The following is a 57,046-nucleotide window of genomic DNA, read 5'->3' as shown; positions in this document are numbered from 1 at the left end:
TGCAGGCGGTGGACCGTGACTGCAGATGCTGACGGACGAGCCGATTCGCCAAACGATACATGCCGCCTAGACAGCTTTCCCAAACGACTCCCTCTTGTGCTGTTGTGCCGCGCAAAAGGCGGCTCGTCGCGGCGTTGATCGCCGTTCCGGGCCTGATGCCCGCGCTTGCGCACGCCCAGCTGGTGGGGGAAGCCGCGCAGCCGCAACCTATCGACGCGCCATGGGGCATGCAGCTCGCCCCGCAGCTCGAAGACCGTCCGCTGCAGACGGGCCAGAAGCCGGCCACGTTCGTACTCGGCGACGCGACCACCGGCACCAGCGACCAGGACATGGCCGCCAAGGGTTCGGCCGAGGTGCGCCGCAATACGGTCGTGATCAAGGCCGACGCGTTGCACTACGACCAGGACACGGACATGGCCGACGCGTACGGCCAGGTCCACGTCGTCAACAACGGCAATTCGTTCGTCGGCCCGGAAGCGCATATGCGTGTGGATTCGAGCGAAGGTTTCATGACCGCGCCGAAGTACCACTTCAACGTGACGGGCGGCTCGGGGAGCGCGGAGCGCGTCGACCTGCTCGACAACGAGCGCTCGGTGTTCACGAAGGGCACTTACACGGCCTGCGCGTGCGCGGACGATCCGGCGTGGTACATCAAGGGCAGCGAGTTCGATTTCGACACCGGCGCGGACGAAGGCGTCGCCCATAACGGTGTGCTGTTCTTCCAGGGCGTGCCGGTATTCGCCTCGCCCTGGCTGTCGTTCCCGCTTTCGGGCCAGCGGCGCAGCGGGGTTCTGCCGCCCACGTTCTCGCTGAGTTCGTCGAACGGCTTCGAACTGTCGGTGCCGTATTACTTCAATATCGCGCCGAATCGCGATCTGACGGTCACGCCGCGTGTGATCTCCAAGCGCGGCGTGCAATTGCAGTCCACGTTCCGTTATCTGTCGCCCACGTATTCCGGTTCGATCACCGGCGAGTTCCTGCCGGACGATCACCTGACCAAGACCAACCGCTACGCGCTGTACATCCAGCACAACCAGAACTTCGGCAACGGGTTCGGCGGCTACATCTACTACAACAAGGTCTCGGACAACACGTATCCGGAAGACCTGTCGTCGTCGGTCAGTCAGTTCATGAACGGCACCCAGCTCCTGTATCAACAGGAAGCCGGGTTGACCTACACCAATGGACCGTGGTCGGTGCTCGCGCGCGAACAGCACTGGCAGACGCTGGCGCCTTCAACGGCGCCGTACGGCCGCGAGCCGCAGTTGAACGTGAAGTACGCGAAGTACAACGTCGGCGGCTTCGACTACGGCGCGGAAGCCGATTACACGAATTTCCGCATCACCACCGCGGATCAGACCGAAGGTCAGCGGGTGATGTTCAACCCGTACCTTGCGTATTCCGTGGTCGGGCCGGGTTACTTCGTCACGCCGAAGGTGCAATGGCACTTTGCGTCGTACAACCTGCGCAATATCAGCAACGACGTGCCGGCCGGCACGCCGAAGAATTTCACCGAATCGATCCCGACGTTCACCTTCGACACGGGCCTGATCTTCGACCGTTCGGTGCGGATCTTCGGGCAGGATTACATCCAGACGCTCGAGCCGCGTCTGTACTACGTGTACACGCCGTATCGCAATCAGGAGTCCGCGCCGCTGTTCGACACCGCCGACTCCGACTTCGGCCTCGCGGAAATCTTCACGCCGAACACCTTCGTCGGCAACGATCGGATCGCCGACGCGAACCGCCTGACGGCCGCTCTCACCACGCGCTTCATCGACGCGGCCACGGGCGATGAGCGGGCGCGTTTCGTGATCGCGCAGCAGTACTATTTCCAGGACCAGCGCGTCACGCTGCAGCCCACGCAGACCAGCACGCAGGCCACGCATTCGGACCTGATCGCGGGTGCGTCGTTCAAGCTCGGCGCCGGTTTCGCTTCGGAAACGGCGTTCCAATATAATGCCGACAACAACCAGTTGGTGAAGACGAGCATCGGCTTCGGGTTCAGCCCGGCCACCGGCAAGGTGATCAACGTCGGGTACCGTTACACCCGCGCGAACACCACGCTGGACAACCAGCCGATCAATCAGGTGTTGATTTCGGGGCAATGGCCGCTCACGCATCGGGTGTTCGGCGTCGGCCGTTTCAATTACGACCTGGGCGGCCATCGGATCGTCGACGGTCTGGTTGGCCTGCAGTACGACGCCGATTGCTGGACGCTCGGCGCGGGGATCCAGCGCTACGCGAACGGTCTGAACACCTCGGGGCAGAATCAGTCGAGCACGCGGTTTCTCGCGCAGTTGACGTTCAAGGGCTTGTCGAGCGTCGACAACGGGCTGATGAGCGCATTCCGCGCCAGCGTGGCGGGCTATACGCCGTTGCCGCCACCGCCGCCGCCGGAGTCGCGTTTCACCAATTACGAATGACGCTTGCCCGATCATTTATAAAGTGCGAAAAGACGGGCCAGGCGCGCCCGACATCATTGGAGTATCTGTGGCAATCATGAAAAAGCTTCGCTTGGCAACGCTTGCGGCCGGTCTGGCCGCCGCGGCGTCTTTCCTGTCGGTCGCGCCGGTGCAGGCGCAGGCGCTGGGCGGCAGTAGCGGCCAGACGGTCGACACCATTGCCGCAGTGGTCAACAACGGTGTCATCACGCGGCGCGAGCTCGACGAACGCATGGGCCTGATCACCCGCCGCCTGAACCAGCAGAACGCGCCGGTCCCGCCGCTGGACCAGTTGCGTCAGCAGGTGCTCAACCAGATGGTGCTGGAACGCATCCAGTTGCAGAAGGCCAAAGAAGACAACATCAATATCGACGACGCCACCGTGCAGAAAACGCTCGAACGGCTGGCCGCGGCGAACAACCTGTCGCTCGACGTGTACCGCTCGCGCATTGAGGCGCAAGGCGTGCCCTGGAGCACGTTCACCAGCGACGCGCGTACCGAACTCACGCTCTCCCGCCTGCGCGAGAAGGAAGTGGACAGCAAGGTCACGGTGTCGGACGCCGAAGTCGCGAACTATATCGCCAGTCAGCGTGGCCCGAACGCCGGCGCGACGAGCGACCTGCATCTGCAGCACATTTTCCTGAAGGCGCCGCTAAACGCGCCGGAGACGGACATCGAGGCGGCGCAGCAGAAGGCCCAGGCGTTGCTTACCGAAGCGAGGGGCGGCGCCAATTTCGACAAGCTGGCGAAGTCGAATTCGCAGGCGCCGGATGCATCGAAAGGCGGCGATATCGGTTTCGTTGCGCCGTCCAAGCTGCCGCCTGAAGTCGTCAAGGCTGTCTCGACCATGCGTCCCGGCGAAGTCAACCCGGATCTGATCCGCACCAACGACGGTTTCGAAATCGTGCGTCTGGTCGATCGCCGTGCGGGTCAGGGCACCAGCTCGGATGCGCCGAAGCTCGTGCAAACGCACGTGCGCCACATTCTGCTGCGCGTCGGCGACGGCATGTCGGAACCGCAAGCGCGCCAGAAACTGCTCGAAATCAAGAACGAAGTCGCCGCAGGCGGCGATTTCTCCAAATTCGCGCATACTTACTCGCAGGACGGTTCGTCGTCGCAAGGCGGCGACCTCGGCTGGATCAGCCCGGGCGAGACGGTGCCGGAATTCGAGCGCGCCATGAACAACCTGCAGGACGGCCAGATCAGCGATCCGGTCCGCAGCGAATACGGCTATCACCTGATTCAGGTGCTGGGCCGCCGCGAATCCGAAGGTTCGGTCTCGCAGCAGATGGATCTGGCGCGCCAGGCCATCGGTCAGCGCAAGGCGGAACAGGCCTACGCCGACTGGCTGCGCGAACTGCGCGACACCGCGTATGTGGAAGTGAAGCCCACTCTGTCGAGCACGCAATAACTGTCATGACAAGCGCTACCCAGTCCGCCCGCCCACCGCTGCAGATCGCGATCACGACCGGCGAGCCCGCCGGCGTCGGTCCCGAATTGACGGTGCAGGCACTGGCGGGCGCGGCGGCGCATTGGCCGCACGCGCAGTTCACCGTGCTGGGCGACGCCGACCTGCTCGCCGAACGCGCGCGGGCCGTGGGCGTCGACTGGAGCGCGCTGGTGGCGGACGGCAAGCGCGTGCGCCTGCAGCACCGGCCGCTCGGAGCGCCTGCCGTTGCGGGCAAGCTCAACGCGGCCAACGGCCGCTATGTGCTCGACCTGCTGGACAGCGCGATCGACGGCGCGGTAGCCGGCACGTTCGACGCGATCGTCACCGCGCCGCTGCAAAAGAGCACCATCAACGATGCCGGCGTGCCGTTCACCGGCCACACCGAATATCTGGCCGAGCGCACGCACACGCCGCGCGTGGTGATGATGCTGGCCGGCACCGGCAAGCGCCCGTTGCGCGTCGCACTAGCAACCACGCATCTGCCGCTCAAGGATGTGTCCGCCGCGTTGTCTATCGAAGGCATTGTCGAAACGCTGCGCATCATCGATCACGATTTGCGGCATCACTTCGGCTTGCCGGCGCCGCGCATCCTCGTTACGGGCCTGAACCCGCACGCGGGCGAAAACGGTTATCTCGGCCGCGAGGAAATCGATGTCATCACGCCGGCGCTGAATCTCGCGGACGCTCAAGGCATTGACGCGCGCGGTCCGTATCCGGCCGACACGCTGTTCCAGCCGCGTTATCTGGACGAGGCCGATTGCGTGCTGGCCATGTTCCACGACCAGGGCCTGCCGGTGTTGAAGTACGCCACGTTCGGCGAAGGCATCAATGTCACGCTCGGATTGCCGATCATCCGCACTTCGGTCGATCACGGCACCGCGCTCGATCTGGCCGGCACCGGCCGCGCCGACGCGGGCAGCCTGATCGCCGCGATCGAGACGGCGGTGTCGATGGCGCAGCACCGCCGCGCGGGCTGACTCGGCGCTGCCGGGCTGCTGCTCGCGTGTATCCTGCCGCTAGCAGCAGCGTATGCGGCTCGGCGAGCGCGTCGAGCGCATCCAGAAGTGCGCGCCGCTCAGCCAGTTCCTTTTCTTAAGCAGTTCTCTTTCTTAGCGTTTCTTCGATGTCCACCAGCAGACAGCAACAGGGCCGGCACCAAGGTCATATCGCGCGTAAGCGTTTCGGTCAGAATTTTCTGGTCGACATGGGCGTGATCGATTCGATCGTCGATGTCATCCGGCCGCAACGCGGCGAGCGTATGGTCGAGATCGGGCCGGGACTCGGCGCGCTCACCGAACCGCTGATCGAGCGTCTCGCGACGCCGGAAGCGCCCTTGCACGCCGTCGAACTGGATCGCGATCTGATCGGCCGTCTGAAGACGAAATTCGGTGGCCTGCTCGAACTGCACGCCGGCGACGCGCTGGCGTTCGACTTCGGTTCGCTGGCCGCGCCGGGCGAGAAGGCGTCGCTGCGCATTGTCGGCAATCTGCCGTACAACATTTCGAGCCCGCTGCTGTTTCATCTGACGTCGTTCGCGCATCGCGTGATCGATCAGCATTTCATGTTGCAGAACGAAGTAGTCGAACGGATGGTGGCGGAGCCGGGCACCAAGGCGTTCAGCCGTCTCTCGGTGATGCTGCAATACCGCTATGTGATCGACAAGCAACTCGATGTGCCGCCCGAAGCATTCAACCCGCCGCCGAAAGTCGATTCGGCGATCGTGCGGATGATCCCGTACGAACTGCATGAGTTGGCGCCAGTGGACGAGCGCGTGCTCGGCGAAGTGGTGACGGCCGCGTTCTCGCAGCGTCGCAAGATGTTGCGCAATACGCTGGCCGCGTATCGTGATTCGGTGGATTTCGAGGCGCTCGGCTTCGACCTGCAACGCCGCGCCGAAGACGTGCCGGTGGACGAATACGTGCGCGTTGCGCAGATCGTGGCGGCCAAAGCCTAAGCCTTGGCGGGGGTATCGGGTCTGCGGTCTCGAATAACGCGATCCTCTAACCTGTCACCCGCTTCGCCGGTGCGTTGACCAGCGCGATGCCGGCCAGCACCAGCACCGCAGCCATCAGAAAGCGCAGACTGAACGACTCGCCGAGCAGCAGCACGCCGAAGGTCACGCCGAACAGCGGCGTGAGAAACGAGAACACCGACAGGCGCGAAGCGATATAGCGCGTCAGCAACCAGAACCACAGCAGATAGCTGACGAACGCCACGATCACCGCCTGATACGCGAGGCTCACCACGGTCAGCGGCGTGACGGTTTCCACATGCGCCTGGCCGAGTCCGAGCGCAAGCGCGAGCAGCACCACCGCCGACACCATCAGTTGATAAAACAGCGTCTTGCTGGCGCTCGATTGAGCGAGTCGCGTGGCGCGCACCACCACGGTTGTCGCGGCCCACGTGATGCCACCCAGCACGCCGAGCGCGTCGCCCGCGACACCCGCGAGCAGTGAACCGCCGGCGGCGTGGCCATGCAGGAAGCCGTCCGCGAAGGCGAGCGAGATGCCCGCGAACGCCACGACGATACCCGCCCACTGAATCCGCCGCATGCGCTCGCCGTCGACGAACCAGTGCAGGCCGAGCGCCGTGAAGCACGGCGCGGTGTATAGAAAGACCGCCATGCGCGACGCGCTGGTCAGCGTCAGACCAAGAAAAATGCACACGAACTCGCCCGCGAACAGCACGCCCGCGAGCAGGCCGGCGCCCAGGGTGCCGTCGTCGCGAAAGAGCGGCGTGCCGCGTGAGCGCGCCCAGCCCCACACCAGCACCGCCGCAATCGCCGAACGCAGACCCGCCTGGAAGACCGGCGGCACTGCCGCATTGGTGCTTTTGATCGCGACTTGCTGGAGGCCCCAGATCGCGCACAGGCCAATCATCAACAGGATGGCGAAGCTATCCGGGGCGCGGCGTGCGGGCAGGGCGGAGGTGCTCATGGGCGGTGTCGAGTCGGAAATAGCTCGTACGATAGCAAACCTGCCCACGCCACCCGCCGATGACCCCATTGCCTACGCGTGCTTCTTTTAGGCCGCAAGCAAGGCTGTAAGCGTTTTTGCCGACTTAACAACACCTGTCTCAGACTAATTTCGCACGGCTCGCGTTTCGCGCTAAGGTTCTGCCACTAACGTTTTATCAGGACATTCCAGGCAGACGAACTCCATCCGCGCAACGCGGGGCCTGTACGAGGAGAAGCTATGAAGAACGTAGGCAGGTTGGCGGCGGTCGCGGTGCCCGCGGCATTGGCGTCGTTGGGGTGTCAGTTGGCGCAGGCACAATCCAGTGTGACGCTGTACGGCGTGGTCGACGAAAGCGTGCGCTACCTGACTCACGCCAACAAGGCCGGCGATTCGTCGATTGGACTCGGCACGGGCGGCATGACGCAGAGCCGCTGGGGGCTGAAGGGCGTCGAGGATCTCGGCGGCGGCTGGTCTACCTTCTTCAAACTCGAGAACCGCATCTACGTCAACAGCGGCCAAAGCGATCCCACGCTGCCGTTCTTCAATGAAGCACAGGTCGGCGTGCGATCGGATTCGTACGGCCAGATCATCCTCGGGCGGCAGTACAACGTCGTGATCGAAGGTGTGACGGTAGCCGGCTACGGCAGCAATTCGTGGATCCCGTACGACTTCAGTTTCCAGCCTGAAATCACCATGACGGGCGGCATCTGGACCAGCAACCAGGTGCAATATCAGGCGAGATATAACGGCTTCACGTTCGCGGCCGGCTACGCATTCGGCGGCAATGCCGGCAATTCATACGGCAGCCAGATCGGCGCGGCCGCGGCTTATAAACCCGAAGGCGGTCCGTTGAGCGTCGGCGGCGCGTACGAAGTGTCGAAAGATTCGGTCAACGGCGCGGCCGCGAAGACATGGACGTTCGGCGGCGCGTACACGTGGAATCTGACGCGTTTTTCCGTCGGCTACATCGTCAATCAGAACGACGCGGGCTTTTCGAATTTCGCCAATGGTCCGTTCAGCGCGCCCGTGCTGGCGGCGCTCAAGTACACGGACTTCGCGCGGCGCCGCATGATCATGGGCGGCATCACGCAACAGGTCAGCAACAAGTGGCACTTCGCCGCGAACGTCTGGCGCACGTTGCAGGACGGCAAGACCGCCGCGCAGGACGGCTCGGCGTGGCAGTACCAACTGGTCGCCGACTACAACCTGTCCCGGCGCACGGACGTCTATCTGGAAGGCGATTATTCGCTGTATCGCGGCGACCTGATCGGCGCACAGCTGCAGGGTGTCAACGGCGTCGGGCTCGCGCAGAAGGGCTCGCAGATCGGTTTGATGGCGGGTATTCGGCATCAGTTCTGAGTACTGATTCACGGGTGGCGCTCCCTGCAACGCCGAGCGATTCCGGGTACATTGACGGTCTCGTTACCACGCAACAGGGAGTGCATCATGCGCCTGCTTCACACCATGCTCCGGGTCGGCGACCTGGACCGTTCTATCGCTTTCTATACCGACCTGCTCGGCATGAAACTGCTGCGCCGCGATGATTATCCGGACGGCAAATTCACGCTTGCGTTCGTCGGTTACGAAGATGAACGCGACGGCACCGTGCTCGAACTCACTCACAACTGGGACACGCCTTCGTACGACCTCGGCACGGGTTTCGGCCACCTCGCCGTCGAAGTGGAAGACGCGTACGCCGCCTGTGACAAGATCAAGGCACAAGGCGGTACGGTGGTGCGCGAAGCCGGTCCGATGAAACATGGCACGACCGTGATCGCTTTCGTCACGGACCCGGACGGCTACAAGATCGAGTTCATCCAGAAGAAGCAATAAGGCTGGCGGCAGGGCGAGGTCAACAATGAATAACATCAATCCCTACTTCAAAGAACTCGACGAAATCCACGTCGAAATCGAAGCCCTGTTCAACGGTTCCGCGGACGAAGGCGCGCTGCAGCGAATCGTGGCGCGCTTCGCACCGCAATTCACGCTGGTCATGACATCGGGCATCGCACTGGATCACGCCGGCGTGCGCGAGATTTTCTCGAAGCTGCACGGCGCGCGTCCGGGCTCGCAAATCACGATCCGCGACAAGGAGATCGTCGCCGAATATCCGTCAGGAGCGGTGGTGAAATATCGCGAGTATCAGCGCGACGGCGCCGGCAACGCGAACGTGCGGCGCTCTACGGCGGTGATGGATCTCGACGCGCACGGCAAGGTGACGTGGCGTCATCTGCAGGAAACTTTCTGCTCGGAATGAGCGGGCGTGTGTGACAAACCGGCGCTCTGGATTGAAATCGAAGCGCCGGTTTCAAGGCACTACAAGGCACAAATAGGCGTTAAAGCGTCGGCAGCAATTCCGGCGGATGGGACTTCAGTGTCTGCCGCGCTTCGCGGAATTCCGGAAAAATCGATTCGACTGTTTGCCAGAAGCGCGGGCTGTGATTCATTTCACGCAGATGCGCGAGTTCGTGCGCGACGACGTAATCGATGATGGAAAGCGGGAAGTGAATCAGCCGCCAGTTCAGGCGAATCTTGCCGTCGCTCGAACAACTGCCCCAACGCGTCGCCGCTGACGAGAGCGCGTACGCGCGATAGTTCACGCCCAGCTTCTCCGCGTAAATCGCGAGGCGCTCGCCGAACAGACGCTTCGCTTCACCCTGCAGCCAGCCTTGCACGCGATCCTTGATCTGCTGCGGATCCGCTTGCAAGGGCAGCGGCACTTGCAGCGCCGCATCTTGCGCGCTGAACGCAAGCATGCCTTGCGGCGCGCCGAGTTTCACGCGCACGGGCTGACCGAGATACGGCACTTCGGCGCCATCTTTCCAATCGACTTTCGGCAACGCGCGCTGTTCGACACGCGTCTGCCATTCGATCAGCTTCGTGAAAATCCAGCGCTGCTTTTCGGTGATCGCGGTTTCGATATCGGCGAGCGTGACCCAGCGCGGTGCAGTGATCGTGAGACCGGTGCTGTCGATCGCGAAACCGATCGAGCGACGCGCCGAACGCTTGAGCGCGTAGTGGAGCGTGCGTGAGCCGATCGCGAGACTGCGCAGCTTGCTGCCATCCGGCGCGAGAGGCAGGGCCGGTTGCTGGCCGCCCGGCGAGCTCTGCGAAGCGCCGGGTGTGGGTGCGGAAGGTGAAGGCGACGACGACGTCGACCCCGGCTCGGCGAAGAGCGGGAGATCAAGCTGCCGGTTATCGAGCGCCGCAGCGTGCTGCGGCGTAGGAGACTTCTGCATCGGATTCGGCTTCGCGCAAATACGCCTTCGAGGGCGTGGGCGCGTCAGATTGGTGCGGCGGCGGAACTGCTTTCCGCCGCGCGGTACGCGGTAGGATCGATGCGACGCATTTCAGCTTCGATCCACTGTTCGACGCGCGTGTTCACTTCATCGGGCGTGAGCCCCGTCGTCTCGATCGGCTTGCCGATCGACACTGTGACTATACCCGCATATTTGAGAAACGAGTTGCGAGGCCACACACGTCCTGCGTTGTGCGCGATCGGCACGACCGGCGCGCCGGTGGCTGTCGCAAAACGCGCGCCGCCGGTTTTGTACTTGCCCTGTCTGCCGGTCGGCGTGCGCGTGCCCTCCGGAAACATGATGACCCAGGCGCCTTCGGCCATGCGCGCTTTGCCTTGCCTGATGACCGATTCGAACGCGTACTTGCCTTCCTTGCGATCGATATGAACCATCTTCAGCATGCCGAGCGCCCAGCCGAAGAACGGCACGTACAGCAGTTCGCGCTTGAATACATAGCACAGCGGCCGCGGCATCAGCGCCGGAAACGCCAGCGTTTCCCACGCCGATTGATGCTTGGAGAGCAGCACGGCGGGACCGTTAGGCAGGTTCTCGAAGCCTTCGATGTTGTAGCGGATGCCGTTGAGCCAGCGCACCGTATGCAGCGTCGCGCGACACCAGCCGGCGGCCATCCAGTAGCGGTTGTCGGCGCGCATGAACGGGAATGCGATGAAGCATGCAGTCGCGTACGGCACCGTGAACAGAACGAAATAGATCAGCAGAAGCAAAGAACGAATGAAGCGCATCGGCGTGGTCAGTGAGGGTTGGGGACGCGCGTGGCGCGCGTCACTCTTGAGCGTCGGCGAGGAAGTCGAGCGCGAAGGCGCGCAGGTCGTCGTGGACGATCGTGCCTTCGGGCAAGCCGCCGGCCTCGAGCGTTTTACGGCCCTTGCCGGTCAGCACCAGATGAGCCGGATGGCCGAGCGACGCGCCCGCTTGCAGATCACGCAGCGAGTCGCCGACCACCGGCGTTTGTTCCGGATCGACCTCGAAACGCTCGTTGATCATCTTCAGCATGCCCGGCTTCGGCTTGCGGCACTCGCAGTGGTCTTCCGCTGTATGCGGGCAGAAGAACACCGCGTCGATGCGCCCGCCGACCGCCGCCGCCATGCGATGCATCTTCAGATGCATTGCGTTGAGCGCGTTCATATCGAACAGGCCGCGGCCGATGCCCGACTGGTTGGTGGCGATCGCCACGCGATAGCCGGCCTGATTCAGACGCGCGATGGCTTCGAGCGAACCGGGCAGTGCCACCCATTCGTCCGGCGACTTGATGAACGCGTCGGAGTCGACGTTGATCACGCCATCGCGGTCGAGGATCACCACTTTTTTGGTCGGCATCGGCATGGCTGCGGGCTCAGGCGGCGAGTCGGGAAATGTCGGCGACGCAATTCATCTGCTGATGCAGTGCGCCGAGCAAGGCCAAACGGTTGGCGCGCAACGCCGGATCTTCGGCGTTGACCATCACGTCGTTGAAGAACGTGTCGACCGGTTCGCGCAACGCGGCGAGCGCGGTTAGTGCGCCCGTGTAGTCGTGCGCGGCGAGTTGCGATTGCACGCGCGGCGCGACTTGTTCGAGTTGCGCATGCAGGGCTTTTTCCGCCGCTTCGATGAGCAACGTGACCTGCACGCCGCCAGTCGCCGCGCCTTCCGACTTCTTCAGAATGTTCGAGATGCGCTTGTTGGCCGCCGCGAGCGACGCCGCTTCCGGCAATGCCGCGAATTCACGCACGGCATCCAGGCGCGCGACGATGTCGTCGAGACGCGTGGGGTTCAACGCCAGCACCGCGTCGATTTCGCCCGGCGCGTAGCCGCGTTCACGCAGCAGGCCGCGCAGACGGTCCATGCTGAATTCGTAAATCGCTTGCGTCGAATCGGTCACGTTCGGCACCGCGGCGAATTGCGCGTGAGCGGTTCGCAGCAGTTCGATCAGATCGACCGGCAGTTGCTTCTCGACGAGAATGCGCAGCACGCCGAGCGCGTGACGGCGCAGCGCGAACGGGTCCTTCTCGCCAGTGGGCTGCAGACCGATGCCCCAGATGCCGACCAGCGTTTCGAGCTTGTCGGCCAGCGCGACGACGGTGCCGGTCGCGGTGGTGGGCAACGCGTCGCCGGAGAAGCGCGGCTGATAGTGTTCCGAACACGCGAGCGCGACTTCTTCCGGCTCGCCGTCGTGGCGCGCGTAATACGTGCCCATCGTGCCTTGCAACTCGGGGAATTCGCCCACCATGTCGGTGATCAGGTCGGCCTTGGCCAGGCGCGCGGCGCGCTTCGCGAGCGCCACATCCGCGCCGATCAGTTCGGCGATCGCGCCGGCCAGCGCTTCGACGCGCTCCACGCGTTGCAGCGCCGAGCCCAGCTTGTTGTGATACACGACGTTCGCGAGCAGCGGCACGCGGTCCGCGAGCGGCTTCTTCTTGTCCTGCTCGAAGAAGAACTTCGCGTCCGCCAGACGCGGGCGCACTACGCGTTCATTGCCTTCGACGATATCGCCCGGCGTGGACGTTTCGATGTTCGACACGATCAGGAAGCGCGAGCGCAGCTTGCCGTTCGCATCGGTCAGCGCGAAGTATTTCTGGTTCGTCTGCATGGTGAGGATCAGGCATTCCTGCGGCACTTGCAGGAATTCGTCCTCGAAACGGCACGCGTAGACCACCGGCCATTCGACCAGCGACGTCACTTCGTCGAGCAGCGATTCCGGCATCACGACCTGATCGCCGTCGGCTTGCGCGAGCAGATGCGTGCGGATCGTTTCCTTGCGGTCGGCGAAATTCGCTACCACGTGGCCTTTGTGCAGCAAAGTCTCGGCGTACGCATCCGCATGCTGGATCTGCACGAAGCCTTCGGAGAGGAAACGATGGCCGAGCGTGGTGTCGTCGGCGTCGATGCCGAGCGCGCTCACCGGCACGACCTGTTCGCCATGCAGCGCGGTCAGTCGATGAGCCGGACGCACGAATTGCACGTTGGTGCCGTCCGGACGCTGATACGTCATGACCTTCGGGATCGGCAGCTTGGCGAGCGTTTCGTCGAGCGCGCCTTGCAGGCCGTCGGCGAGCGTGGCGCCCGGCGCGGCATAGCGCAGGAAGAAGGCTTCGGCCTTGCCGTCCTGCGCGCGCTCCAGGTCGTTCACCGAAAAATCGGGGAAGCCGAGCGCCGCGAGTTTCTTGGCGAGTGGCGCGGTGGGCTGGCCGTCTTTATCAAGCGCGACGGAAACGGGCAGCACTTTTTCGCGCACGTGTTTTTCCGGCGCAACCGTACGCACGTTGTTGATCGTGACGGCGAGGCGGCGCGGCGTGGCATAACGTTCGAACGACAGTTCGCCTTCGATCAGGTCGCGCGCCGCGAGGCGCTGCGCAATGCCTTCAGCGAAGGCGTCGCCGAGACGCGCGAGCGCTTTCGGCGGCAGTTCTTCGGTCAGCAGCTCGACGAGCAGGGTAGCTTGGTGGGGTTGAGTCATTTCTTGATGTTCTCGTCAGTCCTGGTCGATCTTGCGTTCGACTTTGAGCGGCGGCGCCCACGCGGGCATCGCGGCGTCCTGTTCGTCGGTCGTGAGGCCGGGCACGCCGTGCACCGGATTGCCGAGCATCGGGAAGCCGAGCTTTTCGCGCGAATCGTAGTAGGCCTGCGCGACCAGCTTCGACAGCGCACGAATGCGGCCGATATACGCCGCGCGCTCCGTGACCGAAATAGCGCCGCGCGCGTCGAGCAGGTTGAACGTGTGGCCGGCCTTCAGCACGAGCTCATAGGCGGGCAGCGCGATCTGCGCTTCGATCATGCGCTTGGCTTCGGCTTCGTAGCTGTTGAAGATCGAGAACAGCAGTTCGACGTTCGCGTATTCGAAGTTGTAGGTGGACTGTTCGACTTCGTTCTGGTGGTACACGTCGCCATAAGTCAGGCGACGCAGTTCCGGGCCGTTCGGGCCTTGCTCTTCCCACTCGGTCCAGACGAGGTCGTAGACGTTCTCGACCTTCTGCAGATACATGGCAAGGCGTTCGAGCCCGTACGTGATTTCGCCGAGCACCGGTTTGCAATCCAGACCGCCGACCTGCTGGAAGTACGTGAACTGGGTCACTTCCATGCCGTTCAGCCACACTTCCCAGCCCAGACCCCAAGCGCCGAGCGTGGGGTTTTCCCAGTCGTCTTCGACGAAGCGCACGTCGTTCTGCTTCAGGTCGAAGCCGAGCGCTTCGAGCGAACCGAGGTACAGGTCGAGGATATTTTCCGGCGCCGGCTTGAGCACCACCTGGTACTGGTAGTAATGCTGCAGACGGTTCGGATTCTCGCCATAGCGGCCGTCTTTCGGGCGGCGCGACGGTTGCACGTACGCCGCGCGCCACGGCTCGGGGCCGACCGCGCGCAGGAAGGTATGGACGTGGGACGTGCCCGCGCCGACTTCCATGTCGATCGGCTGGAGCAACGCGCAACCCTGCTTGTCCCAGTAGGACTGCAAGGTCAGGATGATTTGCTGAAACGTGAGCATGAAGTGCCTTTCGGGCATGAGGCCGCACCTTGAGCGCCGAAGCGCGCCGGGTGGCCGTGGAGCGAAGTGCTAAACCGTAGATTTTAACGGAAAGGGAGGGGGGTGTCCGTTTTGCGGGGTCGGACGGGAGTTCGAGTGCGCTTTAGACGACAAAGGGCCGCGCGTGGCGGCCCTTCGTCTTGGTCGTGCGTCTTGCCGGCCGTGTCGGCGAGGCGGCTCAGGTTGCCGCCAACTCCACCTTCGGCGAGAACGAATCGCTCTGCGCCACCGGCCAGTACTTCTCAAACAACGAGTAGCGATGGTTGCCGTTGAGCAGATCGTTCGGTTCGAGATACTTCAGCAGTTCCGACATCAACCGCACCTCATGCGACGACACGCGCCGCACGATGTGATGCGCGCGCAGTTCCGCCGGATGCTTCAGCCCTGCGGCCTGAATGATTTCCTTCAGCGCGTGCAGCGTGTTGTGATGGAAGTTGAACACGCGGTCGGCCTTGTCCGGCACGACAAGCGCGCGCTGGCGCACGGGGTCCTGCGTCGCCACGCCGGTCGGGCAGCGCCCCGTGTGGCAAGTCTGCGCCTGAATGCAGCCCACCGCGAACATGAAGCCGCGCGCCGCGTTGACCCAATCCGCGCCGATCGCGAGCGTCTTGGTGATGTCGAACGCGGTGATCATCTTGCCGCTCGCACCGATACGAATACGTTGTCGCAGGCCGATGCCGACCAGCGTGTTGTGCACCAGCAGCAGACCCTCTTGCAACGGCACGCCGACGTGATCGGTGAATTCGAGCGGCGCCGCGCCCGTGCCGCCTTCCGCGCCGTCCACGACGATAAAGTCCGGCAGGATGCCGGTTTCCAGCATCGCTTTCGCAATGCCGAAGAATTCCCACGGATGTCCGATACACAGCTTGAAGCCGGTCGGCTTGCCACCGGACAGCGTGCGCAGACGGTCGACGAATTCGAGCAGGCCGCGCGGCGTGGAGAACTCGGAATGCGTGGCCGGCGAGATGCAGTCGCGGCCCATCGGCACGCCGCGCGTCTCCGCGATTTCCGGTGTGATCTTCGCGGCCGGCAGCACGCCGCCGTGACCTGGCTTCGCGCCTTGCGAGAGCTTCACCTCGATCATCTTCACTTGCGGCTCAGCGGCCTGCCTGGCGAACTTCTCCGCGTTGAAGGTGCCGTCGTCGTTGCGGCAGCCGAAGTAGCCCGAAGCGATTTCCCAGATGATGTCGCCGCCGTGCTCGCGGTGATATTTCGACATCGAGCCTTCGCCGGTGTCGTGCGCGAAGTTGCCCTTCTTTGCGCCGAGGTTCAGCGCCATGATCGCGTTCGCCGACAGCGAACCGAAGCTCATCGCCGAGACGTTGAAGATCGACATGGAATAAGGCTGCGCGCGATCCGGTCCGACGACGATGCGGAAGTCGTGATTCTCGAGCGTGGTCGGCGCGAGCGAGTGGCTGATCCATTCGTGCGCAGTGGCTTTGACGTCGAGTTCGGTGCCGTACGGGCGGCTGTCGACATCGTTTTTAGCGCGCTGATAGACGATGCTGCGCTGGGCGCGCGAGAACGGTTTTTCGTCTGTATCGCCTTCGACGAAATACTGGCGGATTTCCGGGCGGATGAATTCGAACAGGAAGCGGAAGTGGCCCCACAGCGGATAGTTGCGCAGGATCGCGTGGCGCTGCTGCGCCAGGTCGAACAGGCCGAGCGCGACCAGCGCGAGCGGCACGATGATCCAGAACCACGAGATGTGATGCGTGCCGGCCAACGCCGCGCAGACGGCGAACAGCGCGGCTGCGCACCACATGGCCAGATAACGTCGAGAAAACATGGGGACTCCAGTGCAGTGAGGATCGTCACGGCGGGATCGCCAGCGCTGCCGGCGCAGACGGAATCCGCCGCGAAGGAAAACGAACGACTGCTTTTATGGTGAAGCTAGCTGCGGCTTGAAGAACGAGCGCGTGGATGCCACGCGCCACGCAGGTTGAACCGTGAAAGTGAGGCGCGTGCGGCAGCAGGTCGTGTTGCCGCACGATCGAACGACTGGCTCAACGGGCGCTCAGCAGCGCCGCTTTTTGCGGCTCGCGCGCGACCGGCTGTCCGGTGACCGCGTGCTCGATGATGCCGCCGCCGAGGCACACGTCGCCATCGTAGAGCACCGCAGATTGCCCCGGTGTGACAGCCCATTGCGCGGCGTCGAAATTCAGTTCGAAGAGGCCTTCGCCGCTGCCCGCGCTGCTAAACGTACATGGCGCATCCGCTTGCCGGTAACGGGTCTTGGCGCCGCACGCGAAGCCGTCCGCCGGCGGCTCGCCCGCCACCCAGCTCGTATTGCCGGCGGACAGCGTATGGCTGAGCAGCCACGAATGATCGTGACCCTGCGCAACGTACAGCGTGTTCGACGGAATGTCCTTGCCGGCGACGAACCACGGCTCGCCGCTGCCGTCCTTGCTGCCGCCGAGGCCGATGCCCTTGCGCTGGCCGAACGTGTAGAACGCGAGGCCGATATGTTCGCCGACCACTTTGCCGTCGGTGGTTTTCATCGGGCCGGGTTTCGTCGGCAGATAGCGGTTCAGGAAGTCGCGGAACGGCCGTTCGCCGATAAAGCAGATCCCGGTCGAGTCCTTCTTCTTCGCATTCGGCAACGCGATCTGCTCGGCGATTTCGCGTACTTTCGTTTTCGGAATCTCGCCGAGCGGAAACAGTGTTTTCGACAATTGCGCCTGATTCAACCGATGCAGAAAGTACGACTGGTCTTTCGTATGGTCGAACGCCTTCAGCAGCTCGAAGCGGCCGTTGTTCTCGCGCACGCGCGCGTAGTGGCCGGTCGCGATGGTTTCCGCGCCGAGCGACATGGCGTGGTCGAGGAACGCCTTGAACTTGATTTCGGCATTGCACAGCACGTCCGGATTCGGCGTGCGGCCGGCCGAGTATTCGCGCAGGAATTCGGCGAACACACGGTCCTTGTATTCCGAGGCGAAGTTGACCGCTTCGACGTCGATGCCGATCAGATCCGCCACCGAGACCACGTCGATCCAGTCCTGCCGCGTCGAGCAGTATTCGCTGTCGTCGTCGTCTTCCCAGTTTTTCATGAACAGGCCGACCACGTCGTAGCCCTGTTCCTTCAGCAGCCATGCGGTAACGGACGAATCGACGCCGCCCGACATGCCTACTACGACTTTCTGCTTGCTCATAAGATGCTCACTGGGTGCTGCGTGACTTCATGGATCGTGGGTTGGCCGCTCGTTGCGGCTATCTTTTTTGCCCGACCGAATGCGTACGCACGAAGTCGAGCGGGAAACGCCGGCCCGCGAGGTAGTCGTCGAGACATTGCATGACGAGCGGCGTGCGGTGCCGTTCGGGACAGGCGCGCAGTTCGTCGGCGCTCATCCACAACGTGCGGACGATGTCGGGGTCGAGGGCGCGCCGTGGATCGGCTTCGCCGCCCGCGCCGCAATAGGTGAAGCGCAGGTAGGTGACGCCCTCACTGCCGGGCCGCTCGAAATGCGTCATGTACATGCCCACCAGCGCCTCGGGCGCGAATGGATGGGCGGTTTCCTCGAGCGTTTCGCGGATCACCGCTTCCACCAGCGTTTCGCCCGCCTCCAGATGACCAGCGGGCTGGTTCAGGCGCAGACCGTCGGCGGTATGTTCCTCGACCACGAGAAAGCGCCCGTCACGCTCGACGATGGCCGCGACCGTGACGTGCGGCAGCCAGGTTTCCGGTTTCATGGGTGCGCATTTTACCGGTTATGGGCCTCGCCTGCCGGGAAGCGGGCGGCGCGCGGCCAGGTCGACCCCGTCCGCCGGGCACCCCCGGATTGTCCCCGATTTCTGCGCACCCCCATCTTTCGGTTAAAGTGAGGCGTTAGCCGTTGCACCTGCAAGCCGGCGTGCCTCGTCGGCCGATCTGTCGTAAAACAGGAAGTCGAGGAGGAACAAGATGCACATCGGAGTGCCAGCCGAGACGCGCGCGCACGAAACCCGCGTCGCCGCGACGCCCGAAACGGTCAAGAAGTACGTGACCCAGGGCCACCGGGTCACGATCCAGAGCGGCGCCGGCACCGGCGCCAGCTTTCCAGACGATGCCTTTACGGCCGCCGGCGCGGAGATCGTCGACGCGGCGACCGCATTCGGCGCCGATCTCGTCCTGAAGGTCCAGTCGCCGACCGATGCCGAGCTGCCGTTGCTTAAACGCGGCGCGACGCTCGTCGGGATGCTCGATCCGTTTAATACCGAAAACTCATCAAAGCTGGCTGCGGCGGGCGTCACGGCGTTCGCTCTGGAGGCCGCGCCAAGAACCACGCGCGCGCAGAGCCTCGATGTCTTGAGTTCGCAGGCGAATATCGCGGGCTACAAGGCGGTTCTATTGGCCGCCACGCTCTATCCGCGCTTCATGCCGATGCTGATGACGGCCGCCGGTACTGTGAAAGCCGCGCGCGTGCTGATTCTCGGCGCAGGTGTGGCCGGTTTGCAGGCGATTGCGACCGCCAAGCGCCTGGGCGCGGTGATCGAAGCTTCGGATGTGCGGCCGGCGGTGAAGGAGCAGATCGAATCGCTCGGCGCCAAGTTTCTCGACGTGCCCTACGAAACCGACGAGGAGCGCGAAGCCGCGCAAGGCGTCGGCGGCTATGCGCGGCCGATGCCGCCTTCCTGGCTCACGCGTCAATCGGCGCTGGTCCACGAACGCGCCAAACAGGCCGATGTGGTGATTTCCACCGCACTGATTCCAGGCCGCGCCGCACCGACGCTGATCTCGGTCGAAACCGTGCAGGCGATGAAACCCGGCTCCGTGCTGGTCGACTTGGCCGCAGGCCGCGGCGCCGAGTATGAAGGCCAGCGTGGCGGCAACTGTCCGCTCACCGAAACGGACAAGGTCGTCATCAAGCATGGCGTGACGATCGTCGGTTATACGAATCTGGCCTCGATGGTGCCTGCTGACGCATCGTCGCTCTACGCACGCAACCTGCTCGACTTCCTCAAGCTGATCATCACGAAGGAAGGCGCCCTGAACATCGATCTCGCGGACGATATCGTCGCGGCCACGCTGCTGGCCCGTGACGGCGAAGTCACGCGCAAGGCTTAAGAGGAGAGTGCGGACATGGAAGTCATCAACCACACCGTCATCAACCTGATCATCTTCGTGCTGGCGATTTACGTCGGCTACCACGTGGTCTGGAACGTCACGCCCGCGCTGCACACGCCGCTGATGGCCGTGACCAATGCGATTTCGGCGATCGTGATCGTCGGCGCGATGCTCGCCGCGGGTCTCACTTTGGGCACGCCCGGCAAGTTCTTCGGCACGCTCGCGGTTGCGCTCGCGGCGGTCAACGTGTTCGGCGGCTTTCTCGTCACGCGACGAATGCTGGAGATGTTCAGGAAGAAAGAGCCGAAGAAGCTCCCCGCCGCTGCCAAGGAGAACGCGTAATGAGTCTGAACGTCGTCACGCTGCTTTATCTGGTCGCGTCGGTCTGCTTCATCCAGGCGCTCAAAGGGCTGTCGAATCCGAAGACGGCGCGCATCGGCAATACCTTCGGCATGGCGGGGATGGCGATCGCGATCCTCACGACCATCGCGCTGATCGTCAAGCAGGCTAACGGGCTCGGTTCGAATCTCGGTCTTGGGCTTGGCCTCTTGCTGGTCGCGTTGGTGGTCGGCGGTGCGGTTGGCGCGTTCGTCGCCGCGCGCGTCGAGATGACCAAGATGCCGGAACTGGTCGCGGCCATGCACTCGCTGATCGGTCTTGCCGCTGTGTGTATTGCGTACGCGGTGGTGTCGGAGCCGGCTGCGTTCGGTCTCGTCGATCCGGAGAACACCGCGCCGGGCTTCCTGCCGTACGGCAATCGTGTCGAGCTGTTCATCGGCACGTTCGTCGGCGCGATTACGTTCTCGGGTTCGGTGATCGCGTTCGGCAAACTGTCCGGCAAGTACAAGTTCCGGTTGTTTCAGGGCGCGCCGGTCGTGTACGCGGGCCAGCATCTGATCAACCTGCTGCTCGCGCTCGCGATGCTCGGCTTTGGCGTGATCTTCTTCCTCACGCAATCGTGGCTGCCGTTCATCATCATGACGCTGATCGCGTTCGTGCTCGGCGTGCTGATCATCATTCCGATCGGCGGCGCCGACATGCCGGTGGTGGTGTCGATGCTGAACTCGTATTCGGGCTGGGCGGCGGCGGGCATCGGCTTCTCGCTGAACAATCCGATGCTGATCATCGCGGGTTCGCTGGTGGGCTCGTCCGGTGCGATTCTGTCGTACATCATGTGCCGGGCGATGAACCGTTCGTTCTTCAACGTGATTCTCGGTGGCTTTGGTAATGAGCCGGGTGCGGCTGCAGCGGGTGGGTCGGCGGAGCAGCGTCCGGTGAAGTCCGGTTCGGCCGACGATGCTTCGTTCATGCTCGGCAATGCAGAAACCGTGGTGATCGTGCCGGGTTATGGTCTGGCCGTCGCGCGCGCGCAGCATGCGTTGAAGGAGCTGACCGACAAGCTGGTCGAGAAGGGCATCGAGGTGAAGTACGCGATTCACCCGGTGGCCGGCCGGATGCCGGGCCACATGAACGTGCTGCTCGCCGAAGCCGAAGTGCCGTACGACATGGTCCACGAAATGGACGATATCAACGGCGAGTTCGGTCAGGTCGACGTGGTGCTGGTGCTCGGTGCGAACGATGTGGTGAACCCGGCGGCGAAGACCGATCCGAAGTCGCCGATCGCGGGCATGCCGATTATCGAGGCGTACAAGGCGCGCACGGTCATCGTGAACAAGCGTTCGATGGCCGCAGGCTACGCCGGACTCGACAACGATCTGTTCTACATGGACAAGACGATGATGGTGTTCGGCGATGCGAAGAAGGTGATCGAAGATATGGTGAAAGCGGTGGAATAACTGCATGCTCGAAGTTCGCGGCCCGCCTTGCAAGCGGCCGCGAACCGCTGGCCTGTCTGCTGGAATGCTCGTGCTCAAAGGCGGTTTTGTCTCCACCGGTTCGATACAGCGGACCTATCGCGGCTTCGCATTCACATGCCGCAGCAGGTCTGCAAGCCGCCTTCCTTCCTGATCCGGATATTGTTCGAGCACCTGAAGATTCTGAATCTTCTCCAGCCCGAAGTTACGGAAATCGCCGCGCAATTCACACCACGCTCCAAGCGTCCAGCGCGCGCCCCAATACGCGAGGGCGAGCGGCCAGACGCGGCGCTCGGTCGCCGCGCCATTCACATCGACGTAGGCAAAGCTCACCACGTGCCGCGTGTCGATCGCGCGATGCACCGCGTCGAGCTGCGCGGAAAAATCCCCTTTGATGTGAAACGACGGCGCGAAGACCGCCAGCCTTTCCAATGTCGCGCGCTTGTCGGCGGGCATGGCCGAGGCGATCTTGGCGAGCGCGCCGCGCGCACCGCCCGCAAAACCGGCGCCGCCCCACGATTCGAGCATGCGCGCGCCCGCGGCGAGCGCGGCCAGTTCATCGGCGGTGAAGGTGAGCGGCGGCAAACTCGCCGTGCGGCTCAGCCGGTAGCCGATGCCGGCTTCGCCTTCGATCGGCACCCCTGACAGTTGCAGATCGCGCACGTCGCGATACACGGTGCGCAATGAGATATGCAGCCAGTCGGCGAGTTGTTGGGCGGTGGTCAGGCGCCGTCCGCGCAGCAGTTCGGCGATCTGGAACAGGCGGTCGGCGCGGCGCGTCATCGTGGGCGTCTTGTAGAAGAGGACGGGGACAGTTCCGCGATGATAGCGCCGCATGCCGCGCTCCGGTCGGCGTTCGCGCGCGGCGCTCGGCCACCGCCGCGCACGACGTTGTGTTGCGTTGCGTTTAGCCGTTGGTCCGCGAATGCAGGCCGAGGCGGTTGCCTTCCGTGTCGGTGAAGAACGCGATATAGCCGATGTCCTGCGGCAGTTTGATCACCGGGCCGTCGGTCTTGCCGCCGGCTTGCTCGACGCGCGCGAGAGCGGCGTCGACGGTCGGCTGCGCGTTCAGATAGACGAGCACGCCGTCGCCGTTGGGCGTCATCGACGGGCTGTGGACGATCGCGCCGCCGGTCGCCGGTTCCTCGTAGCCGAACACGGCGATCGGCTGGCCACCGATTTCCTGGATATTCAGTTTGACGTCGAGCGCCGCTTCATAAAAGCGGACGGCGCGATCGAAATCGACGGACGGAATCTCGAACCATGCAACAACTTTGGATGATGCGGACATGTCACTCTCCTGTGGATGGCGGTAAGCCGTGCAAAGCGCCGGATGGCGTGAGAAGGAGTGTGCGGGGGTGCTACTGACAGCGTGGTGTCAGTAGGAGGTGGCAGGAGCGGTGAAAGCAGCGGTGAAAGAAAAGACCGCCCGCAGGCCATAGGCGAAAAAAAACCGCGGAACCGGTCCGCGGTTTTCGTCGGCAAACTGCCTGTCGGACGCAACGTGCCTCAGGCCGCCGGCGTATCGCTTTGCGGCCGCTGCCGCACGCTACCCGCGATCAGATCGAAACGGAACAGACGGCATTCGAGCGCGCCGTTGAAGAGCGGTGTCTTGGTCGATTCACGCAGGCGTAGCTGGCCGGGCAGCTTGCGATCCGATGTCAGGATGAACGCGTGCCAACCGGTGAAGCGCTGCTTGAGCGCATCGCCGAGCGACTGGAAAAATTCGCTGTCCGGCGCTTCTTCCTGGACGCGACGAAAACCCTCGTCTTCGCGGCTCTCGCGATTACCGCGGCCTTCGCGAAGCTCGCCGCGAGCATTGCGCCCGCGCACTTCGATCCGCTCGCCATATGGCGGGTTGGCGACGAGGATGCCTGGCGCGGATGTCGGCGGCGTCATGCCGCGCGCGTCGACCTGTTTAAGCGGGATCGACGGCAAGCCCGCGCGCTGGAAGTTGGCGCGCGCCTTGTCGAGCATGTCGCCGGAAATATCGCTGCCGAAGATTTGCAGATCGGCGCGCGAACTACGCGCGGCGTGCTTCGCGTCGAGCGCGGCGGCCTTGAGCGTTTGCCAGGTTTTGGCTTCGTATTGCTTGAGCCTTTCGAAGCCGAAGCGGCGTTCCGCGCCCGGCGCGATGTTCAGCGCGACCTGTGCGGCTTCGGCGAGGAAGGTGCCGCTGCCGCACATCGGGTCGTACAGGGGCATGCCGGCGGTCCAGCCGGTCAGACGCAGAATGCCCGCGGCCAGATTCTCGCGCAGCGGCGCCGCGCCCTTGTCGAGGCGCCAGCCGCGCTTGAAGAGGGGATCGCCCGAGGTGTCCAGATACAGTGTGCAGTCGGTGGCGGTGAGAAAGGCGAAGACGCGCACGTCGGGCGTGGCCGTGTCGATGTTCGGACGCGCGCCGCTGACTTCGCGCAGACGATCGCAGATGGCGTCCTTGACGCGCAGCGTCGTGAATTCCAGGCTGCGCAGCGGCGACTTGATCGCCGTGACGTCGACGCGCAGCGTTTCATTCGCCGAGAACCATTGTTCCCAGCGCTGTTCGACTGCGAGTGCGTAGATGTCCTGCTCGCTGCGATACGGGCGATGCGCGATTTTCAGCAGCACGCGGCTCGCGAGACGCGAATACAGGTTGGCGGCCATGCCGGCGGCCCAGCCTCCGCGGAAATGCACGCCGCCCGGCACTTGTGCGCCGGCCGTGAACGGCGCGCCGTTCAGGTGGGTGGCGGCGATTTCGGCGAGTTCAGCCGCAAGCGAGGCTTCAAGGCCGCGCGGGCAAGGGAGGAAGAAATCGAAGGACATTGAGGTTGCCGGGAGGCGGATGGGTAAGGGCGTATTGTACGCGGTCGGGGTGTTGTGCTTTTGCACGGGTTTTTTTGTAGGGTTGGCCTTTCCTTGAATTGTTAGTGGTGTATTGGCGTTGCCCCTGTGCGGGGCGGCACCTACTTTCTTTGCCGCGGCAAAGAAAGTAGGCAAAGAAAGCCGCTTCACACCGCCAGCCCAGAAGCGGGTCCCCTGGCTTGGAGGAGGCAGTGGTGCATCTGGAATCCGTCATCTCGCCCATTCCCCGGCAGCGACAAGGCAGTCATACCTCCCGCCTCGCACTACGTGCTCGCCGGCGCGGTCTGCCTGAAAAAAACCGTGGCTTCGGTTACGCGCGGCGGGGGCCGTCGGCTTCGCCTCGGCGACACGCCGCCGCGTGGAGACCGAGTGCAGGCGGACGCCTGCACCCCACTGGTTGATGAAGCACCGCCACGGCGCGCGCAGCGTCGCCGGAAGAATGACTGCTTTGTCACTGACGCGGAATGTGCGAGAACACGGATTCCAGATGCACCACTACCGTGGCTGTGCGGGGGACCCGCTTATGGGCTGGCGGTGCAAAGCGGCTTTCTTTGCCTACTTTCTTTGCCGCGGCAAAGAAAGTAGGTGCCGCCCCGCACAGGGGCAACGCCAATAGACCACAAGCAATTCAAAGAAAGGCCAACACTACAAAACCACCACCAAAGCCCCGCACAAGCAAAACCCCCACCTTCAAGCCTTCAAATACTGCTCCCGCGCGCCAAGCCAGCGCGCCAGATGCTGCACCACAACCTCTGGATACTTCTCGAGCAAAACCGCCGCAGCCTCCCGCGCAGGCTCAATCAACCACTGATCATTCTGAAGATCGGCAAACCTCAACATCGCCGCCCCCGATTGCCGCGCCCCCAAAAACTCGCCCGGCCCACGAATCTCGAGATCCCGCCTGGCGATCTCAAACCCATCGGTCGTCTCCCGCATTGTCTGAAGCCGCGCCCGCGCAGTCATCGACAAAGGCCCGGTATAGAGCAGCACGCAAACTGAAGCCGCACTCCCACGCCCCACCCGCCCGCGCAACTGGTGCAGCTGCGCAAGCCCAAACCGCTCCGCATGCTCGATCACCATCAACGACGCATTCGGCACATCGACACCCACTTCGATCACCGTCGTCGCCACCAGCAACTGCACCTCGTTGCGAGTAAACGCATCCATCACCGCCGCTTTCTCGGCCGGCGCCAGACGTCCATGCACAAGGCCGACTTTCAACTCGGGCAAAGCGGCCACCAGCGTCTCATACGTCTCGACCGCGGTCTGTAACTGCAACGTCTCGCTTTCCTCGATCAACGGACACACCCAGTACACCTGGCGCCCCGTCAACGCGGCCTCGCGCACACGTCCGATCACCTCGTCGCGCCGCGCGTCGGACACCAGCTTGGTCAGGATCGGCGTGCGCCCAGGCGGCAATTCGTCGATGGTCGAAACGTCGAGGTCGGCGTAATACGTCATCGCGAGCGTGCGCGGAATCGGCGTCGCCGACATCATCAATTGGTGCGGCTGGAAATCGCGCGCGCCATCGGCGGCGTTCTGCGCCTTGGCGCGCAGCGCGAGCCGTTGCGCCACGCCGAAACGGTGCTGTTCGTCCACGATCACGAGCCCGAGGCGCGCGAACTCGACCGCGTCCTGGATGATCGCGTGCGTGCCGATCACGAGTTGCGCGGTGCCGAGCGCGGCGGCTTCGATCGCGGCGCGCTTCTCCCTGGTTTTCAGGCTACCGGCGAGCCACGCGACGCTCACACCGAGCGGCTCCAGCCAGCCGCGTAATTTGCGCGCGTGCTGTTCGGCGAGAATCTCGGTCGGCGCCATGAGCGCGGCCTGGTAGCCGGCGTCGATGGCCTGCGCCGCAGCCAGCGCGGCGACGATCGTCTTGCCGCTGCCGACGTCGCCCTGCAAGAGCCGCTGCATTGGATGAGGCTGGGTCAGATCGAGCGCAATCTCGCCGCCGACGCGCTCCTGCGCCGCCGTCAGCGAAAACGGCAGCGCCTTCAGCAAGCGCGCCACCAGCGCGGCTTCGTCGCCCAGCTTGCGACGCGGCATGGCCGGCGCGGCGCGCATGCGGCGTTCGTCGTGCGCGCGCTTGAGCGACATCTGCTGCGCGAGCAGTTCCTCGAACTTGATACGCACCCAGGCCGGATGCGTGCCGTCGATCAACGCGGTCTCGTCCGACTGCACGCCCGGATGATGCAGCGTGCGCACGGCGTCCATTAGCGACGGCACGCCGAGCGGCTCCATGAATGTCCGCGCGATCGCTTCGGGCAGCAGCTCCGGCAGCGACGTGCGCGACAGCGCGTTGTCGATCGATTTGCGCAGATACGCCTGCGTCACGCCCGCGGTGCTCGGGTACACGGGCGTCAGCGCCTGCGGCAGCGGCGTGTCTTCGTCGACCACGCGCACGGCCGGATGAACCATCTCCATGCCGAAGAACCCGCCGCGCACGTCGCCGCGCACCCGCAGCCGCGCGCCGATCGCCATCTGCTTGACCTGCGAGCCGTAGAAGTTCAGAAAGCGCAGCACGAGTTCGTCGCCGCCGTCGTCGCGCAGTTTCACCAGCAGCTGACGGCGCGGACGATAGGCGATCTCGTTGTCGAACACCACGCCTTCGGTTTGCGAAATGCCGCCCGGCAGCAGATGCCCGATCGGCGTCAGCGAGGTTTCGTCCTCGTAGCGCATGGGCAGATGCAGTACGAGGTCGATGTCGCGTGTGAGGCCGAGCTTGGCGAGCTTGTCGGCTGTCTTTTCCGCAGGTTTGGCGGTGGATTTTGCGCCGGACTTCGCTGCGGATTTCGCGGCAACCTTGGGGCCGGGCTTGCCGGCGGGTCTGTCGCCGAATATGTCGTCAGGCTTGACGGCGTGCGTGTCACCGGATTGATTTGCGAGATCATCGACGCGCTCACCGCCGGATGTGTCGGCGAGGCTTTTGGCGGACTCGCCGCCAACTTCATCGACAGGCTTGCCATCGGATTCGCCGCCTCGTCGCGCTGCTTTTCCAGCGCTCAACCCAACGTCCGCGCCTGCACCCAAACCCGCGTCGCTCACCTCCGCCGCCGCCTTGCCGCGCGAGACGCGGCGCCTGGGTTCGGCGCTCACTTCATCGGTAACGGAGGGCAATCGGCGGTCGGACAAAGGCATGGGCTGCTTCGCAAGTACAATATCGGCTGTCAAAGGGTTCGGCGCCATACAGCGCGCGGGCTCGCGGGCCGCTCTGGCGTCCCGCAATCATAGCCGCCCGGCTCCGGCTTCGGCTCAATTCAGTTTCATTTAGCTTCCAGTCGTTCGCATGTTGACGCTTTCCGATTTCGATTTCGATCTGCCTCCCGAGCTGATCGCGCAAGTCGCGCTGCCCGAGCGCAGCGCCAGCCGCCTGCTCGAGGTGGATTACCCGGCCGACGCCACCGGCCCGGCGCGCCTGATCGACCGCCGCTTTGCCGAGTTGCCCGAATGCATCGCGCCCGGCGACCTGCTGGTCTTCAACGATACCAAAGTCCTGAAGGCTCGCTTCCTCGGCCAGAAGGCCAGTGGCGGCAAGATCGAAGTGCTGGTAGAGCGCCTCACCGGCGAGCGCACGGCGCTCGCGCAGATCCGCGCCAGCAAGAGCCCGCAGCCGGGCACCACGATCCGGCTGGCGGATGCCTTCGACGTCACGGTCGGCGAGCGTGTCGAGCCGTTCTACACGCTGCATTTCCCCGACGACTGCCTGACGCTGATCGAGCAGTTCGGGCGTCTGCCGCTGCCGCCGTACATCGAGCACGATCCCGATTCGACCGATGAAACCCGCTATCAGACGGTGTTCGCGCAGAATCCGGGCGCGGTCGCCGCGCCCACGGCCGGCCTGCATTTCGACGACGCGCTACTGGCCCGCCTCGACGAAAAAGGCGTGGAACGCGCAGCGCTGACGCTGCACGTCGGCGCGGGCACGTTCCAGCCCGTGCGTGTCGAAAATCTCGCCGAGCACAAGATGCATAGCGAGTGGTATCACCTGCCGCAATCGCTCGCCGACAAGATCGCGGCGACGCGCGCGCGCGGCAACCGCGTGATCGCGGTGGGCACGACTTCGATGCGCGCGCTCGAAGCCGCCGCGCGCGACGCCGAAGCCGCAGGTCGTCCGTTGGGCGCAGCCAGCACGGAAACGGATATCTTCATCACGCCGGGCTATAAATTCCGCGTGGTCGACCGGCTCGTCACCAATTTCCATTTGCCGAAGTCCACGCTGCTGATGCTGGTGTCGGCCTTCGCGGGCGTCGAGACGATTCGCGAGACGTATCGCCACGCGATCGAGCAGCGTTACCGCTTCTTCAGCTATGGCGACGCGATGCTGCTCACGCGGCGAGACGTCTGACTGACGTCTATAAGAAAGCTTTTCGTAGTTCCCCAGGCCGCCGCGAACCCCTCCGGCGGCGCTCAACGTTTGCGCCGGACTGTTTTCCGGTAGCACAGGAGTCAATTCATGACCGACGGTCAAACCGTTAGCCCGCGCGCCGACCATGGCGCCTACCTCGGCGATCACGTCCGCCCCGAGAACGGCCTCAAATTCGAACTGCTCGGCACCGATGGCCTGGCCCGCCGCGGCCGCGTCACGCTGAATCACGGCGTGGTGGAAACGCCGATCTTCATGCCAGTCGGCACCTACGGCACCGTGAAGGCCGTGCAGCCGCGCGAGCTGGAGGAGATGCACGCTCAGATCATTCTCGGCAACACTTTCCACCTGTGGCTGCGCCCGGGTCTGGAAACCATCGAGGCGCACGGCGGCCTGCACGGCTTCATGGGCTGGAAAAAGCCGATCCTCACCGACTCCGGCGGCTTCCAGGTGTTCTCGCTCGGCGATCTGCGCAAGATCACCGAAGACGGCGTCACGTTCGCATCGCCGATCAATGGCGACAAGCTGTTCCTGTCGCCCGAAGTGTCGATGCAGATCCAGAAAGTGCTGAACTCGGACATCGTCATGCAGTTCGATGAATGCACGCCGTACGCGACCAACAACGTGCCGACCTCGCACAAGGAAGCGGCCGATTCGATGCGCATGTCGATGCGCTGGGCGCAGCGCTCCATCGACGAATTCAGGCGCTTGGGCAATCCGAACGCGCTGTTCGGCATCGTGCAGGGCGGCATGTTCGAGGACCTGCGCGACGAGTCGCTGGCGGGCCTCGCCGAGAAGGATTTCCATGGGCTGGCAATCGGCGGCCTGTCGGTCGGCGAACCGAAGGAAGACATGATGCGGGTGTTGAACCACATCGGCCCGAAGTTGCCGGCCAACAAGCCGCACTACCTGATGGGCGTGGGCACGCCGGAAGATCTGGTGGCGGGCGTGGCCGCCGGCGTCGACATGTTCGATTGCGTGATGCCGACCCGCAATGCGCGCAACGGCTGGCTGTTCACCCGTTTCGGCGACGTCAAGATCCGTAACGCCGCGCACAAGAATTCGCTGCGCCCGCTCGACGAGCAGTGCGGCTGCTACACCTGCCGAAATTTCACTCGCGGCTATCTGCATCATCTGCATCGAGTAGGGGAAATCCTCGGTGCGCAGTTGAACACGATCCACAACCTGCACTACTACCTCGAACTGATGCAGGAAATCCGCGACGCGATCGACGCGAAAATGTTCGAGGCTTTCCGCAAACGCTTTCACGAGAACCGCGCGCGCGGCACCGCCGAGGCGCCGTAACGGCGCGGGACAACGGATTCAGCCGAACAATCCGTGCGCCTCGCGAGGAAAACCTTACAATCGTCTTTCGTGGGCGGCAGTAAAGACGGCGAAGCAGGCTTTAAACGGTTGATCGCAAAGCCGATTCGCCGCGCCGACGCGCGTCGGGCCGGTGGTAGAATAACCGGCTGATTTTTTTGATCGTTTTGACTTATAACGGAGAGACCAACGTGTCGTTCATTTCCAATGCCTTCGCCCAAGGCACAGCAACAGGTGGCATTGAATCGAACCTGATGAGTTTCCTGCCGCTGATCCTGATGTTCGGCGTGCTGTACTTCATCATGATTCGCCCGCAAATGAAGCGCCAGAAGGAACATCGCAACATGCTCGCCGCGATGGCCAAGGGCGATGAAGTGGTGACGAATGGCGGCATCGTCGGCAAGGTGACCAAGGTGGGCGAAGCTTACGTCGGCGTCGAAATCTCGGAAGGCACGGAAATCACCGTGCAAAAAGCGTCGGTCACGACGATTCTCCCGAAGGGCACGATCAAGTCGCTGTAAGGCCTGCTCTCTCGCGTCCGGCGCGGCCTCGCCGGCGATTCTCGCGGAACCACGCTGAATCGCCCGCGCTCATCGCCGGACGCATCGCTTCCAAGCCAACCTTCCCGTTGGACCACTCATGAATCGTTACCCCCTCTGGAAATACGCCGTGATGCTGGTGGCTCTGGTCATCGGCCTCGTGTACACGCTGCCCAACCTGTTCGGCGAAGCGCCGGCGGTGCAGGTGTCGAGCGGCAAGGCAACGGTCAAGCTCGACTCGACCACGCTGTCGGCTGTCGAAGCCGCGCTCGCCGCCAATCAGATCAAGCCGGACGACGTCACGTTCGACAACTCGGCGACCAACGCGAACATCCGCGTGCGTCTGCCGGACACCGACACGCAGTTGCGCGTGAAGGACCTGCTGCAAAAGTCGCTGAACAGCGACCCGACCGATCCGCAGTACATCGTCGCGCTGAATCTGCAAAGCGCGTCGCCGCGCTGGCTGACCGCCTTGCACGCGCTGCCGATGTACCTCGGCCTCGATCTGCGCGGCGGCGTCCACTTCCTGCTGCAGGTCGACATGGCCGGCGCGCTGAACAAGAAGCTCGATTCGGACGCTTCGGACGCGCGCACGCTGCTGCGTGACAAGAACATTCGCGACGGCGGCGTGAACCGCGTCAACCAGTCGGTGGTGATCAATTTCGCCGACCAGGCCACGGCGGACAACGCGTCGAAGCAACTGAGCCGCAGCATCGCCGAACTCCAGTGGGCCTCGCAAGCCGGTCCGGACGGTGGCGTGCAACTGGTCGGCACGTTCACGCCGGCGGTGCAGAAAGCCGTGCAGGACGCCGCGCTCAAGCAGAACATCACCACGCTGCATAACCGCGTGAACGAACTCGGCGTGGCGGAGCCGGTGATCCAGCAGCAAGGCGCCGATCGCATCGTGGTCGAACTGCCGGGCGTGCAGGACACGGCGAAGGCGAAGGACATCATCGGCCGCACGGCAACGCTCGAAGCGCGCCTCGCCGATCCGGTCAACACGCATCCGAATCCGTCCGATCCGGTGCCGCCGGGCGACGAACTGTTCACGCAAGGCAACCAGACGCCGGTGCTGCTGCGCAAGCAGATCATCTTCACGGGCGACCGGATTATCGACGCGTCGGCGGGCTTCGACGAACATCAACGTCCTTCCGTCAATATCCGTCTGGATTCGGCCGGCGGCCGCGCGGTGGCCAGCGTCTCGCGCGACAACATCGGCAAGCCGATGGCCATGGTGCTGTTCGAAAAGGGCAAGGGCGAAGTGCTGACGGTGGCAACGATCCAGTCGGAACTGGGCGACCGCTTCCAGATCACCGGCCAGGCCACGCCGCAAGGCGCCGCCGACCTCGCGCTGCTGCTGCGCGCCGGTTCGCTGGCCGCGCCGATGGACATCATCGAAGAACGCACGATCGGCCCGAGCCTCGGCGCGGACAACATCAAGAAGGGCTTCCACTCGGTGGTGTGGGGCTTCGCGGCGATCGCCGTCTTCATGATCGCGTACTACATGCTGTTCGGCGTGATCTCCATGATCGGCCTGTCGGTCAACCTGCTGCTGCTGATCGCCGTGCTGTCCATGCTGCAGGCAACGCTCACCCTGCCGGGTATCGCCGCTATCGCGCTCGCGCTCGGTATGGCGATCGACGCCAACGTGCTGATCAACGAACGCGTGCGTGAAGAACTGCGCAACGGCGCGCCGCCGCAACTGGCCATCCAGAACGGCTACGCGCACGCCTGGGCGACGATTCTCGACTCGAACGTCACCACGCTGATCGCCGGTATCGCGCTGCTCGCGTTCGGCTCCGGCCCGGTGCGCGGTTTTGCGATCGTGCACTGTATCGGCATTCTGACGTCGATGTTCTCGGCGGTGTTCTTCTCGCGCGGCATCGTCAACCTCTGGTACGGCGGCAAGAAGAAGCTGAAGTCGCTGGCCATCGGCCAGGTGTGGCGTCCGGATACGGCGCCGGCGGGCTCGGCTGCTTACCTCGGTAGCGAAGACGCCGCGACCGACACGGCGCAAGCCGTCGCCGCGGTCGCTGCCAAGCCGTCGAAAGCGAGAGCTGCGGTCGCGCAGGCACGTGCCGGCAAGCCGACCGTGCGCCGCCGCAATGCGCCGGATTCGTCCGCTACGTCGAACACGCCGCAGAAACCGGGTTCATCCCGCTGAGTCCCGGAGAACAAGACCATGGAATTTTTCCGTTTCCGCAAAGACATTCCGTTCATGCAGCGTGCGTTGATTTTCAACGCGATCTCGCTGCTGACGTTCCTTGCTGCTGTGTTTTTCCTGCTGCATCGTGGGCTGCATCTGTCGGTGGAGTTCACCGGCGGTACGGTCGTCGAAGTGCAGTATCCGGGCGCCGCGCCGCTCGAACCGGTGCGCGCTACGCTGGGCAAGCTCGGTTACGCCGACGCCCAGGTGCAGAACTTCGGCACCTCGCGCGACGTGCTGATCCGCCTGCCGCTCAAGCAGGGCTATACCTCCGCGCAACAGAGCGATCAGGTGATGACCGCGCTGAAGGCCGAGACGCCGCAGGTGCAACTGCAACGCGTCGAGTTCGTCGGCCCGCAGGTCGGCAAGGAACTCGCCACCGACGGCCTGCTCGCGCTTGCCTGTGTGGTGGTCGGCATCGTGATCTACCTGTCGTTCCGCTTCGAATGGAAGTACGCGGTGGCCGGCGTGATCGCGAACTTGCACGACGTGATCATCATTCTCGGCTTCTTCGCGTTCTTCCAGTGGGAGTTCTCGCTGTCGGTGCTGGCCGCGGTGCTCGCGGTGCTCGGCTATTCGGTGAACGAGTCGGTGGTTATCTTCGACCGGATTCGTGAGACCTTCCGCCGCGAGCGCAAGCTGACCGTGATCGAGGTGATCAATCACGCGATCACCAGCACGATGTCGCGAACCATCATCACCCACGGCTGTACGCAGATGATGGTGCTGTCGATGTTCCTGTTCGGCGGCCCGACGCTGCACTACTTTGCCCTGGCGCTGACGGTCGGTATTCTGTTCGGTATCTACTCGTCGGTGTTCGTCGCCGCGGCGCTCGCCATGTGGTTCGGCGTGAAGCGCGAAGATCTGATCAAGGACAGGAAGGATCGCCCCGACGCGGACGATCCGAACGCGGGGGCGCAAGTCTGATCCTCTTGTAGCGTGAGACCTCGCAATGCAAAAGGCCGGTTCTCACGAACCGGCCTTTTGCGTTTACCGCCGCCCTTCACCGCAGCGGGACGACGCAGCGCCCGCTTTAACGAAAGCCGAGCTTGCGACGCGCCGCCATCAACGCGACGAGGCTCACGATCGCAGCGAAAATCAGGTAGTAACTCGGCGCGGCCTTCGAGCCCGTAACGCTGATCAGCCACGCGATGATGAACGGCCCGAAGCCGCCGAAGATCGTCACGGCGATGTTATAGGCCAGCGACATGCCGGTCGTGCGCGTTTGCACCGGGAACATCTCCGAAAGCAAACCTGGCAGCGCCGCGAAATACCCCGTCATCAGAAAGCCGAACACGATCTGCATGGTGATCAAGGTGCCGAAGGTCGGATGCGCGACCAGATACACGAAAGCCGGATAGATGAGGACAAGCAGCAGCAGCGCCGAGGTCAGCATGATCGTGGTGCGCCCGTGCCGGTCCGACAGATGGCCGATCAGCGGCGAGAACACCATCTGGATCAGGCCCGTCAACGCGATCGCCGAAAACGCGACCGAGGGCGCCAGTCCCAACTGCTTTACGCCGAACGTCGGCATGAACAGCACCAGATACGTCGATACCGTGCCGAGCACCACCACGCCGATCGCAATCAGCAGGCGCAATTTCTGGCTGGTGAAGGTGTCGCGCAGCGGCGTTTCGGTGGTTTCGGCCGCGAGAAACTCGGGCGTTTCGTCGAGCTTCGTGCGGATGTACCACGCGACCGGCCCGATCAGCAAACCAAAAAAGAACGGCACGCGCCAACCCCACGAACCCATCTGTTCCGGCGAGAGCTTGCCGGTGAGCAACATGCCGAAACCAGCGGCAAGCAGGGTGGTGAGCCCTTGGCTCGCCACCTGCCAGCTCGCGAAAAAACCGCGCCGCCCAGGCACGTGTTCCGCGAGGAACGCGGTGGCGCTGCCGAACTCGCCGCCCGCCGAGAAACCCTGCATCAGACGCGCCAGCACGAGGATCACCGGCGCCGCGAGGCCGATGCTTCGATAGGTCGGCAGGATCGCGATGATCAACGTGCCGGCCATCATCAGCAGGATCGAGAGCGTGAGCGCCGCCTTGCGGCCGGCGCGGTCGGCATAGGCGCCGATCACGATCGCGCCGAGCGGCCGCATGAAGAACGACACGCCGAACGTGCCGAGCGTGAGGAGCAGCGAGACCGTGTCGTTACCGGCCGGGAAAAACAGCTTCGCGATGATCACCGCGAAAAAACCGTACACCACCAGATCGAACCATTCCAGCGCGTTGCCGATCGAGGCCGCGATCACCGCGCGCCACGAATTCTGCCGGCTCCCCGCCAGGCTTGCTGCCGTCGTTGCGTTCATGCAGATCTCCAGGTCGCGCGAAATATTATTCATGTTGGCATGACGCCTGAAACGCCCGACTGGATGCGCGCACAACCAATACGGTGCCTGCGCTCTATGTACCCGAAAAATTAATGCGGCGCGAGTGCGAAATTGCGCGACGCCGCTGCATAAGGCTTCCGGCGTTCAAACGGTCAATAAAAAACCGCTTCGTCGCAAAAGCGAACGAAGCGGTTCTTTTGTTGCGGCGCAATGCGCGCTGCGATTAATGCCTTCAATCAAAGGCTCATCAAATCGCTTTATTGCTTGATGCCTTCGGATTGAATGTGCAGCTTGGTATCCATGCTGAAGCCGTACTTGGAGCCGAAATCCATGCCGTAATCGGCGCGGCTGAAATGCGCGCTCGCTTCCACGCCGCACACTTCGCGCTTGAGCACCGGATGCTGCATGCACTTGAACGAGTCGATCTTCAGATTCAGCGGCTTGGTGACGCCGTGCATCGTCAGGCTGCCGACAACTTCAACTGGCTTGTCGCCGTCGAATCTGATATCTGTGCCCTTATAGGTCGCCGACGGGTACTTGGCGACGTCGAAGAACTCGTTCGACTTCAGATGCTCGTCGAGCTTGCCGTTGCCCGTATCGATCGACGCCGGATCGACCGTCACGTCGACCGTGCCGGTTTTGGCCGCGCGGTCGAGCGTGACCGTGCCGGAGCTCTTGGTGAATTTGCCGCGCCACACCGAGAGGCCGCCGAAGTGATCGGCCTCGAAGCTCGGATACGTGTGCGTCGGGTCGAGCTGATAGGTATCGGCGGCCGCGAACGCGCCGAACGAGAAAGAAGACGCCAGCGCGCCGATGGCGATCAATACGGATGTTTTCAATTCACGCTCCTAGGTTCTCGAAGAAAGCTGCCGCGCCCGAACGGCGCGGCAAAACGTCACTTATGTGCTGCAACGATATGAAACTTGATGACCACCTCGTCCGCGACTACCGAGGTGTCTTTCCATTCGCCCGTGCCGATATCGAATTGCGAGCGCTTGATGGGCAGCGAACCGTCGAAGGTTTGCACGGCGCCTTGCTGCGACACCGTGACCGGCACCACCACCGTCTGCGATTTGCCCTTGATGGTCAGCTTGCCGGTGACCTTGAACTGGTTGCCGCCGGCCGGCGCGATCGCGCTCGAAACGAAGGTGGCGGTGGGATACGTCTTGGCGTCGAACCAGTCCTTGCCGCGCACCTGGTCGTTGTAGCTTTCGTCGCCGAGATCGTAGCTGGCCACGTCGATGCTGAGCTGCGCGGTGCCCTCGGCCGGTTTTGCCGGATCGAACTTGAGCTGCGCGGTGAATTTGCCGAACTTGCCTTCCACCGGCACGTTCATCTGCTTCGACGTCGCCGTCACTGAACTCTTCGCGACGTCGACTTGCGCGAGAGCGCTGCCGGCCACCGTCAGCGAGGCCGCGGCGAAGGCGGCGAGCATGTAGCGATAAAACGAGACCTTCATGGTTGTCCTTATTTGAGGAAAGGGAGCATGCGCGAGAGCAGGCCGTCGCGGTCCAGCCATTGATGCTTGAGCGCGGCCGCCACGTGCAACGCGACCAGCACGAGCAAGGTGTAATTCAGCGCGATATGCACGTTCTTCAGCAGTTCCTTGAGATGCGGGTCCGGCGCGATCAGGCGCGGCAGCGGAATCAGTCCGAGGTACACCACCGGGATGTTGGCCGCCGAGCTGTACAGATAGCCCGAGGCGGGAATCGCGATCATCAGCACGTACAGCAGCAGATGCGTGAGATGCGCGGCGCCGCGCTGCCAGACCGGCATGCGGCGCGGCATCACGGGGGCGCCATGCGTGGCGCGCCACAGAATGCGCAGGACGGCGAGCGCGAACACCGTCACGCCGATCCATTTGTGCCATGAGAAGTACTTCAGCTTGGTGGGCGTGAAGCCGGGAATATCGGTCATCACCCAGCCGAGCGCGAAGCCGCACACGATCAGCAGCGCGATTAGCCAATGCAGAGCGATGGCAGTCCGCGTGTACGACTCCCGGCTGCCGAATGAAGGATTGAGTGCCATGACAGGTCAACGCAAGCTAAGTGAGGTTAACGGCGCAGCCCGCACTGCTATTCCAGCGTTCGATGCACATGGCATCGACGCGTATTACGGGACCATGCCAGCTGCGGCATACGCCAAGGCGGCCATGCTACCCCAATCGGAAAAAACTGGCTGCAGCCCACGGATAGGGCGCGGACCGGCCGCTCCAGCGTGCAGGCGTCGGCATTGAACAATTGGGGACGGAGGCTGTCAGAGTTATACCGATTGCATGTAGGATCAACCGTCAGCCGAGAAGGCCATCGCCCGCCGCTCGCACCCGTGCGACGGTCAGTGCGACGGCCGGGCGCGTTTTGGTACTATCACGTTTTTATCAGACCTGCCATAGAACGGGCATTGCACGCTTCCTCTCACACCGTCGGCCCTTTGCCCTATGGACCATGACAATCTGATCGCGTGCCATGAATGCGATACGCTGTTCCGCAAGCCGAAGCTCGTCGGACGCACGGTCGCGCGCTGTCCGCGCTGCGGAGCGACGCTCTATCGCGGCGTGTCCCGCAAGCTCGACGCCATCAGCGCAATGACGCTGGGCGCGCTGATCACCTTCCTGATCGCGCAGGGCTTCCCGATCGTCGAACTCGAAACCAACGGCATCACCTCGCAGACCACGCTGTTCGGCGCGCTCGTCGCGCTGTGGGGCGAGGAGATGCAAATCGTCGCGGTCATGGTGTTCTGCTCGACCATTCTGTTTCCGCTGACTGAACTCGTCGCGCTGCTCTATGTGCTGATCCCGCTGCGCGCGGGCTATGTGCCGCCCGCCTTCAATCAGGTGCTGCGCGCCATTCAGTTCGTCCGCCCGTGGGGCATGATCGAAGTGTTCATGCTCGGCGTGCTGATCACGATCGTGAAGATGGTGAGCCTCGCGCGCGTGATTCCCGAAGCGGCGCTGTTCGCGTTCGGCGTGCTCACGCTGATGTTCGCGGTGGTGGTCACATTCGATCCGCGCATTCTGTGGGACCTCGCCGACGAACTCGGCGCCCGCAATCAGCGGCCGCTGCCGCGCACCTCCGCCGATAGCGCGGCGGCCGCCGTCGGTTCGGTTGCTGGCCCGCCCGCGCCGGCCGAAGTGCACACTGCCGCGGCGCCCGACGTCCGCACTGCACCGTCCGCCTTGCCGCCGGGCACGCCGCCGGTGCCGCCGACGACACGTCGAGGATGAGCACGCCATGAAATACGTCACCGCTAGACGCGCCGGCTTGCTTAGTTGCCACGCATGCGGACGCGTCGAACCGCGCATCCGCTCCATCACACCGCAGCACTGCGGACGCTGCGGCTCGCGCCTGCACTCGCGCAACCCCGACAGCCTGATGCGCACCTGGGCGCTGCTGATCGCCGCGGCACTCCTGTATATTCCCGCGAATCTGCTGCCGGTGATGCACACCTCGTCGCTGCTCGGTTCCGAAGACGACACCATCATGAGCGGCGTCGTTTATTTCTGGACCTCGGGCGACTGGCCGCTGGCGGTGATCGTGTTCATCGCCAGCATCATGGTGCCGATGCTCAAGCTGAGCGTGCTCGTGCTGCTGACCGTCACGGCGCAGCGTCGCTCGCGCTGGCGGCCCCAGCAGCGCACCACGCTTTACCGGATGGTCGAGCGGATCGGCCGCTGGTCGATGCTCGACGTGTTCGTCGTCACGCTGACCGTCGCGCTGGTGCGCTTCAAATCGCTTGCAGTCATTACGGCCGGCCCCGGCGCGATCGCCTTCGGCTCGGTGGTGATTCTGACCATGATGGCCTCGATGCAATTCGATCCACGGCTCATCTGGGACAGCGTAGAAGGGCGCGTGGACGGCAGTACCCAAAAACCTCAGGATCTCAAACATGACTAGCCCGCAAGAACCGACGCCCGCCTCCGATGCGCCGCGCAACGATTCGAACGGACCGAAGCTTCCGCCCCAACTCCCGGACCCTGAAATCGAGCCGCGCAGCCGCTGGCTGCCTTCGCTCGTCTGGGTGATTCCGCTGATCGCCGCGCTGATCGGCATCGCGCTCGTGATCAAGTCGGTGACCGCAAGAGGCCCGACCATCACGATCAGCTTTGTGAGCGCCGAAGGTCTCGAACCCGGCAAGACCAAGGTGAAGTACAAAGACGTCGATGTCGGCTCGGTCAAGACCATCACGCTGTCGAAAGATCTGTCCCACGTGCTGGTGCAGGTGCAATTGACCAAGGAAGGCGAAGACTTCGCGGTCAAGGATTCGCGCTTCTGGGTGGTGCGGCCGCGCGTCGGCGCGAGTGGCGTGTCGGGTCTCACCACGTTGCTTTCGGGCGCGTATATCGGCGCGGATGCCGGGCATTCGCCGGATACCGAGAAGAACTTCGTCGGTCTCGAAACCCCGCCGCCGATCACCGGCGGCCAGAAGGGCCACCAATTCGTCCTGCACGGCGACTCGCTCGGCTCGATCGACATCGGCTCGCCGATCTTCTACCGGCGCGTGCAGGTCGGCCAGGTGGTCGGCTTCTCGCTCGACAAGGACGGCACCGGCGTGACCATGCAGGTCTTCGTGTCCGCGCCGTTCGATCAATACGTCGGCACCAATTCGCGCTGGTGGCATGCGAGCGGCGTCGATTTGCGGCTCGACTCCAGCGGCTTCAAGCTGAACACGCAGTCGCTTGCCACGGTGATCGTGGGCGGCCTGTCGTTCCAGTCGCCGCCGGGTCAGGGCGTGGGCGCGCAGGCGCCGAACAACATGACGTTCCGCCTCGGCTCGGACGAAGCGGATGCGATGCGCGACCCGGACGGCGTGCCGCTGCGTGTGGTGATGAACTTCAACCAGTCGCTGCGTGGTTTGTCGATTGGCGCGCCGGTCGATTTCCGCGGCATCGTGCTTGGCCAGGTGACCAATATCGGCATCGACTACGATCCGAAGACCCGCAGCTTCACCATGCCGGTGACGATGAACCTGTACCCCGACCGCCTCGGCAAGCGCTTCCGCGAAACCGCGCCGGCACCGGGCAGCCTCGCGGGTCAAACCATGCTGCAGCAGCTCGTCAAACATGGTTTGCGTGGCCAGTTGCGCACCGGCAACCTGATTACGAGCCAGTTGTACGTGGCCGTGGATATCTTCCCGAAAGCGCCGCCGGCAACCATCGACGTGGCGAGCGATCCGCTTGAACTGCCGACGATTCCGAACACGCTCGACGAGTTGCAGCTCCAGGTCGCCGACATTGCGAAGAAGCTCGACAAGGTGCCGTTCGATCAGATCGGCAACAACCTGAACAGCGCGCTGAAGAACGCCGACCAACTCTTCACGCGCCTCGACAAGGAAGTCGTGCCGCAGGCCCGCGACACCCTCGCCGCCGCGAAGCAGACCTTTGGTTCGGCCGAGGCGACGTTGCAGCAGGACTCGCCGTTGCAGTCGGATGTTCATCAGGCGTTGCAGGAATTGACGCGCACGTTGCAGTCGCTGAATGCGCTGTCGGATTATCTGGAGCGCCACCCCGAATCGCTGTTGCGCGGTAAATCAGGAGATAAACCATGATGTTTGCCCGGCTTCCCCGCCCGTCGCGCGGGCTCGTGCGCGGCGCTGTCGTTGCCGGCGCCCTGGCCGGACTCGTGGCGCTGGCGGCGTGCTCGTCGCCTTCGAGCCGTTTTTATACGCTGGGCGCCGATAGTGCTGCCGGATCCGTCGCGCCGGTCAGCGCCCGGACCTCGGCCGCGCCGGCGTGGCTGCTCGAAGTCGCGCCGATCGACGTGCCGCCGCAGGTGTCGAAGAATCAGCTGGTGGTGCAGACGGGACCGACGCAGGTCAAAGTACTCGAGGAAGAGCGCTGGGCCTCGCTGCCGGGCGACGAGATTCGCCGGGCTTTGTCGACGAGTCTGACGCAGCAGCTCAACACGATCGATGTGTATGGGACGGCTTATCCGGATGGGACGCCGGTGTATCGGGTCAGCATGAACGTGCAGCGGTTTGAATCATGGCCGGGTTCGCATGCGTTGATCGACGCGGTGTGGAGTGTGCGGGCTGTGCGCAGCACGGCGGTGATGACTTGCCGGAGTGTGGTGAGTGAGCCGGTTAGCGGTGGGTATGATGCGCTGGTAGAGGGGCATCGGCGGGCGCTGCAGCGGATTTCCATGCAGGTGGCTTCTGCTGTGAAGGGTATGGCGGTGGCTGCTCCTATTGCTGCTCCGCAGGGGAAGGGTGGGGCTTCTGCTGGCAAAGCTGGGAACTTGGCTGTGCCGGTGCCGGCTTGTCCTTCTGATGGTGTGGCCGCTGTTGCTGGTGGTTGACAGTCTTTTGGTTTGGGGTCGGGGTTTGTAGTAGTTGGCCTTTCCTTGAATTGCTTGTGGTCTATTGGCGTTGCCCCTGTGCGGGGCGGCACCTACTTTCTTTGCCGCGGCAAAGAAAGTAGGCAAAGAAAGCCGCTTTGCACCGCCAGCCCATAAGCGGGTCCCCCGCACAGCCACGGTAGTGGTGCATCTGGAATCCGTGTTCTCGCACATTCCGCGTCAGTGACAAAGCAGTCATTCTTCCGGCGACGCTGCGCGCGCCGTGGCGGTACTTCATTAACCGGTGGGAGTGCAGGCGTCCGCCTGCACATGCTCTCCACGCGACGTCAAGGCGTGCCGCCGCCGCGGCGCGCTCCCACCATTCTCCCGGCGTGTCGCCGAGGCGAAGCCGACGGCCCCCGCCGCGCGTAACCGAAGCCACGGTTCAGGCAGACCGCCCCGGCGAGCACGTAGTGCGAGGCGGGAGGTATGACTGCCTTGTCGCTCCCGGGGGATGGGCGAGATGCCGGATTCCAGATGCACCACTGCCTCCTCCAAGCCAGGGGACCCGCTTCTGGGCTGGCGGTGTGAAGCGGCTTTCTTTGCTTACTTTCTTTGCCGCGGCAAAGAAAGTAGGTGCCGCCCCGCACAGGGGCAACGCCAATAGACCACCGAGAAATCAAGGAAAGGCCAACCAACCAGCAAGCAAACACTCACCCCAGCGCCCCGCGCAAATAAACCCAAATGGTTGGCGAACCGACCCTATAGGTGTATAACTAGAACCTATCGAACTCATCGCACTGATTGGTCCCCCAATGACGCTCACCGAATTGAAATACATCGTTGCGGTCGCCCGCGAGCGGCACTTCGGCCGGGCCGCCGAAGCGTGCTTCGTCAGCCAGCCGACGCTGTCGGTGGCGATCAAAAAGCTCGAAGACGAACTCAACGTCCAGATCTTCGAACGCGGCACCAGCGAAGTGAGCGTCACGCCAATCGGCGAACAGATCGTCACGCAAGCGCAACGCGTTCTCGAACAGACGCTCGCCATCAAGGAAATCGCGAAACAGGGCAAAGACCCGCTGGTCGGGCCGCTGCGCCTTGGCGTCATCTATACGATCGGGCCGTACCTGCTGCCCACGCTCGTCAAGCAGATGATCAAGCGCGTCCCGCAAATGCCCTTGATGCTGCAGGAAAATTACACGCTCAAGCTGATCGAACTGCTCAAGCAAGGCGAAATCGACGTTGCCATCATGGCGCTGCCGTTTCCGGAAACCGGCCTGATGCTGCGCCCGCTGTACGACGAGCCTTTCGTGGTCGCCTTGCCGTCAGGTCACGCCTGGGAAAACCGCCCGAAAATCGATGCCGACGATCTGAAGCAGGAAACCATGCTGCTGCTCGGCAGCGGTCACTGCTTCCGCGACCACGTGCTGGGCGTCTGCCCGGAACTGATGCGCTTTTCGCAAAACGCGGACGGCATCCAGAAGACCTTTGAAGGGTCGTCGCTGGAAACCATCCGTCACATGGTGGCGAGCGGTGTCGGCATTACCGTGCTGCCGCGCATGTCGGTGCATGAAGTGAAACCGCACGCCGGTGGCATCGATTCGGGGCTGCTGAGCTACGTCGCTTTCGACGAACCGGTGCCGGATCGCCGCGTCGTGCTGGCCTGGCGCAAAAGCTTCACGCGCATGCCCGCGATCGAGGCCATTTGCGACGCCGTCAGTTCCTGCGACCTGGCGGGCGTCAAGAAGCTCGATTTGCCAGTCGCCGTCAACTAGACACACGCACCGCGATGGCCGGCTCGCTGCGCATGGCCAGCGACTGGCCCGGCGCCCACCCAAGGCGCCAACAGCTGCAAGTCCTATCGAATAGATAAAATTAATCAAATACAGTAATTCGATAGTATTGTTATAGTTTCCTCCACGGATCGCCCGATCCCAAAGACCCGGAGGAAATCATGACGCAATCCAAGCCGCAACAAGTCCGCGTCGCACAAGCGGCCGTTAGGCCGCGCGGTTTTATCGCGTCGATGCTCGACGCGCGCGCCATCGCGTTGTCCCTGCTGGTCGATCGGGCCTTGTCCGCATAGCGCATGAGCCTCTGGCATCAGTGTGCCGCGCCGCTCCCAACAATCCGTTTCGATAAAAGCCAACCAGGAGTCACGCATGTCCGAACGTAAGCTCACCAGCGCCGCTGGCGCACCCGTCGCCGATAACCAGAATTCGATGACCGCCGGCGCGCGCGGTCCGGTTGTTCTGCAAGATGTCTGGCTGCTCGAAAAACTCGCTCACTTCGATCGTGAAGTGATTCCGGAACGCCGTGTTCACGCCAAAGGTTCGGGCGCGTTCGGCACGTTGAAGGTCACGCACGATATCTCGCGCTACACGAAGGCCAAGGTGTTTGCGGAAGTTGGCAAGGAAACGCCGCTCTTCATGCGCTTTTCGACGGTGGCCGGCGAGCGCGGCGCAGCCGACGCCGAACGCGACGTGCGTGGTTTCTCGATCAAGTTCTACACGGAAGAAGGCAACTGGGACGTGGTCGGCAACAACACGCCGGTGTTCTTTATCCGCGATCCGCTGAAGTTTCCGGACTTCATCCACACGCAAAAACGCGACCCGTACATCAACATGCGCAGCAATGTCGCGGCGTGGGATTTCTGGTCGCGTCATCCGGAATCGCTGCATCAGGTGACGATTCTGATGAGTGACCGCGGCATTCCGCAGAATTACCGTCAGATGCACGGGTTCGGCTCGCACACGTATTCGTTCATCAACGCCAACAACGAGCGTTTCTGGGTGAAGTTTCATTTCAAGTCGATGCAAGGCATTGAGAACTTCACCGATGCCGAAGCGGCGCAAGTGGTCGCGCAAGACCGCGAAAGCGCACAGCGTGATCTGATCGGCAATATCGATGCAGGCAATTTCCCGAAGTGGCGTTTCGCCATTCAGGTGATGCCGGAAGCGGAGGCCGCCACGTATCGCTTCAATCCGTTCGATATCACGAAAGTGTGGTCGCAGAACGACTATCCGTTAATCGACGTCGGCACGATCGAGTTGAATCGCAACGCACAGAACTACTTTGCCGACGTGGAGCAAGCGGCGTTCACGCCCGCCAACGTGGTGCCGGGTATCGGCTTTTCGCCGGACCGCCTGTTGCAGGGCCGTCTGTTCTCGTACGGCGACACGCAGCGCTATCGACTCGGCATCAATCACCATCAGATTCCGGTGAATGCGGCGCGCGTGCCGAACCCGCATTCGTTCCATCGCGACGGCGCAATGCGCACGGACGGCAACCTGGGCGGCAATGTGAATTACGAGCCGAACCGCTTCGGCGACTTCGTGCAGGACGCCAATGCGTCTGAACCGCCGCTCGCGGCGGGCGCGGTGGATCGCTACGAGCATCGCCTGGACGACGACTACTACACGCAGCCGGGCATGCTGTTTGCGCTCTTCGATGCGGCTCAGCGTGAACGTCTGTTCGGCAACATTGCACGCCATATCAACGGTGTGCCGCAGGAGATCGTTACGCGTCAGATCGAGCATTTCCGCCGTGCCGATCCCGCTTACGCGGAAGGCGTGATCGCCGCGATGGCCGACCTCGCGGAACGCAACAAGCAGTAAGCGACCATCGTGCAGTTGAAGTCATGCAGTAGAGCGGGGCGCATTTGCGTCCCGCCAGTACCGATACGAACCGAAGGAGCACGTCCATGATGCAGATGATGATGGCCACGTTAGGCGGCACGTCGGCCGCAAATAGCGCGCAACGACATGCATTGATGGCGCGCAGGGCGGTGGGCTTTGCGATCTTCGCGAGCGGAGTCGCGGTGATCGTCGGGCAGGCGCTGCAACAGGCGCTCGGCGGCTGATCCATGCCGGCGCCGTGATGCGGCAAGTGGCCACGCGGCATACGAACGCAGCAGTTTTCCAGGCTAAACTGTCGAGCGTTCGAGCTGTCGAGTTTGCTATCCGCAGACCGTCACTTTGCCGACCGGTTCGTATCACTCTTCGAAGGAGTCATCATGGCCAAAAAAGAAGCCGCAGCAGCCGTACAGCACGTCAATATCGGGATCAGCGACAAGGATCGCAAGAAGATTGCAGAAGGTCTGTCGCGCCTGCTCGCCGACACCTACACGCTGTATTTGAAGACCCACAACTTCCACTGGAACGTGACGGGTCCGATGTTCAATACGCTGCACCTCATGTTCGAAACGCAATACAACGAGCTGGCACTAGCGGTCGATTCGATCGCTGAACGCATCCGCGCGCTGGGCGTGCATGCGCCGGGCAGCTATAAGGAATTCGCCAAGCTGTCGTCGATTCCGGAAGCGGACGGCGTGCCGGCCGCGGAAGAAATGATCCGCCAACTGGTGGAAGGTCAGGAAGCCGTGGTGCGTACCGCGCGCGCGATTTTCCCGTCGACGGAAGCCGCCAACGACGAGCCGACCGCCGACCTGCTGACGCAACGCATGCAAACGCACGAAAAAACCGCGTGGATGCTGCGTTCGATGCTGGCTTAAGTATCTGCGCGCAAGGCGCCTCGTTTCGGCGCCGTCGTCGACGTTGTCGTTGGAGTTGAAGTCGAGTGCGACACCAACAAAGCCTCCCTGCACGGGAGGCTTTGTTTTTTGCGGCGCCTGCTTTGTCGGCCGAGCGAGCCCAGAAGCGGCGCGTTGTCCGTATCCCGTAAAATAGCCGCACCGTCTTCGCAATTTCACCGACTCCGCCCATGTTCGCCCGACTTCCCCTGTATCTGCGCCTCGTGCGCATGGACAAGCCGATCGGCAGCCTGCTGCTGCTGTGGCCGACGCTCAACGCGCTGTGGATCGCTTCCGACGGTCATCCGACGTGGCCGCTGCTGGTGATTTTCACGGTGGGCACGGTGCTGATGCGCTCGGCGGGTTGCGCGATCAACGATTACGCGGATCGCGACTTCGATCGCTACGTGAAGCGCACGGAGAACCGTCCGATCACGTCGGGCAAGATCAAGGCGTGGGAAGCGGTGGCGCTGGCGGCTGCGTTGTCGTTGCTGGCATTTCTGTTGATTCTGCCGCTCAATACGCTGACCAAGGAGTTGTCGGTGGCGGCGCTCTTCGTCGCCGGTTCGTATCCGTTCACCAAGCGGTTTTTCGCGATTCCGCAGGCGTATTTGGGGATCGCGTTCGGCTTCGGCATTCCCATGGCGTTCGCCGCGATTCAGGGCCACGTGCCGCTGCTCGCGTGGGTGATGCTGCTGGCCAATGTGTTCTGGTCGGTCGCGTACGACACCGAATACGCAATGGTCGATCGTGACGACGACATCAAGATCGGCATCCGCACGTCAGCGCTGACGTTCGGCCGCTTCGACGTGGCCGCGATCATGATTTGCTACGCGGTAACGCTTGGGATTTACGTCGGTATCGGCGTGCTGCTCGGCTTCGGCATGCTGTACTGGCTGGGATGGGCGGCGGCCGCAGGCTGCGCGATCTATCACTACACGCTGATTCGCAACCGCGAACGGATGGCGTGCTTCGCAGCGTTCCGGCATAACAACTGGCTGGGTGGCGCGCTGTTTGTCGGCATCGCCGCGCATTACGCGGCGGGCTCGTTTTAGTTTTTCTGCGGCGTGCTACGGCGCACTTCCTTTTTCAAGTCCTCTCGAATACTGGAAGCCGCCGAATACACTCACTGCTTGCCGAACTCGTCGCCCATTTCCTTCGCGCGGGCATCCGCGGCGAGCGCACCACGCACGATCGCATCCTTGATGCCGCTCGCGTCGAACGATGCCAGAGCCGCCGCCGTCGTGCCGCCTTTGGACGTCACACGTTCGCGCAACACGCTCGGCGGCTCGTCGGAATTGGCCGCCAGTTGCGCCGCGCCGGTGAAGGTCGCCACCGCCAGCGCGCGGCCTTGCGCTTCATCCATGCCGAGTTGGCGCGCGGCTTCCTGCAACGCCTCGATGAAATAGAACACGTAGGCCGGCCCGCTCCCCGAGATCGCGGTGACGGCGTCGATCTTCGCTTCGTCGTCGAACCAGACCGTTTCGCCGACCGCGCCCAGCACTTGCGACGCGAGCGCGCGGCCCGCTTCGTCGACGCTCGTGGTCGCCACCAGTCCCGTCACGCCCATGCCGATCAGCGCCGGCGTATTCGGCATGACACGCACGATACGGTTGTGCCCATTCAGCCAGCGCGACATGTCGCCCATCCGAATGCCGGCGACAATGCTCACGGCCAGTTGCGACGCATTCAGATGCGGCGCCACCGCCTCGGCGACGCTCTTCAGGATCTGCGGTTTCACCGCCAGCACGACGGCGTCGTACGCGGCGAGCGCGGCATCCGCGGCGGCGCCCGTCTTGATGCCGAATTGCTGCTCATTGCGCTTGCGCGCGTCTTCGTTGGGATCGATTGCGTAGAGGTCAGCGGGTGCGACGCCACGCTTGATGAGACCGCCGATCAAAGCGGCGGCCATGTTGCCACCGCCGATAAAAGCAATTTTCATGATGTTCCGGATGAAGTGCCAGGTGCCGTGAAGAATTTAAGGAGCCTGAAAGGCCCGAAGAGGTCAGTTAGAGTAATCTCGCGCGCCGAAGATCGCGGTGCCCACGCGCACGATCGTCGCGCCTTCCAGCACGGCGGCCTCGAGATCGCTCGACATGCCCATGGACAGCGTGTCGAGTTCGAGCCCGTCGTTGCACAGACGCTCGAACAACTCGCGCAAGTGCCGATGCGGCACGCGTTGTTCGTCGATGCCGCCGGCCGGCTCGGGAATCGCCATCAGCCCGCGCAAATTCAGCTTCGGCAGCGCGGCGATCGCCTGCGCGACTTCCACCGCCTCGGGAATGCTCACGCCGCTCTTCGACGCCTCGCCGCTGATGTTGACTTGCAAGCACACGTTGAGCGGCGGCAAATTGTCGGGACGCTGCTCCGAGAGCCGCTGCGCAATCTTCAACCGATCCACCGAGTGCACCCAGTCGAACTGCTCGGCGACCGGCCGCGTCTTGTTCGATTGCAACGGACCGATGAAATGCCATTCGAGCGTGGCACGCAGATCGGCGAGCGCCTCGATCTTGGTGAGCGCTTCCTGCACGTAGTTCTCACCGAACGCGCGCTGGCCGGCGGCGTAGGCGGCGCGCACGTCTTCGGCGGGGAAGGTCTTGGAGACCGCGAGCAGATGGACCGAACGCGTATCGCGTCCGGCCACGTGCGCGGCCATGGCGATGCGCTGCTGCACCGCCTCGAGGTTGTGAATCAGATCGGGCATATCGGAACCGGAAGTCCAGCGAAAGTCGATTACCCGATTATACGGACAGCATGTGCTCGACCAGTTCGATCCAGTGCGCGACCGGCGTCGAGGTGCCGCTTTGCAGATGCGCAATGCAGCCGACGTTCGCCGACACGATCACCTGCGGCTCCTGCGCCTGCAGCCGATCGAGCTTCTGATCGCGCAGCGCGTACGAGAGCTTGGGTTGTGTCAGCGAGTAGGTGCCGGCCGAGCCGCAGCACAGATGGCTATCGGCGGGCAGACGCACCTCGACGCCCAGCGCGGTCAGCAAGTGCTCGACCTTGCCGCGAATCTGCTGGCCATGCTGCAACGTGCAGGGCGGATGAAATGCCACCGTGTGAACCGAGCGGCGGCGCGTGACCGAGACCAATGCTTCTTCGAACTCCGGCAGAATCTCCGCGATGTCGCGCGTCAATTCCACCACGCGGCGCGCCTTTTCCGCATACGCCGGATCATGGCGCAAGAGGTGCGCGTATTCCTTGACGGTCGCGCCGCAGCCGGACGCGTTCATCACGATCGCTTCCACGCCCTGTTCGATGTACGGCCACCATGCGTCGATGTTGGCGCGCAGGTCGTCGAGCGCGTCGTCGTTGTAGCCCAGATGCAGACGGATCGCGCCGCAGCAGCCGGCATTCGGCGCGATCAGCGTTTCCACGCCGAGCGCGTCGAATACGCGCGCGGTGGCGATGTTCACGTTCGGCATCATCGACGGTTGCACGCAACCCGCGAGCATCAGCATTTTGCGCGGATGTTTCGCCGTCGGCCATTCGAGCGGACGCTGCCGCGCGGGCACTTTGTCGCGCAACTTCTTGGGCAGCAACGGCCGAAAATGCTGGCCGATACGCATGGTCGGCGTGAACAGCGCGCTGTTCGGCACGAAGCTCGCGAGCATCCGGCGCACCAGCCGTTGACCGAGCGGACGCGTGACTTTCTCTTCGGTCAGCTTGCGGCCGATTTCCACCAGCCGGCCATATTGCACGCCGGATGGGCACGTCGATTCGCAATTGCGGCAAGTCAGGCAGCGGTCGAGATGGACCTGCGTGCTGCGCGTGACCGGCGCGCCTTCGACCATCTGCTTGATCAGATAGATGCGTCCGCGTGGGCCGTCGAGTTCGTCGCCGAGTATCTGATAGGTCGGGCAGGTGGCCGTGCAGAAACCGCAATGCACGCAATTGCGCAGGATGCCGTCGGCTTCGTCGCCGTCGGGCGTGTTGCGAATGAAGTCCGCGAGGTTGGTTTGCATCGCGTCGCTCAGAAGTCGGGGTAGAGACGGCCGCGATTGAAGATGCGGGCCGGGTCAAAAGCGGTTTTCAAGCCGCGATGGATTTTCATCAGCGGCGCGGGAAGCGGGGTGAACACGCCGGCGCCGCGGTCGTAGCCGTGGCCGGTGCGGAAGATCGTGGCGTGGCCGCCCGCCTGCTTGGCGCTGATGCGCACGGTCTGCGCGTCGGTGTCGGTGATCCACCAGCGCTGACCGCCGCCCCATTCCATGAGTTGCGCGCCGGGCAGTTGCAACGGCTCCGTAATTGACGGCAGAGCAAGGCGCCACAACGCGGCCTGCGGCGGTATGGCGGCGAAGAACGAGTCGGTCTGTTCGCGCAGGCCGGCCCAGAAGCGTTCGGCTTCGACGGCATCGACCACTTCGCCGCCAAGCGCCATCTTCGCCGACTTGACCGCAGCCTCGGCGCCGGCAAGGCGCAAGACCAGCGTGCCATGACGCCACGCACTCGCGGTAATCGGCAACGGCCGGCCGCCCCATTCGTTGAGCTTGCGGACCGCGTCGGTGCCGTTCATGTCGAATTTGAGCGTGGCTTCGGCCTGCGGCAACGGCAGCACCTTGATCGACAGTTCGAGGATCAGTCCCAATGTGCCGAGCGAGCCGGCCATCAGGCGCGAGACGTCATAGCCGGCGACGTTCTTCACCACCTGGCCGCCGAAATGCAGCTTCTGGCCCTGGCCATTCATGATCACGGCGCCCAGCACGAAGTCGCGCGCCGCGCCGGCCGACGGGCGGCGCGGACCGGCGATGCCCGCCGCGATGCAGCCGCCGAAGGTAGCCTGCGGCCCGAAGTGCGGCGGCTCGAAGGCGAGCATCTGATGATGGTCGGCGAGCGCGGCCTCGATCTCCAGCAGAGGCGTGCCCGCTCGCGCGGTGATGACCAGCTCCGCCGGGTCGTACGCGATGATGCCGCGATAAGCGCGCGTGTCGAGGATGTCACCTTCCAGCGTCTGACCGTACCAGTCTTTGGTGCCGCCGCCACGGATGCGCAACGCGCGCCCCTCGGCGCTGGCCGAACGCACACGTTCCGACCACACGGCGACGATGTCGTCCTCTTCCATGGTGTCCTGCTTCGTTGTGTTTCGTTTGATTGTACCGGGCGGGGGCTGGCTGGCAACCAGGAGCGGACCCGCATCGGGTAATCAGGGTAAGAGCAGGAAAAACGGCGCCCACGCAGGCTATGCGCGATGCGTGGGCGGAGCAGTACAGCGTTAGAACCGCGGTAGCTCAGGATGCGGCAGCAAGCCGCCGCGCACGTGCATCTTGCCGTACTCGGCGCAGCGCGCTCGCGTTGGAATGCCTTTGTCGGGGTTGAGCAGGCCGGGCGCGTCGAAAGCTCGCTTGACCGCGTGGAACGTATCGCGTTCTTCCGGCGAAAACTGCACGCACATCGAATTGATCTTCTCGATGCCGACGCCGTGCTCGCCTGTCACCGTGCCGCCCAGTTCGACACACGTTTCGAGGATGTCGGAACCAAACGCTTCGGCCCGGTGCCACTCGTCCAGGTCATTGCCGTTGAACAGGATCAGCGGATGCATGTTGCCGTCGCCCGCGTGGAAGACGTTGATGCAGCGCAGGTTGTAAGTCTTCTCCATCGCCTCGATGCGCGCCAGCAGCGGCCCGATACTGCGGCGTGGCACCGTGCCGTCCATGCAGTAATAGTCGGGTGAAATACGCCCGGCGGCGGGGAACGCATTCTTGCGCCCCGACCAGAAGCGCAGCCGTTCGTTCTCCGAGCGGGAAATCTGGATGCGCGTGGCGCCCTGTTCGCGCAGTACAGCGGTCATGCGCACGATTTCGTCAGCGACTTCTTCGGGCGTGCCGTCCGATTCGCACAGCAGGATCGCCGCCGCGTCCAGATCGTAGCCGGCGTGGACGAATTCCTCGACGGCGCGGGTGGCCGGCTTGTCCATCATCTCCAGACCGGCCGGGATGATGCCCGCCGCAATGATGCCGGCGACCGCGTCGCCGCCTTTCACGACGTCGTCGAAACTGGCCATGATGACCTGCGCCGTTTGCGGTTTCGGGATCAGCTTGACCGTGACTTCGGTCACGATCGCGAACATGCCTTCGCTGCCGATCAGCACGGCCAGCAGGTCGAGGCCGGGCGCGTCGGGGGCGAGCGAGCCGAATTCGACGATCTCGCCTTCCATGGTGACGGCGCGCACGCGCAACACGTTATGCACCGTGAGACCGTATTTGAGGCAGTGAACGCCGCCGGAATTCTCCGAGACATTGCCGCCGATCGTGCAGGCAATCTGCGACGACGGGTCCGGCGCGTAATACAGACCGTAAGGTGCGGCGGCTTCGGAGATCGACAGATTGCGCACGCCCGGCTGCACGGTGGCAGTCCGCGCGTATGAATCGACTTCGACGATCTTGCGAAAGCGCGCGAGCGACACCACCACGCCGTGACGAATCGGCATGGCGCCACCGGACAGTCCGGTGCCCGCGCCGCGCGGCACGATCGGCACGTCGAGACGGTGGCAGATCTGCACGATGCGCTGCACCTGCGATTCCGTCTCCGGCAACGCGACCGCAAGCGGCAGACGCCGGTAGGCGGCGAGGCCGTCGCATTCGTAGGCGACGGTGTCTTCTTCGCGAAACAGCAAACAATGGGTCGGCAATACGGCCATCAACGCCTGCACGACTTCGCGCTGGCGCTGGGCGAGTACTTCGGCCGTCAGTTCAGCGGGTGCGTTCATGTGACTTGTCTCCTCGTGCCCTTCAAGTCCAGCGCGGCTGGCTGCCGCGCCTGAATACGCGTCATGCTGCCCAGGTGAAGATCTTGCCCGGGTTCATCAGATTGTACGGATCGAGTGCGTGTTTGATAGAGCGCATGGTGTCGACCGCGACTTCACCGTGCTCTTCGAGCAGAAAGCCCATCTTGTGCAGGCCGACGCCATGCTCGCCCGTGCAGGTGCCGTCCATGCGCAGCGCGCGTTGCACGATGCGATGGTTCAGACGTTCGGCTTCGACGAGCTCTTCCGGCTTGTTGGGATCGATCAGGATCGCGACGTGGAAGTTGCCGTCGCCGACATGGCCGACGATCGGGCAGGGCAGCGGCGACGCTTTCAGATCCTGTTCCGTTTCCTCCACGCATTCCGCGAGGCGCGAGATCGGCACGCAGACGTCGGTCGTGACCGCGCGGCAGCCGGGCTTCAGCTGCAGCATGGCGAAATAGGCGTTGTGGCGCGCGTTCCACAGACGGCTGCGATCCTCCGGACGGGTTGCCCATTCGAAGCCTTCGCCGGCATTCTGCGCGGCGATCTCCTGGACCAGTTCGGCCTGCTCCTTCACGCCGGCCTCGGTGCCGTGGAATTCGAAGAACAGCGTGGGCGCTTCACTCAACGTCAGATTCGAGTGGCGATTGATCGAGCGGATGGCGAGCGAATCGACGAACTCGACGCGCGCAATCGGTACACCCATCTGGATCGTTTCGATCACCGCGCGAACCGCAGCGCCCATGGACGGGAACGCGCATACCGCGGCGGACACCGCCTCCGGTTGCGGATACAGCCGCACGGTGATTTCCGTGATCACGCCGAGCGTGCCTTCCGAGCCGACGAACATGCGCGTGAGGTCGTAACCCGCGGACGACTTGCGAGCGCGCGTACCGGTTTTGATCACGCGGCCGTCGGCCAGCACCACCGTCAGCCCGAGCACGTTCTCGCGCATCGTGCCGTAGCGTACGGCGTTGGTGCCCGAGGCGCGCGTGGCCGACATGCCGCCGATGCTCGCGTCCGCGCCCGGGTCGATCGGGAAGAACAGGCCTGTATCGCGTAATGCCTCGTTCAACTGTTTGCGTGAAATGCCGGGCTCGACGGTGACCGTCAGGTCTTCGGCGTTGATCGCCAACACACGGTTCATTTCCGACAGATCGATCGACACGCCGCCTTGCACGGCGAGCAGGTGCCCTTCAAGCGACGAGCCGTTGCCGTATGGGATGATCGGCACGTTGTACTGGCCGCACAGTTTGACGATGGTTTGCACGTCTTCAGTCGTGCGCGCGAACACGACGGCGTCAGGCAGTTGCGGGTCGAACGGCGATTCGTCGCGGCCATGATGGGCGCGCACGGCTTCGGATACGGACACGCGATCGGCGAAGACGGCTTTGAGTGCGTTTAGCAACTCGACGGGAAACGGTCGGCGCAGTGGGGCCGGCGGCACGGGATGATTCACGCACGTCTCCTAATATTTGGGGCGGTACTGGTTTGCAGCGTGTGTTTCATTTTACGCCGATCGCCCGTGGGCCGGCGTTGCGGCCGGCCAGCGCTTCTATAATGGCGGCGACTTCACGATGCGCGCAATATGGATAAACGCGGTGCTTGATGCGCCGCTTCGGATTAATGCCGGGCGGTGGCGCGGCGCATTGTCACTGAATACAAGGTACAAGGGAGACACCATGGGCAACCGCTTGAGCAAGATCGCCACCCGCACGGGCGACGACGGCACCACCGGTCTCGGCGACGGTAGCCGTGTGCGCAAAGACAGCGCGCGCATAGCCGCGATCGGCGACGTGGACGAACTGAACTCGAACCTCGGTGTGCTGCTGTGTGAAACTTTGCCGGACAAGGTGCGGGTAGCGCTTGTAGCGATCCAGCACGATCTGTTCGACCTTGGCGGCGAGCTGTGCATTCCCGGCCACACGATGATTACCGACCGGCAACTCGCTCAACTCGACGACTGGCTTGCCGACTACAACGCGGCTCTGCCGCCGCTGAAGGAGTTCATCTTGCCCGGTGGCTCGCGCGCGGCCTCGCTCGCGCATGTGTGCCGCACCGTGTGCCGCCGTGCCGAACGGGCGATCGTTGCGTTGGGTGAGCACGAGAGCATCAACGCGGCGCCCCGCCAGTATGTAAACCGGCTTTCCGATCTGCTGTTCGTGCTCGCGCGCGTGCTCAATCGTGCGGACGGCGGCACCGACGTGCTGTGGCAACACGAGCGCAATGCTGGCTAAGACCTGCCGTGGCAATACGCGTATGACCGCGTAATGCCGTATGCTGCGTTACGCGCATTGACGCGCCCGGCACGTTAGCCAACCGCCAGCGTGACCGGCTTGCCGATCCGGCTCATCATTTCCACCAAGGTATCGATGGTGAACTTGGTCGTCTTCTTGTTGACCACGTCGGACACGCGCGGGCGTGACACCATCAGAATCTCGGCCGCCTCGGCCTGTTTCAGATGATGCTGCTCGATCCACGTGGACAGTTCCGTCATGAGCTGCTCCTTGAGCAGCCGCGTGTCGTTGATCTGCTTTTGCGACGCGGCGTGCAGGCGTTTCGCCTCTTCGGCGGAAAAGCCGAGTTCGAGGAACAGATTGGCGCCCGGCCTGGTTACGTGACGAATTTTGGTGTCGGTCGTCATTTGTTAAGTTTTCCTATTGTTAGTGGTGGTGCGGCCGATGGTGCAGCCCGATGGCGCGATACCGAGTTTCCGCAATCTTCCTGTCAAGCGGACCTAGCTTCTGCGTTTTCTTCTGGAAGCAATGCAGCACGTACAACGCCTCTACGAACTTGGTCACGTACATGACACGAAAAATGCCGTCTGCTTCCTTGAGGCGAATCTCGCGGGTTCCAGGGCCGATCGAGTCAAACGGCTTCCAGTCGTCCGGGTCGAGACCTGCCTGAATTTTGCTGAGTTGAAACCCCGCTCGACGACGCATTTCTTCGGGGAAAGCGAGTAAATCGTGATAGCTGGAGCCTAGCCAGCGAATTTCTTTTTCCTGCTCCATAATCACCTTTCATGTACAAAATCTTATACGCAACATTCACCTCGGTCAAGCCGTATTCGACCCGGCCCTGAAGTTGTTACGGTACAGAGGCAATTAGAGGAGCACCATTCGTCCGTTCGGCTAACAAAAAACCCGGCTCATCCATCCAGCCGGGTTTTCCGTGCATCCACCACTGCAATCAGCGCGGTTTTTTAGTTGCCGCTACCACGTGCCACACGGCGTTGCTTGACTGCGTCGGCGAGACCTTCGAGCACGGCGACGCTTTCATCCCAGCCGATGCACGCGTCGGTGATGCTCTGGCCGTACGTCAGCGCGCAGCCTTCCTGCAGATCCTGGCGGCCCGCCACCAGATGCGATTCCACCATCACGCCGACAATCCGTTCGTCGCCCGAAGCAATCTGGCGGCCGATATCCGCGCACACCGGAATCTGATTCTCGTGCTTCTTCGAACTGTTCGCGTGGCTCGCGTCGATCATCAGACGCGCGGCGAGACCCGCTTTGCCGATGTCCGCGCAGGCGGCATTGACGCTGTCCGCGTCGTAGTTCGGCGTCTTGCCGCCACGCAGAATGATGTGGCAGTCCTCATTGCCCGCGGTCGAGACGATCGCCGAGTGGCCGCCCTTGGTGACCGACAGGAAATGGTGCGGCTGCGAAGCGGCCTTGATTGCGTCGACGGCGATCTTGACGTTGCCGTCGGTGCCGTTCTTGAAGCCGACCGGGCACGACAGGCCCGAAGCGAGTTCGCGGTGCACTTGCGATTCGGTGGTGCGCGCGCCGATCGCGCCCCACGAGATCAGATCGGCGATGTACTGCGGGCTGATCATGTCGAGGTATTCGGTGCCGGCCGGCAGGCCGAGCTCGTTGATGCGCAACAGCAGCTCGCGCGCGGTGCGCAGGCCGTCGTTGATCTTGAAGCTGTTGTCCATGTGCGGGTCGTTGATGAGACCCTTCCAGCCCACCGTCGTGCGCGGCTTTTCGAAGTACACGCGCATCACGATTTCGAGTTCGCCGGCGAAGCGCTTGCGCTGCTCGATCAGACGCCCCGCGTATTCCATCGCGGCCTTGGGGTCGTGAATCGAGCACGGTCCGATGATCACGATCAGCCGGTCTTCCATGCCATGCAGAATGCGATGCATCGCGGTGCGCGAGTTGTAGATCACGTCGGACACCGTTTCGTCGCAAGCGAATTCACGGATCAGGTGAGCGGGCGGCGTGAGTTCTTTCAATTCGCGGATGCGGACATCGTCGGTGTTGTGCGGGGGCATGTTGTTCTCCAATCGGTTCGTAGCGTGTTCGCGCGGGCAATCAGGTTTGCGATGAAGCAGCAATGCCAGAGCGGACGGTCATCAAAATTAAAGTTTCAAAGGCATGAGG

Annotated in this window: 52 protein-coding genes; 26 read left to right on the top strand and 26 right to left on the bottom strand. The window is 63.4% G+C overall.

Going from position 1 to position 57,046, the window contains the following annotated elements:
* The first annotated feature begins 59 nt into the window (after positions 1–59).
* The 4 genes from B0G75_RS22775 to rsmA all read left to right on the top strand — a co-directional run bounded on the left by B0G75_RS22775 (position 60) and on the right by rsmA (position 5,848).
* Complete coding sequence (locus B0G75_RS22775) at positions 60–2,426, top strand: LPS-assembly protein LptD (protein WP_106310592.1); 2,367 nt, start codon at positions 60–62, stop codon at positions 2,424–2,426.
* 67 nt (positions 2,427–2,493) lie between these two features.
* A complete protein-coding gene (locus B0G75_RS22770) occupies positions 2,494–3,855 on the top strand; it encodes a peptidylprolyl isomerase (protein ID WP_106310589.1) in 1,362 nt (453 codons plus the stop codon).
* A 5-nt stretch (positions 3,856–3,860) separates the two neighbouring features.
* Complete coding sequence (gene pdxA, locus B0G75_RS22765; protein WP_106310586.1) at positions 3,861–4,871, top strand: 4-hydroxythreonine-4-phosphate dehydrogenase PdxA; 1,011 nt, start codon at positions 3,861–3,863, stop codon at positions 4,869–4,871.
* A 146-nt stretch (positions 4,872–5,017) separates the two neighbouring features.
* Entirely contained in the window at positions 5,018–5,848 is an 831-nt protein-coding gene (rsmA, locus tag B0G75_RS22760; RefSeq protein ID WP_012431739.1) for a 16S rRNA (adenine(1518)-N(6)/adenine(1519)-N(6))-dimethyltransferase RsmA, read from the top strand.
* A gap of 46 nt (positions 5,849–5,894) precedes the next feature.
* Here the strand turns inward: rsmA and B0G75_RS22755 are convergent, their stop codons facing one another.
* On the bottom strand, positions 5,895–6,830 hold the full coding sequence (locus B0G75_RS22755) for a DMT family transporter (protein ID WP_106310583.1): 936 nt from the start codon (positions 6,828–6,830) through the stop codon (positions 5,895–5,897).
* 258 nt (positions 6,831–7,088) lie between these two features.
* Between B0G75_RS22755 and B0G75_RS22750 the strand changes: the two genes are divergently transcribed.
* From B0G75_RS22750 to B0G75_RS22740, 3 genes are all read left to right on the top strand, one after another.
* On the top strand, positions 7,089–8,210 hold the full coding sequence (locus B0G75_RS22750; RefSeq protein WP_106310580.1) for a porin: 1,122 nt from the start codon (positions 7,089–7,091) through the stop codon (positions 8,208–8,210).
* 87 nt (positions 8,211–8,297) lie between these two features.
* The gene (gloA, locus tag B0G75_RS22745) at positions 8,298–8,684 is read left to right on the top strand and encodes a lactoylglutathione lyase (RefSeq protein WP_106310577.1); all 387 of its coding nucleotides are present in this window, start codon (positions 8,298–8,300) and stop codon (positions 8,682–8,684) included.
* A gap of 25 nt (positions 8,685–8,709) precedes the next feature.
* The gene (locus tag B0G75_RS22740) at positions 8,710–9,108 is read left to right on the top strand and encodes a hypothetical protein (protein ID WP_106310574.1); all 399 of its coding nucleotides are present in this window, start codon (positions 8,710–8,712) and stop codon (positions 9,106–9,108) included.
* A gap of 79 nt (positions 9,109–9,187) precedes the next feature.
* Here B0G75_RS22740 and B0G75_RS22735 read toward each other — a convergent pair whose 3' ends face one another.
* The 8 genes from B0G75_RS22735 to B0G75_RS22700 all read right to left on the bottom strand — a co-directional run bounded on the left by B0G75_RS22735 (position 9,188) and on the right by B0G75_RS22700 (position 18,356).
* The gene (locus B0G75_RS22735; RefSeq protein WP_106310571.1) at positions 9,188–10,090 is read right to left on the bottom strand and encodes a M48 family metallopeptidase; all 903 of its coding nucleotides are present in this window, start codon (positions 10,088–10,090) and stop codon (positions 9,188–9,190) included.
* Positions 10,091–10,134: 44 nt separating this feature from the next.
* Entirely contained in the window at positions 10,135–10,893 is a 759-nt protein-coding gene (locus tag B0G75_RS22730; protein ID WP_106310568.1) for a 1-acyl-sn-glycerol-3-phosphate acyltransferase, read from the bottom strand.
* Between the two features lie 40 nt (positions 10,894–10,933).
* Positions 10,934–11,488 carry a D-glycero-beta-D-manno-heptose 1,7-bisphosphate 7-phosphatase gene (gene gmhB / locus B0G75_RS22725; protein ID WP_041758736.1) on the bottom strand — a complete coding sequence of 185 codons (555 nt, stop codon included), beginning with the start codon at positions 11,486–11,488 and terminating at the stop codon, positions 10,934–10,936.
* 16 nt (positions 11,489–11,504) lie between these two features.
* Complete coding sequence (gene glyS, locus B0G75_RS22720; RefSeq protein WP_106310565.1) at positions 11,505–13,604, bottom strand: glycine--tRNA ligase subunit beta; 2,100 nt, start codon at positions 13,602–13,604, stop codon at positions 11,505–11,507.
* 15 nt (positions 13,605–13,619) lie between these two features.
* On the bottom strand, positions 13,620–14,627 hold the full coding sequence (gene glyQ / locus B0G75_RS22715; RefSeq protein ID WP_106310562.1) for a glycine--tRNA ligase subunit alpha: 1,008 nt from the start codon (positions 14,625–14,627) through the stop codon (positions 13,620–13,622).
* Between the two features lie 217 nt (positions 14,628–14,844).
* Positions 14,845–16,455 carry an FMN-binding glutamate synthase family protein gene (locus tag B0G75_RS22710; protein WP_106310559.1) on the bottom strand — a complete coding sequence of 537 codons (1,611 nt, stop codon included), beginning with the start codon at positions 16,453–16,455 and terminating at the stop codon, positions 14,845–14,847.
* Positions 16,456–16,672: 217 nt separating this feature from the next.
* On the bottom strand, positions 16,673–17,818 hold the full coding sequence (mnmA, locus tag B0G75_RS22705) for a tRNA 2-thiouridine(34) synthase MnmA (RefSeq protein WP_106310557.1): 1,146 nt from the start codon (positions 17,816–17,818) through the stop codon (positions 16,673–16,675).
* 58 nt (positions 17,819–17,876) lie between these two features.
* A complete protein-coding gene (locus B0G75_RS22700; RefSeq protein WP_106310555.1) occupies positions 17,877–18,356 on the bottom strand; it encodes an NUDIX hydrolase in 480 nt (159 codons plus the stop codon).
* 211 nt (positions 18,357–18,567) lie between these two features.
* Between B0G75_RS22700 and B0G75_RS22695 the strand changes: the two genes are divergently transcribed.
* The 3 genes from B0G75_RS22695 to B0G75_RS22685 are packed head-to-tail and all read left to right on the top strand — an operon-like array spanning position 18,568 to position 21,506.
* Positions 18,568–19,710, top strand: coding sequence for a Re/Si-specific NAD(P)(+) transhydrogenase subunit alpha (locus B0G75_RS22695; protein ID WP_106310552.1), 1,143 nt, complete (start codon positions 18,568–18,570; stop codon positions 19,708–19,710).
* A gap of 15 nt (positions 19,711–19,725) precedes the next feature.
* The gene (locus B0G75_RS22690) at positions 19,726–20,052 is read left to right on the top strand and encodes an NAD(P) transhydrogenase subunit alpha (protein WP_012431753.1); all 327 of its coding nucleotides are present in this window, start codon (positions 19,726–19,728) and stop codon (positions 20,050–20,052) included.
* Positions 20,052–21,506, top strand: a complete 1,455-nt coding sequence (locus B0G75_RS22685) for an NAD(P)(+) transhydrogenase (Re/Si-specific) subunit beta (RefSeq protein WP_106310550.1) — start codon at positions 20,052–20,054, stop codon at positions 21,504–21,506. Before B0G75_RS22690 ends, B0G75_RS22685 begins: the two co-directional genes overlap by 1 nt.
* 114 nt (positions 21,507–21,620) lie before the next feature.
* Here B0G75_RS22685 and B0G75_RS22680 read toward each other — a convergent pair whose 3' ends face one another.
* From B0G75_RS22680 to recG, 4 genes are all read right to left on the bottom strand, one after another.
* Positions 21,621–22,361 carry a YafY family protein gene (locus tag B0G75_RS22680; protein ID WP_106310547.1) on the bottom strand — a complete coding sequence of 247 codons (741 nt, stop codon included), beginning with the start codon at positions 22,359–22,361 and terminating at the stop codon, positions 21,621–21,623.
* A 70-nt stretch (positions 22,362–22,431) separates the two neighbouring features.
* Positions 22,432–22,815, bottom strand: a complete 384-nt coding sequence (locus B0G75_RS22675; RefSeq protein WP_106310544.1) for a VOC family protein — start codon at positions 22,813–22,815, stop codon at positions 22,432–22,434.
* Between the two features lie 218 nt (positions 22,816–23,033).
* The gene (locus tag B0G75_RS22670; RefSeq protein WP_106310541.1) at positions 23,034–24,326 is read right to left on the bottom strand and encodes a class I SAM-dependent RNA methyltransferase; all 1,293 of its coding nucleotides are present in this window, start codon (positions 24,324–24,326) and stop codon (positions 23,034–23,036) included.
* Between the two features lie 729 nt (positions 24,327–25,055).
* Positions 25,056–27,506, bottom strand: coding sequence for an ATP-dependent DNA helicase RecG (gene recG, locus B0G75_RS22660; RefSeq protein WP_258194634.1), 2,451 nt, complete (start codon positions 27,504–27,506; stop codon positions 25,056–25,058).
* 148 nt (positions 27,507–27,654) lie between these two features.
* Here recG and queA point away from each other — a divergent pair, with 148 nt between their 5' ends.
* The 5 genes from queA to secF all read left to right on the top strand — a co-directional run bounded on the left by queA (position 27,655) and on the right by secF (position 33,726).
* Positions 27,655–28,713, top strand: coding sequence for a tRNA preQ1(34) S-adenosylmethionine ribosyltransferase-isomerase QueA (gene queA, locus B0G75_RS22655; protein ID WP_106310535.1), 1,059 nt, complete (start codon positions 27,655–27,657; stop codon positions 28,711–28,713).
* A 108-nt stretch (positions 28,714–28,821) separates the two neighbouring features.
* A complete protein-coding gene (gene tgt / locus B0G75_RS22650; protein WP_106310532.1) occupies positions 28,822–30,036 on the top strand; it encodes a tRNA guanosine(34) transglycosylase Tgt in 1,215 nt (404 codons plus the stop codon).
* Positions 30,037–30,245: 209 nt separating this feature from the next.
* Complete coding sequence (yajC, locus tag B0G75_RS22645) at positions 30,246–30,575, top strand: preprotein translocase subunit YajC (protein ID WP_007179286.1); 330 nt, start codon at positions 30,246–30,248, stop codon at positions 30,573–30,575.
* A gap of 118 nt (positions 30,576–30,693) precedes the next feature.
* The gene (gene secD, locus B0G75_RS22640) at positions 30,694–32,757 is read left to right on the top strand and encodes a protein translocase subunit SecD (protein WP_106310529.1); all 2,064 of its coding nucleotides are present in this window, start codon (positions 30,694–30,696) and stop codon (positions 32,755–32,757) included.
* Positions 32,758–32,775: 18 nt separating this feature from the next.
* A complete protein-coding gene (gene secF / locus B0G75_RS22635; protein WP_106310526.1) occupies positions 32,776–33,726 on the top strand; it encodes a protein translocase subunit SecF in 951 nt (316 codons plus the stop codon).
* Between the two features lie 106 nt (positions 33,727–33,832).
* Here secF and B0G75_RS22630 read toward each other — a convergent pair whose 3' ends face one another.
* The 4 genes from B0G75_RS22630 to B0G75_RS22615 form a co-directional block, all read right to left on the bottom strand.
* The gene (locus B0G75_RS22630; RefSeq protein ID WP_106310832.1) at positions 33,833–35,110 is read right to left on the bottom strand and encodes an MFS transporter; all 1,278 of its coding nucleotides are present in this window, start codon (positions 35,108–35,110) and stop codon (positions 33,833–33,835) included.
* Between the two features lie 278 nt (positions 35,111–35,388).
* Positions 35,389–35,970: a YceI family protein gene (locus B0G75_RS22625; protein ID WP_106310523.1), complete on the bottom strand. Its 582-nt coding sequence runs from the start codon at positions 35,968–35,970 to the stop codon at positions 35,389–35,391.
* Positions 35,971–36,026: 56 nt separating this feature from the next.
* Positions 36,027–36,590, bottom strand: coding sequence for a YceI family protein (locus B0G75_RS22620; protein ID WP_012431765.1), 564 nt, complete (start codon positions 36,588–36,590; stop codon positions 36,027–36,029).
* Positions 36,591–36,598: 8 nt separating this feature from the next.
* A complete protein-coding gene (locus B0G75_RS22615) occupies positions 36,599–37,159 on the bottom strand; it encodes a cytochrome b (protein WP_106310520.1) in 561 nt (186 codons plus the stop codon).
* A 409-nt stretch (positions 37,160–37,568) separates the two neighbouring features.
* On the opposite strand from B0G75_RS22615, the gene B0G75_RS22610 reads away from it, so the two are divergent.
* The 10 genes from B0G75_RS22610 (at position 37,569) to ubiA (ending at position 46,989) form a co-directional block, all read left to right on the top strand.
* Positions 37,569–38,354 carry a paraquat-inducible protein A gene (locus tag B0G75_RS22610; protein ID WP_106310517.1) on the top strand — a complete coding sequence of 262 codons (786 nt, stop codon included), beginning with the start codon at positions 37,569–37,571 and terminating at the stop codon, positions 38,352–38,354.
* Between the two features lie 7 nt (positions 38,355–38,361).
* Entirely contained in the window at positions 38,362–39,024 is a 663-nt protein-coding gene (locus B0G75_RS22605) for a paraquat-inducible protein A (RefSeq protein WP_106310514.1), read from the top strand.
* On the top strand, positions 39,017–40,675 hold the full coding sequence (locus B0G75_RS22600) for an intermembrane transport protein PqiB (RefSeq protein ID WP_106310511.1): 1,659 nt from the start codon (positions 39,017–39,019) through the stop codon (positions 40,673–40,675). Before B0G75_RS22605 ends, B0G75_RS22600 begins: the two co-directional genes overlap by 8 nt.
* The gene (locus B0G75_RS22595) at positions 40,672–41,424 is read left to right on the top strand and encodes a membrane integrity-associated transporter subunit PqiC (RefSeq protein ID WP_106310508.1); all 753 of its coding nucleotides are present in this window, start codon (positions 40,672–40,674) and stop codon (positions 41,422–41,424) included. Before B0G75_RS22600 ends, B0G75_RS22595 begins: the two co-directional genes overlap by 4 nt.
* A gap of 794 nt (positions 41,425–42,218) precedes the next feature.
* Positions 42,219–43,178 carry a LysR substrate-binding domain-containing protein gene (locus B0G75_RS22580; RefSeq protein ID WP_106310502.1) on the top strand — a complete coding sequence of 320 codons (960 nt, stop codon included), beginning with the start codon at positions 42,219–42,221 and terminating at the stop codon, positions 43,176–43,178.
* 179 nt (positions 43,179–43,357) lie between these two features.
* Entirely contained in the window at positions 43,358–43,489 is a 132-nt protein-coding gene (locus B0G75_RS41430) for a hypothetical protein (protein WP_258194633.1), read from the top strand.
* A gap of 76 nt (positions 43,490–43,565) precedes the next feature.
* Positions 43,566–45,020 carry a catalase gene (locus tag B0G75_RS22575; RefSeq protein WP_106310499.1) on the top strand — a complete coding sequence of 485 codons (1,455 nt, stop codon included), beginning with the start codon at positions 43,566–43,568 and terminating at the stop codon, positions 45,018–45,020.
* Positions 45,021–45,106: 86 nt separating this feature from the next.
* A complete protein-coding gene (locus tag B0G75_RS40785; protein ID WP_181309330.1) occupies positions 45,107–45,265 on the top strand; it encodes a hypothetical protein in 159 nt (52 codons plus the stop codon).
* A 153-nt stretch (positions 45,266–45,418) separates the two neighbouring features.
* Positions 45,419–45,916, top strand: a complete 498-nt coding sequence (locus tag B0G75_RS22570; protein ID WP_012431774.1) for a Dps family protein — start codon at positions 45,419–45,421, stop codon at positions 45,914–45,916.
* Between the two features lie 209 nt (positions 45,917–46,125).
* A complete protein-coding gene (gene ubiA / locus B0G75_RS22565) occupies positions 46,126–46,989 on the top strand; it encodes a 4-hydroxybenzoate octaprenyltransferase (RefSeq protein WP_106310496.1) in 864 nt (287 codons plus the stop codon).
* Between the two features lie 71 nt (positions 46,990–47,060).
* Here ubiA and proC read toward each other — a convergent pair whose 3' ends face one another.
* From proC to B0G75_RS22535, 6 genes are all read right to left on the bottom strand, one after another.
* Positions 47,061–47,876: a pyrroline-5-carboxylate reductase gene (gene proC / locus B0G75_RS22560; RefSeq protein ID WP_106310493.1), complete on the bottom strand. Its 816-nt coding sequence runs from the start codon at positions 47,874–47,876 to the stop codon at positions 47,061–47,063.
* Positions 47,877–47,939: 63 nt separating this feature from the next.
* Entirely contained in the window at positions 47,940–48,638 is a 699-nt protein-coding gene (locus B0G75_RS22555; protein ID WP_012431777.1) for a YggS family pyridoxal phosphate-dependent enzyme, read from the bottom strand.
* Positions 48,639–48,675: 37 nt separating this feature from the next.
* Positions 48,676–49,902 carry a glycolate oxidase subunit GlcF gene (gene glcF / locus B0G75_RS22550; RefSeq protein WP_106310490.1) on the bottom strand — a complete coding sequence of 409 codons (1,227 nt, stop codon included), beginning with the start codon at positions 49,900–49,902 and terminating at the stop codon, positions 48,676–48,678.
* Positions 49,903–49,910: 8 nt separating this feature from the next.
* Entirely contained in the window at positions 49,911–50,999 is a 1,089-nt protein-coding gene (gene glcE / locus B0G75_RS22545) for a glycolate oxidase subunit GlcE (RefSeq protein WP_106310487.1), read from the bottom strand.
* Between the two features lie 150 nt (positions 51,000–51,149).
* Complete coding sequence (locus B0G75_RS22540; RefSeq protein ID WP_106310484.1) at positions 51,150–52,643, bottom strand: FAD-linked oxidase C-terminal domain-containing protein; 1,494 nt, start codon at positions 52,641–52,643, stop codon at positions 51,150–51,152.
* A gap of 61 nt (positions 52,644–52,704) precedes the next feature.
* On the bottom strand, positions 52,705–54,120 hold the full coding sequence (locus B0G75_RS22535) for an FAD-linked oxidase C-terminal domain-containing protein (RefSeq protein ID WP_106310481.1): 1,416 nt from the start codon (positions 54,118–54,120) through the stop codon (positions 52,705–52,707).
* 223 nt (positions 54,121–54,343) lie between these two features.
* Here B0G75_RS22535 and B0G75_RS22530 point away from each other — a divergent pair, with 223 nt between their 5' ends.
* A complete protein-coding gene (locus B0G75_RS22530) occupies positions 54,344–54,898 on the top strand; it encodes a cob(I)yrinic acid a,c-diamide adenosyltransferase (RefSeq protein ID WP_106310478.1) in 555 nt (184 codons plus the stop codon).
* 74 nt (positions 54,899–54,972) lie between these two features.
* Here the strand turns inward: B0G75_RS22530 and B0G75_RS22525 are convergent, their stop codons facing one another.
* The 3 genes from B0G75_RS22525 to aroG form a co-directional block, all read right to left on the bottom strand.
* A complete protein-coding gene (locus B0G75_RS22525; protein ID WP_012431783.1) occupies positions 54,973–55,305 on the bottom strand; it encodes a helix-turn-helix domain-containing protein in 333 nt (110 codons plus the stop codon).
* A gap of 19 nt (positions 55,306–55,324) precedes the next feature.
* Positions 55,325–55,672, bottom strand: coding sequence for a type II toxin-antitoxin system RelE/ParE family toxin (locus tag B0G75_RS22520; protein WP_106310475.1), 348 nt, complete (start codon positions 55,670–55,672; stop codon positions 55,325–55,327).
* 191 nt (positions 55,673–55,863) lie between these two features.
* The gene (gene aroG / locus B0G75_RS22515; RefSeq protein WP_106310472.1) at positions 55,864–56,937 is read right to left on the bottom strand and encodes a 3-deoxy-7-phosphoheptulonate synthase AroG; all 1,074 of its coding nucleotides are present in this window, start codon (positions 56,935–56,937) and stop codon (positions 55,864–55,866) included.
* Positions 56,938–57,046: the final 109 nt, after the last annotated feature.

The organism is Paraburkholderia sp. BL18I3N2, assembly GCF_003001875.1.
Lineage (GTDB): Bacteria > Pseudomonadota > Gammaproteobacteria > Burkholderiales > Burkholderiaceae > Paraburkholderia > Paraburkholderia phytofirmans.
The sequence above is the reverse complement of the archived record's forward strand: the minus strand, read 5'-3'. Positions and strand labels throughout refer to the sequence as shown.

Bases quoted from the DNA above. Each gene is read 5' to 3' on its own strand.
- B0G75_RS22775 (WP_106310592.1), top strand. From the start codon at position 60: ATGCCGCCTAGACAGCTTTCCCAAACGACTCCCTCTTGTGCTGTTGTG.
- pdxA (WP_106310586.1), top strand. From the start codon at position 3,861: ATGACAAGCGCTACCCAGTCCGCCCGCCCACCGCTGCAGATCGCGATC.
- rsmA (WP_012431739.1), top strand. From the start codon at position 5,018: ATGTCCACCAGCAGACAGCAACAGGGCCGGCACCAAGGTCATATCGCG.
- B0G75_RS22755 (WP_106310583.1), bottom strand. From the start codon at position 6,830: ATGAGCACCTCCGCCCTGCCCGCACGCCGCGCCCCGGATAGCTTCGCC.
- B0G75_RS22750 (WP_106310580.1), top strand. From the start codon at position 7,089: ATGAAGAACGTAGGCAGGTTGGCGGCGGTCGCGGTGCCCGCGGCATTG.
- gloA (WP_106310577.1), top strand. From the start codon at position 8,298: ATGCGCCTGCTTCACACCATGCTCCGGGTCGGCGACCTGGACCGTTCT.
- B0G75_RS22740 (WP_106310574.1), top strand. From the start codon at position 8,710: ATGAATAACATCAATCCCTACTTCAAAGAACTCGACGAAATCCACGTC.
- B0G75_RS22735 (WP_106310571.1), bottom strand. From the start codon at position 10,090: ATGCAGAAGTCTCCTACGCCGCAGCACGCTGCGGCGCTCGATAACCGG.
- B0G75_RS22730 (WP_106310568.1), bottom strand. From the start codon at position 10,893: ATGCGCTTCATTCGTTCTTTGCTTCTGCTGATCTATTTCGTTCTGTTC.
- gmhB (WP_041758736.1), bottom strand. From the start codon at position 11,488: ATGCCGACCAAAAAAGTGGTGATCCTCGACCGCGATGGCGTGATCAAC.
- glyS (WP_106310565.1), bottom strand. From the start codon at position 13,604: ATGACTCAACCCCACCAAGCTACCCTGCTCGTCGAGCTGCTGACCGAA.
- glyQ (WP_106310562.1), bottom strand. From the start codon at position 14,627: ATGCTCACGTTTCAGCAAATCATCCTGACCTTGCAGTCCTACTGGGAC.
- B0G75_RS22710 (WP_106310559.1), bottom strand. From the start codon at position 16,455: ATGTTTTCTCGACGTTATCTGGCCATGTGGTGCGCAGCCGCGCTGTTC.
- mnmA (WP_106310557.1), bottom strand. From the start codon at position 17,818: ATGAGCAAGCAGAAAGTCGTAGTAGGCATGTCGGGCGGCGTCGATTCG.
- B0G75_RS22700 (WP_106310555.1), bottom strand. From the start codon at position 18,356: ATGAAACCGGAAACCTGGCTGCCGCACGTCACGGTCGCGGCCATCGTC.
- B0G75_RS22695 (WP_106310552.1), top strand. From the start codon at position 18,568: ATGCACATCGGAGTGCCAGCCGAGACGCGCGCGCACGAAACCCGCGTC.
- B0G75_RS22690 (WP_012431753.1), top strand. From the start codon at position 19,726: ATGGAAGTCATCAACCACACCGTCATCAACCTGATCATCTTCGTGCTG.
- B0G75_RS22685 (WP_106310550.1), top strand. From the start codon at position 20,052: ATGAGTCTGAACGTCGTCACGCTGCTTTATCTGGTCGCGTCGGTCTGC.
- B0G75_RS22680 (WP_106310547.1), bottom strand. From the start codon at position 22,361: ATGCGGCGCTATCATCGCGGAACTGTCCCCGTCCTCTTCTACAAGACG.
- B0G75_RS22675 (WP_106310544.1), bottom strand. From the start codon at position 22,815: ATGTCCGCATCATCCAAAGTTGTTGCATGGTTCGAGATTCCGTCCGTC.
- B0G75_RS22670 (WP_106310541.1), bottom strand. From the start codon at position 24,326: ATGTCCTTCGATTTCTTCCTCCCTTGCCCGCGCGGCCTTGAAGCCTCG.
- recG (WP_258194634.1), bottom strand. From the start codon at position 27,506: ATGCCTTTGTCCGACCGCCGATTGCCCTCCGTTACCGATGAAGTGAGC.
- queA (WP_106310535.1), top strand. From the start codon at position 27,655: ATGTTGACGCTTTCCGATTTCGATTTCGATCTGCCTCCCGAGCTGATC.
- tgt (WP_106310532.1), top strand. From the start codon at position 28,822: ATGACCGACGGTCAAACCGTTAGCCCGCGCGCCGACCATGGCGCCTAC.
- secD (WP_106310529.1), top strand. From the start codon at position 30,694: ATGAATCGTTACCCCCTCTGGAAATACGCCGTGATGCTGGTGGCTCTG.
- secF (WP_106310526.1), top strand. From the start codon at position 32,776: ATGGAATTTTTCCGTTTCCGCAAAGACATTCCGTTCATGCAGCGTGCG.
- B0G75_RS22630 (WP_106310832.1), bottom strand. From the start codon at position 35,110: ATGAACGCAACGACGGCAGCAAGCCTGGCGGGGAGCCGGCAGAATTCG.
- B0G75_RS22620 (WP_012431765.1), bottom strand. From the start codon at position 36,590: ATGAAGGTCTCGTTTTATCGCTACATGCTCGCCGCCTTCGCCGCGGCC.
- B0G75_RS22615 (WP_106310520.1), bottom strand. From the start codon at position 37,159: ATGGCACTCAATCCTTCATTCGGCAGCCGGGAGTCGTACACGCGGACT.
- B0G75_RS22610 (WP_106310517.1), top strand. From the start codon at position 37,569: ATGGACCATGACAATCTGATCGCGTGCCATGAATGCGATACGCTGTTC.
- B0G75_RS22605 (WP_106310514.1), top strand. From the start codon at position 38,362: ATGAAATACGTCACCGCTAGACGCGCCGGCTTGCTTAGTTGCCACGCA.
- B0G75_RS22600 (WP_106310511.1), top strand. From the start codon at position 39,017: ATGACTAGCCCGCAAGAACCGACGCCCGCCTCCGATGCGCCGCGCAAC.
- B0G75_RS22595 (WP_106310508.1), top strand. From the start codon at position 40,672: ATGATGTTTGCCCGGCTTCCCCGCCCGTCGCGCGGGCTCGTGCGCGGC.
- B0G75_RS22580 (WP_106310502.1), top strand. From the start codon at position 42,219: ATGACGCTCACCGAATTGAAATACATCGTTGCGGTCGCCCGCGAGCGG.
- B0G75_RS41430 (WP_258194633.1), top strand. From the start codon at position 43,358: ATGACGCAATCCAAGCCGCAACAAGTCCGCGTCGCACAAGCGGCCGTT.
- B0G75_RS22575 (WP_106310499.1), top strand. From the start codon at position 43,566: ATGTCCGAACGTAAGCTCACCAGCGCCGCTGGCGCACCCGTCGCCGAT.
- B0G75_RS40785 (WP_181309330.1), top strand. From the start codon at position 45,107: ATGATGCAGATGATGATGGCCACGTTAGGCGGCACGTCGGCCGCAAAT.
- B0G75_RS22570 (WP_012431774.1), top strand. From the start codon at position 45,419: ATGGCCAAAAAAGAAGCCGCAGCAGCCGTACAGCACGTCAATATCGGG.
- ubiA (WP_106310496.1), top strand. From the start codon at position 46,126: ATGTTCGCCCGACTTCCCCTGTATCTGCGCCTCGTGCGCATGGACAAG.
- proC (WP_106310493.1), bottom strand. From the start codon at position 47,876: ATGAAAATTGCTTTTATCGGCGGTGGCAACATGGCCGCCGCTTTGATC.
- B0G75_RS22555 (WP_012431777.1), bottom strand. From the start codon at position 48,638: ATGCCCGATCTGATTCACAACCTCGAGGCGGTGCAGCAGCGCATCGCC.
- glcF (WP_106310490.1), bottom strand. From the start codon at position 49,902: ATGCAAACCAACCTCGCGGACTTCATTCGCAACACGCCCGACGGCGAC.
- glcE (WP_106310487.1), bottom strand. From the start codon at position 50,999: ATGGAAGAGGACGACATCGTCGCCGTGTGGTCGGAACGTGTGCGTTCG.
- B0G75_RS22540 (WP_106310484.1), bottom strand. From the start codon at position 52,643: ATGAACGCACCCGCTGAACTGACGGCCGAAGTACTCGCCCAGCGCCAG.
- B0G75_RS22530 (WP_106310478.1), top strand. From the start codon at position 54,344: ATGGGCAACCGCTTGAGCAAGATCGCCACCCGCACGGGCGACGACGGC.
- B0G75_RS22525 (WP_012431783.1), bottom strand. From the start codon at position 55,305: ATGACGACCGACACCAAAATTCGTCACGTAACCAGGCCGGGCGCCAAT.
- B0G75_RS22520 (WP_106310475.1), bottom strand. From the start codon at position 55,672: ATGGAGCAGGAAAAAGAAATTCGCTGGCTAGGCTCCAGCTATCACGAT.
- aroG (WP_106310472.1), bottom strand. From the start codon at position 56,937: ATGCCCCCGCACAACACCGACGATGTCCGCATCCGCGAATTGAAAGAA.